Source organism: Photorhabdus sp. RM322S, from assembly GCF_042879395.1.
In the GTDB taxonomy this organism is placed as follows: domain Bacteria; phylum Pseudomonadota; class Gammaproteobacteria; order Enterobacterales; family Enterobacteriaceae; genus Photorhabdus; species Photorhabdus khanii.
The window spans coordinates 1-56,565 of sequence record NZ_JBHFKW010000031.1 but is presented as its reverse complement, the minus strand read 5'-3'; the positions used below and the strand labels follow the sequence as shown (position 1 = coordinate 56,565).

The window sequence follows — 56,565 nt, the reverse complement described above, 5'->3', positions numbered from 1 at the left end:
CTAATTAACTTATTCCAATCAGAGTCTTCTTTATATAAATCTTGTAAGGCACTATTCACTTTTTGATCTGCGGTATTGGCTATAAATTTAGCATTACCTAGGTTGTGTTTAGTTCTAGTGAATCTACCCGTAAACTGCAAAGTAATATTAATTCCTTTGTGAGTATCATGTAATGCCGCTATTTTTAGCTCAGGAAGATCAAAACCTTCTCCTAGCATATTCACACAAACTATTATTTTGTGTTTACCATTCCTAATATCATCTAGCGTCTTTTTCTTATTCTTGGAAGTACTGTGTATAACTACCGGGTTTAAGTCTTTGTATTTTTCATAAAGTTTGAATATTTCGCTTGCTCTTTGGATAGTCTTAACTCTTGCCATGAGTATATGTTCAAACCCATTTATTAGATCAGACTTTAAGAGTGAAACAGCTTTCTCAGCAATTTTCTCATCTACTTTATTTTCATCAAACTCGCGAATCGGATAAAAATCTATTGGTTTAAAATATCCATCTTTTTGAGCCTTTTCAATTGAGTATGAATATATTATTTGACCATCTAGACGTTTACCATCTGAACGATAGGGCGTAGCTGTAAATTGAAATATTGATTTAGCATTAAAATAAGATTTCACTCGAAGCCATTTTTCTGCTTGAACATGATGAGCCTCGTCAACAATAAGATTACTACATATTCCAGATAAATATTTCAATGCTACATCAGTGAAAATTGTTAATGATGCGACTGTTGCAATAATAATAGAAGCTTGCTCAAGATATTTTATTTCTTCTACACTTCTTGCTGCACCTTTAATTATGGCAATACGTGGATTCAGAAAATCATCGTTAACAAGACACAATGGTCTTAATAAACCCAACTCAACGAATTTATTTTTAGTCTGTTCGCGCAAAGCATCTGTAGGTACAATTAGTAACGTTCGTTCGAACTTGCCAGCAATAACTAAGGATATTATTGTTTCAGTTTTTCCTGTACCAGTCGGCATTACTACGGTAGCAGCCTCTTTAGAGCTTTTTCGCAAATAACCCAGTGAAGAAAATAATCCGCCTAATTGAGGCTCTCGTAGACCATCTATATTTATATCCGACTCTTTAAAATTAAATTGATTGCCTTTCCAACTATCGTGTATTTGCTCATGTGTAGCAGGAGTTTGTTCAGTTGAAGTTGGCTTGTAAAATACTTCGCCATTATCATATTTTGCTTCAAGTGAATTCATGATCAATTTCCTTAATATCAATTACATAAATAACCTGAGGTTTGCTTAAGAAGGGAACTCAGTGCCTGAGGCACGATCAAAGTTTTTGTCAAATAAAACGAAATCGTGGAGATCCTCAGGCATGCCTAATTTAGAAGAACTTTACTGCTGCGTCGATGACCTTTGCCAAAAATTTATCCCTCTCTGGCATCAACAGTTAATTGAAAATGGCTTGCTCAAACGTCGCCGCGACGCTTCCCTTTCTCTCAGTGAAGTGATGACGATACTCATTTTATTCCACATGAGCCATTATCGTGATTTTAAAACGTTTTATATTCAGCATGTTAAACACTATCTTCAGGCCGATTTTCCCCGGTTGGTCAGCTATACCCGGATGTTAACTTTGAAGCAAAGGGCGCTTATTCCTCTCTGTGCTTTTCTTTCGTCACGTAAGGCCCAAACCCAGGGGATCGCCTTTGTGTTTGTATGGCGATAAAGGGTATTTGTCACAGGCCTTGTGCGATGAACTGGAAGCAGAAGGAATAACGTTAATCACTCATGTCCGTAGTAACATGAAGGCAAAAGCGTTATCTCTCTGGGATAAGCTGATGTTAAGAAGGCGATTTTTGATAGAAACGGTCGTGGATCAGCTCAAAAATATTTCTCAGATAGCGCATTCAAGACACCGCAGTCAGCTCGGTTTTTTATTGGAAATTGTCGCGGGCTTAATTGCTTATACATTCCAACCTAAAAAACCGAGCTTGAATTTACGGGATTGTGATATCGCTATTTTTAAATGAAGCTGAGGTTATTTACCAAATTTAGGATGCCTCTCTAGCCAAACGCTGCATATTTAGTGAGCGGGTACTCAGCCCAGCCTTGGTGAAGCGATACCGCATATATGATGAAATGTCTTCCTCATGTGACGATAAGATGAGCTGGCGGTGCTTCAGCTCACAACGAAGTAAGTCGGTCAAAGATGCCACATTGACTTCGTCTAGAGACTGGGAAGGGTCATCAATAAGGATCAGAGGAACTCGGGCATAGACTTTATTCAGTGATAGGAAGAAGGCCAGGCTAAGCGCCGATACCTGCCCAGAACTCATAGAGAGCACGGCATCATGATCGGATTTTTCGGCAGTTAGGAATCTTAATTGATTACCCTCACGACTTTCGATAAATAAGCCTAGCCCGCGTTGATAGTTTTGAATAAGCCGCCTGCTGTAGATATGAAATATCAACTCTATTTCCGAAATGGTATGGTCAGCGTAGGTTCGCTCTACCTTTTCCAGAGTCCCACGCAGTCTGGTTACCTTCTCGCTTGCTCTCGTTGCAGCATCATTCTCTCGTTGAATTTTTTGCAAAGATTCAAGGGACTTTTGCAGCTTATTATTTCGCGCTTCATTGCCTTTTATGCCGATGTAAAGAACTTTATTTGCCAGCTCTTGTTGCTCAAGGATGTAGAAGTCCTGAATATCTTTGACGACAGAAGTGAGAGTTTGTCTCCAGTCTTCGGGGAGCACCTCTGACTCTATGGTCTTCTTAGTACGCATAGAACTAGTGAGCTCTTGCAGTCGCGCATCTACCTCCTCAGCATTCGCTGTGAATTGATAATTAATCGGTGTGCCGGACGCTTGAAGTCGTTCGGCCATTTGTTCAATACTTGGCAGACGAACTTTTTCAAGGATTAAAGCCGTGTGTAAGGCCTCATTATAATCATTCGACAGAGCCATTTCCCGAGAGTTTATATGGGTAAGTATCGGTGCAAGTTCATCGGTCATGCGGGTTGTCAGACTGACAAAGGTCTTTCATCGTCACTTAATGTATTAGCAATTTTTTTTGTCCGAGCCTCAACCGCATCTAGGGGCTGTTTACCTTTCGGATACATAATTTATTCAGCCCACATAGGCAACCAGATAATGATAAAACCCAGAGCTAGCATACTGGCGTAATTACGCTCCAACTTATCGTATCTTGTTGCTATTGCAAGAAAATGTTTCATTCTGGCAAACGCATTTTCCACCAAGTGGCGGTAACGATATAAACATTTATCAACACGCTTATCGGCTTTTCGACGGTTTTTCTTGTAAGGAATGACCGGTGTTGCGCCTTGTTGTTTCACGGCAAGCCTGAAGGCTTCGCTATCGTAACCTTTATCCGCAATCACAAAATCCGATGGCGGTGACTGTGACACCAGACTTTCTGCATGAACGATGTCGTGTGTTTGACCCCCAGAAAGCTCAAAATGCACAGGTAAACCATAACTGTCCACAGCCAAATTGATCTTGGTTGAACGTCCACTCCGACTTTTTCCTCTCGATTCATTTTCTTTAGAGGCCGCGCCTGCACTGTGTTGATGAGCCCGCATAATACTCCCATCAATGAACAGCCACTCTGTATCAGAATATTCAGATAACAATTTGAATATTAAATTAAAAATATCTTTCTTTGCCCATTCATTAAAACGTCGAAAGACGGTATTCCATTTCCCAAATTCAGGCGGTAAGTCACGCCAGGGACAACCGGTTCTCATGCGGTAAAGGATCCCCTCAAAGGTCAGGTGATGTTCTTCTTTGTGATAAATCAGTCCACTTTGTTGCATGAATACAGCTAGCGTATTCCATAGGGGTTTTGATAACAGGGTTCTCGGCATGATGGTGAGGCATGGTTGGTTTTTGGCGAAAGCAATTATACCCAATCATCATGTTGTTCAATAAGTCCTCTCAAAACGTCAACAGCCCCTAGTAGATCAAGGGGATCACCGCTGATAAAACCAGTCAGTATGTTGTTAATATGACCAATCATCCTCTATTTTTCTGCATTGGAACAGACATGACTTTGAGATCGTGTGCGACGCTGAATTCTGCTTCGGTTTTTTCCTGTAGAGTTTCTAGTGTGATACCTGGCGTATGTTCTTTCAGGATTAACTGCCCCTGTTCAAAGTAGAAGACGGCCAGTTCAGTGACGATCATCTTGACTTTGTTGACGGCGGTTAGCGGTAGGGTACATTGCTTGAGGATCTTTGCGGATCCGTCTTTGGTACAGTGTTTCATTGCAATAATTACTTTGCGGGCACCTGTGACGAGATCCATAGCACCTCCCATCCCGAGCACCATTTTTCCCGGTATCATCCAACTGGCTAAGTTGGCATGTTGGTCAACTTGCAGAGCACCTAGCACACAAGCATCTATGTGACCACCACGTATTAAGGCAAAAGAGAATGCACTGTCAAACATGGCGGCACCGGGCAGGATGCCACAGGGTTTTCCACCGGCATTGACCAGATTCGTATGGGGTTCTGTAACGGGGCCAAGGCCCAGAAAGCCATTTTCTGATTGTAGGGTAATATGAATGTTATCGGGCAGATAGTTTGCGACTAGCGTGGGAATACCGATGCCAAGGTTAACAACATCGCCGTCTTGTAGCTCAAGCGCAATACGATGGGCAATAAGTTGTTTGGCGTTCATTATGAATTTCCTCTCGGATAAACGATGTAGTCGATCAGTGCGCCAGGTGTCATAACGCAGTCCGGTGCAATCTCACCCACTTCAACCAATGCATCCGGCTCGGCAATCGTGATATCCGCAGCCAGAGCGATCACTGGGTTAAAATTACGCGCGCTTAACTGATAAGTCAGGTTGCCCTGATGGTCGGAAAGATGAGCCTGAATCAACGCTAGATCAGCACGCAGTGGGAGTTCCAGCAGGTAGTCTGTTTCGTTGAGGGTTATTTTTTGTTTTCCAGCCTCTACAAAAGTACCCACACCGGTAGGGGTCAGGAATCCGCCCAAACCAGCTCCGCCGCAACGGATGCGTTCAATCAACGTGCCTAGAGGAACCAGTTCCACCTCTATTTCTCCTGCAATCATTTGACGTCCAGTTTCTGGATTAGTACCAATATGTGAGGTGATAACTTTTTTCACTCTATGATTAACAATAAGAGGACCGATACCGAAGTCGACACGGCTAGTATCGTTAGCAATCAGAGTCAGATCTTTTACACCGGAATTTAGTAATGCGGTGATTAAACCAGGAGGCGTACCTACGCCCATAAAACCGCCTACCATGATGGTCATTCCATCATAAAAATGTGTAGCGGTTTGCTGTATGCCAATGAGCTTATTTTTCATTAGCCAGCCTCCAGGAAATCCTGTTTTTCAGGGAAGGGAGGTGGCGATTCTCCAGCTAAAACAATTAATTTTTTCATTTTTATATTTTCCTATAGGGTATCCCTTTCTTCGATCTTCACCAAATAGACAATGATAAGTATAGCTAAAGAGATCATCAGTACAGCTTGCATGATCATCTTTATGTATATATGTACAGAGTATGTGGTGAGAGCTTGTTAATGTATTGTGCAAAATCGGTGAAGACTGAGGGCATAGAAACCAGAATATTCGGGATATAACAGGTACTATGTGACAGAAATACCGTTATTCGGAGTATAAATTGTTGCAGAGTTGGGGCAAAGGGTAAAATGGCTTAATGTGAAGAACTTCTAATGATTTTGGTTCGCTTTAGTCTTATGGGTGTATGGAGCAGGACTGATTTATTAATGCCGAGAGGTACGGCATCGTATTTAACGTCGTACCTTATAATCTATTTACTAAGATAATTGCAGATTAAGATTCCTGAGTGAGATAGTTATAGTTCCGACTTGATTACCGTTGCGGGCATCTTTTCCATAACTAAAATCAAAATATTTCATCTGATCTCCCGCGTTTAGTACCTCTCCATCGCGTGCGATGAGATTTTGACGAAGTATTGTATTAAGGCCATACACATTAGCGTCTTGTGGGGCGACATCAATCACAACCTTTCCTGTATTCTCACCTTTTTGGGTCATGAAATTGAATAGACCTTGAGGATATTCTTTATTGTTAAGATTAAGTGGGTAATTGCTATCATCTGCGGACATGATTTTTAATTCAGGTGCTCCAGCTCCGAGGTTGAAAGGTATTCCCGCTTGGTTAGGGAGATCTGCATCTAGTTACGTTTTTACTTATCCGATCAACCTCCCATTTCCATCAAAATAACAGTTAGGACAGATTTCAGAAGGATGCACATCCTATTACCTTGTCGATGATCCATTCACCTTTCGGCCACGGTCTGGTTAATGTATTCGCTAAAGTTGAGCTTAAATCTGATTGGCGAGAGAGTGCAGCCAGAGTTGTTAATTTTATCGGAACGATATTTTTTACGAGTAGAATATTATATATATAAAGTTATGGTAGAAAAATCGCTGAATGGAATTCAACCCCAAAACTCACTTGGGATTCTGGTTCTAAAGGTAGGAAAGTAAAACGTATGACTGCAAAATTTGAACGGTTGCACCAGCTTGCCCAGCACGCCGATTTTTCGGCTCTTATTCCCCCTTTGGTAGCACTTCCTGCCGATGAAGCACTCGCCATCACAGCGGTTTCTCCACATGCTGATGCTGCTCTGCTACGTACCATTTACAGCAAGCATATTACAGAGCAGCACGATTGGGTTAAACAAGTAGTGGAAGTCTGTGGCCCGCCTCCCTGGATTGTGCGTAGTGCAGGTCTGGAGGATGGTACAATTTTCGTTAATGCGGGGGGTTATGCCAGTGTAATTTGCTATCACACAGCAGATTTTGCCGACACTGTTGCTGAGGTTACCTTCAGTGGATTTGAACCTCATGCTATCGCACAACAACAGCTAATAAACCCTGATTATCAACCGCAGCCAATCATCTGTTTTGTTCAGCGGTTGATTGAAGGCATTCCATCTATAGTGGAACCCTTACAGGCACCCTATCTGACCGCTGATGTATGTCATAGTTTGTACAAAATTATCATGCGGTTACATCAATATTTTTCTGAGGTTGCATTAGATACTGAGTGGGTATTGGAAACAGATCATGGCCTGGTATCGGCCACCGGACTGACCTTGGCCGCCTCTGATGGCGTCCGGGGAGAACTGGCGTTTGGCTTTGGCTTTGCGTCGGCGCAATCGCCCGGTTTAAGGGTAAACTCGGTTGCCTATCATTGGCCGAGATTAGCTGCGCCTTTGTGGTATGGCACGCAATTGCGCCAAGTACATGCAGATAAACTTTGGTTAGTACAGGTGCGTCCTGCACCGGGTTACACGCTTGAACGTCGTGTTCAACGGTTAACAGCCGAGGTACGAACCGAGTTGGCGCGTTGTATGCGCGCAGTACCGGTGACAGCACTATTGCATCCTACCGTTCCTTCTTTAGGCAGCTTCCTTTCTGCATCGACATTGGATGATGCCTGGTCTCGTTACCTGCGTCTCCCCCCATCGGTGCAAACGGCGCTTACCGCTGTCTTCGTTGAATCTGGGGTGGCCAGTGAACATGCAGGCATCATGTTTCGCCAACAAAATTTGCCGGTTTTTCTTACCCAACTAATGGATCTACCCGTTGTTCCCTGGGTAGTTATTGATGGTATGGGTGAATTGGCTTACTTTAGTGCACAAAAGCCGCTTATCGTACTGAAAACGGAAACAGCCGAATCGGTTAATTTGCTTGCCTCAGTACAACGTGTGTTTGACGATAGTGAATCCCTGCCAATAGCGGAACTTACATCTCAATGTATTTCTGATCTTCTGCAAAACGCGTTGACCGGCTTACCTATGTTAACGGAAAAAGCCTATACCACTCTGAAACAACGCACGGTTTTCCCACCAGACACTTGGCTACAAAAAGGTAATGCTGTCCGGAGCCCTGGTTTAACTGGTTGGCTCCTCGCACAGGCAGGTGAGAGAGCCATTGAGTTTCTACCCTCTCATTGGCCGACAACTGATGCAACCGCGGATTATCTCTGTGTTTTCACCGCCAAAAACAATCCGCAATCTGCGTTACCGCGCTTATGCAAGGCTATCCCAACACTTGCAAATAGGATCATCCAACTCAATGATCTGCGCCTGCTTATGCAATTAATCAAAACTGAAGCATGGATTGAAAAATTGCCATCCATCCGGCTGGCTCCATGGGCCGATGCTGCGATAACCACACCGGATGGTGATGTACGCCTGTTGCTGGAATGTATACTCCATGTACTCGCAGATACAGAAATTCTGCCTATTTATGAGGATGCCGATCGGATAAGAATTGTACATTGTTTGATCGGTGCAGTAGAGTCCACGCTTTCTCCAGCCTCTCTATTAGAGGTAATACACCACAGTAAACTAGCACCGACTGCGCTCGCTAGCCTGGTATGTGCACCCAAAGCATTTGCCGCCTATCTGGCTTTTTTGACTCCTCTGAAACGCTTTAAGGTTGCCGCTGCACTGGCTGGAACCAGCGAAGTAGCCGATTTACTGCAAGCTACCGCCAGCCTGATGAAGGCCTTCGATAAAGCAAACTTACCGACATTAAAGGGACTTTGTCGTATTGATCTGGTGGATACTTATGATCAGGTGCTTAAAGCTGTATTAACCGATGTGGTAGATCAGCGTGATCCCATCACCCATCAGTGTTACCTGGATTTGCTGAGTGGTTGGATTGCATTTGCTCAACTGTCGACTCTTTCTGCCACAGAGGAGGCTGCATTACTCTCTTTCTTACGATGGATAGAACGTGCTCGTCATCAATCCGTGCCAGACAATTTTTTGCTTGAGTTAAAAGAAAACATTGTGGAATGTTTGGGTGACGACTTCTTACGCTGGCAAGTTCTAATACCCATTGCCGCCGGTAATATGGCTCCTGATCAACTCCCTATAGAAAATGCACATCAACTGCACAATCTCTTACATCAGTGGATGCTGGCTCGCTTCCGAACTGGATCTGGTTCGGAACTGCCTGCCTCACTACGAAAACTGATAAATATCGCAGATGGCTTTGGCGATGCACGCTCTTGTCTGCTGAGGTTAACGCGGAACATTTTAGAGATTTCACTTCCCTTTGTGGTACACAAGGCCAGCTTCCTCTTCAATGAGAAAGAATTGATAGTTGAGTTTGCCGAACTACCGAACGCTCCGGAAGAGGACATTGGCCGTTTATATGTATTCGAAGCGTTGGCATTGCGTATCGTCGAATGGGAACCTGTATGGCAGGTATCACTGAATCGAGTCTGTCAGTTAGGCACTTGGACACTTTTCTTGCGCATGCAGCGTACTGATGGCGCAGATTGGCAAGCCAAGGATTTACATCAACTGGTGCTCTGGTTACGAGTGTTGTTCGATGCAGCTTACGACTTCTCGTATGTTCCTAACGATGAAGTGTCACATGTATATGAAATGGCTGGTCATCCTCTTTGGCGTGAGCTGTTTCACGCTTATGCCACTTACCGGGCTGCGGTTGATTTTTCTACTCAACGTATCACCGTCTATTCATTGCCATTTGCCACAACGCTGGCAGCACTTTGCCTGAACCAGTCTGTACGCGATGAGGTAACAAGAGCCTGCATTGCCGGTTTTGAAAGTGCCTGGAAAGCCTTTCATTGTATTGTTGAAAAATTGGAGAGAACAGCGGCGGACCAAAACCAGTGGGGGATCCTTCACACCATAGCAGGGCAATTGGGATTGCTGCTTTCAGCGATGTGGCCGGAACAGACACTGATGCGGATGACACAAGCGCCGTTACCACCTGTTGCCGCTGAACGAATGGGTGTCAGTCTGTTACATCGTCGTGACCTGATTGCCACGTTGCAACAGTTGATTACAATGCCGGAAAATGCTGCTTTGCGTGATTTGGTGTTGCACCATGTTCCTGAAATCGCTGTGAGTGCAAGCTCTGCCTCTACAATTGCAGATGAAGTCACAGGTTGGCAAAGAAAGTTTAAGCGCTGCAAGGAATACCTGCTTGCTTATCATGCCAACTTACTCTCTGACAGCCAATGCCAACAATGCGTCAAACAGCTCGGACTGGTGCCCTATGGCATAACTGAGGAAATTGAAACCTCTATTCAACGTGCTCTGTCTCACACAGCAGCAGAGGAAAAAGGCCGTTTTAAACTGGCTGAATTTGACCCTATTGCTATTATTCGTGCCATTAGTATGGAGGCTGGCGCAAGCGTGCTTCAATGCAAATCAGATAGCTTGTCATACAGAAAGATTTTGGGAGAAACCAATTCAATATCAGTGAATTACATTCGGCAATTGATTATCAAAGTCGCCTGCGACACGACGGGTGATAATGCAGAAGAATTAATTGAGAGCGGACAGCTGGAGATCGCTCCACGCGATGCGATTGAATTTGTGGTACGCCTGGAAGCACTGTTTGACTGTACTTTGGGATGGTTGCGATACGAGCCTTTGTCAATAGAGATCAATGAATTTTCAGCAATCGTGAACAATGCTCTCAACGCGCGCGCATCTACTGCATCAACATATTCGTACACGTCACTTTAGAAAAAAGTCCTGGAAGCATTGTATGAAAAGACGGTGAAGCATTTTCCAGAGATGATATTTTTTGATTATTTACCGTTAATTTTTATTGACGGGTTGGGTGTTTTAAAATAAATTTATCAAGCGGTTAACACAGTTATATTCGGCTTGGGAGCCAAGTGATATCTGTTAGCCAAGAGTCTGACTGAACTGTCGCTACAATATTTTCTGAGCAGAGTTCTTATTTTTTTTAACTTGTGTTATCTATTGTCAATATATTGTTGTTGATATAACGCGAATGTGCTCTTTTGGAGATATATGAAAATACTATCTATTATTGGACATCCTAATTTAAGCGATTCTCGTTTAATTGCAGAATTTGTAAGATAATTTCAAGAATTTGGCGTCACGGTTCGTTTATTAGAAAAACAGCATATCAATTATATTTTAAAAGTGGAAGAAGAGCAAAATGAATTAATTTGTTATGATAGGGTTGTACTTGTTTTCCTAATGTTTTGGTATTCAATGCCAGCATTAATAAAAAAATGGATTGATAATATTTTTCCGCTTGGTTTTGCATATGCTCGGGATGGGGATAAGCTTGCAAATAAAGAAATTCAAGTGGTAACTACTGTAGGAACTCCTAAAGAAGGCTATCGTACTGGTAGCTTTAACAATTATACAATAGATGAACTGCTCAAACCCATACAACAAACAGTAAACTATATTAAAGCAAAATACTTACCATCTATTGTAATATATGAATCAGTATTTCTGTCGGAAAACGCCATTCAGAAAATAGTTGCTGATGTATGTTGTGAAATTTCAAGTAAACAGGATAGCTCTGATTTATTATATGAAAAATTACTTTTAAGAACAGAAAATGAAAAAATAAATTTAATTAATCTTGTTGTCATAACTCATAATTTTTTTGGTAAACTGATTAAATAATTGCCCCCGAAAAAAGACATACAGCCTTTTCATCTAAACGGCCTGTAGAAACAGTAAGATAGGCTATAAAACCAATATTGTTCAAGAAGAAAACAAAGTGCATAGGTGTATCGGTATTATGGAAAGCTATTTACTAACATAGGACAGACCAATTTTTAAATTGGATTTTTTATAAATTAATTATGTTCTTAGCATAGGGGAATCTGATCGTAAATTCAAATAAGTTGCTGAAAAATCATAAATAAAGCAACATATGATTGTTTGGCTAGTTCGACAGTTTTTAATTCTTGGCTCAAGGCTACGCTTTGATGTGGCCTTTTTCGTATCTCGATACCATAAGCCAAGTCTTTACGGGATTTGCAAGATAAGGCCACGTTTCTGTGGGTATTCAATCGAATTTCTGAGGTGAGCCCAGATGCAAGATAGTAGAATACATTGGCGTTATAGTGAATTCAGTCAATGTTATTGAGCGTAATGGAATGGGTGCAGCTAATGCTGCTATACGCTGTTAGATGGTTGTAAAAGCATGTGGGCAGTGTATGTTTCAATTTCAGTAGTTTGTTAAGTTGGTCATCTAATCTCCGGCATTCCAAATATGGTTTTAGGATAAGAACTTTTTATAATTAGTCAGTTATAGCGTTGGTGGTGCTATGCAGTATGGATGAATCAGCAATTTGGGAACCAGGGAAACATCCAAATAGAAAAAATAAATGAAATTAAAATTTGCTAATGACCAATCAATGTGATTTAATAGCGTCACTGGTTTGGAAGTACAGACCTACTTTATGAAAAGCAAGTTAAAGCAGTTCACCATTTAGCGCTATCCACGATACCACTTCATTGCGAATTCCTTCTAATTAGTACCCATAAGTAAAACTGAAAAACAGACCTAATATGCCTTATGGCAACTTAAATAAAATTAAAGGAAAATTCTATGTCTAATGCAATGACTGGTTCAGTAAAATGGTTTAATAACGATAAAGGTTTTGGCTTTATTTCTCCGAAAGATGGCAGCAAAGACGTTTTTGTTCATTATTCTGCAATTCAGAGCAATAATTTCAAAACGCTGGAAGAAGGACAAGAAGTTTCATTCTCTATTGAGAATGGTGCTAAAGGTCCATCAGCGGTAAATGTTGTCGTATTATCTTGATTTGATTTGATTTGACTTAACTGCTTAAATCCATTAGCGGCTTTACGATAGCGATGAAGGTGAGAGCCTGAGCAGTTAAAGTTGTTAATAGTAAAAACCCGCTTAATTGCGGGTTTTTCGCATGTGTACCCGCCAAAATGTTACATGCTATTCCTAGCCTATTATAGAAAAAATCCAGCATAAGAAATGTCTACTGAATTATCCTACGGATAAGGGAATATAAGCCTGGATGTCAGATAGAGTGAATCAAAATGTTTTGTCAAAATCTCACTCCATTAGAATGACGAAATAGTCAACTCTGCCACTGATTATTAATAGCGGACATGAGTGCGTCGAGTTGGCTATCTAAGCTGGCATCAATGATCCCAACTTCTGTTTCCAGAATGCAGCCGCCCTGATCGAGGCGATCATCTGCCGTAACTTCTAAGTAGCCGATCTCAGGAAAGTCTTTATGTACCCGGGATATCTGTTCGCGTACTGTTGCGGCCTGTTCAGGATTAACCCGCAGGATGACCTGTTTTTGGTTGCTGACTAATGAGAGGGCCTCACGAACCACCTGTAAGGTAAGGGAAACCTGGTCATAATTCTTCAGGATTTTACGTACAGCTTGCAATACCACATTGCTCATTTGTTGCTCGACTTGTCGGTAATATTGTTGACATTGGAGCTGAGTTTGGTGAATCAAGTTGGCTTGTTCTGCGCGGGCGGCATCAATACCGGCCTGCCAGCCTAACTCTTTTTGTTGCTCATAAACGGTTTGGGCTTCACGTTCAATTTCCTGAGCTTGGATCTGGGCGGCATCAAGCAGAGATTGGGCATTGAGGCAGGTTTGATAGTCTGCTTTACGCAATATCAGAAGTTCAGGAGAAAATTGAAGATGTTCTTTTGTTATTTTAATAAAAGGTAACATTCTGTATTCACTTGTTTAGCCAATTTGAGACACAATGCCTGTGCCAGTGGTCGTTCTGCCTGGCTGACAGGCCAGGCAGGGAGATTGTTATGAGGGGGAAGCCGCAAGCTCAGGCGTTTGGCGAAATCGGCGGGAAAGGGCTCCATAGCCATTAGCCAGAACTGTAAGGCACTGGTACGAAAATAATTCTCATTGATTGTGGTTGGCAATGAACGTTGCCAACCCGCCGGCCAGTTGCCAATGATGATGTCGAGATACTTTAAGCAGAAATGATGCCCCTCTTTCCCAAGTGAATCATGTAAATGGCGAAGTTCTGTCGCCAACAAGCAATGGCGAATAGCTTGCCCGTGAAGCAAGGCTCCTAGCCAGGTCAGAAGCTGTTCTAAGTATGATTGCTCCAGCAAGGCAATGTTTCCCAATCCGGCTGGCAACTCATAATCCACATTCAGGTCAAATTGAGTCAACAATAGGCCATTGATTCTGGGGGAGCTACGCCACTCAGGCAGGGAAGATAAGACTGTAAGCCAATCTGGTGCTAGATGGTTCGCATGAATATAACTGGCAGGGCAAAACCGAAATTGGTAGGGCGTTAATGCTGTTGCCATTATTGCATCCTGCTTCGGTGCCACAGGAACTGAGCCAGATTGCTGATGAATAACAAGGCTAACAATAAAACCAGAATTCCGATCAGGCGGCCTTGTGATTCTTCAGTAACCTGGATAGAGAATAACGTGGAATAGCGTGGTGCTAATGGTACCTGACGCACGCCTGCCGCAGGGACCAATACGACGCTGATGCGGTCATAACTCAACCCTTCAATGCTGTTATTGACCAATTGCTTTATCTGGGGGATATAAGTATCGAGTTGAACGTCAGCTGCGTGTTTGATAAACACAGAAGAAGAGGCCGGCGATAACTTTTTACCCAGTCTGTCTTGTTCCTCCGGCAAGACCACATGTACCCGTGCTACGAGTACGCCATCGATCTCAGAAAGTGTTCGGGCAATCTCCTGCGCTTTGGCGAAGTTGAGCCGCGCTCGCTCTTCCACCGGTGAGGAGATAAGGCCGTCTTTGGGGAAGACATCCTGTAAAGAGGAGAAGTTCTCCCGTGGATATCCTTTCCGTTTTAGTACCTCAACAGCTTGTGCGACATCGGATTCTTCGACTAATAGTTTGATATTGTCATCTTTGTCTGGTTGCTTATCCGAGGAAATACCTGCTTCCCTGAGCAAGGCCAGCATTTCGTTGCCTTCTTTTTGGCTAACTCCAGTATAGAGTTCGATTTTGCATCCTGTCAGCATGAAGACGGCTAACAGGATGCAGATGATAGGGTGTTTCTTCACGGCTCCTCACTGGGCTTTCATTAGGGTTTCAACGTTTTGATTCAATCGTCCTACTGTTTTGGCAATCAGCTCTTCTTGCAGGGTGATCCGCATTAGAGACCACTGCATTTGCATCAGGCTATTGGGATCACTGCCGGGGACGGCCAGCTGTGCTTCCAGCTCTTGTTTAGCCTGAGTAAATTGTTGTCTTAGTTGGCCCAATTCGCTGATCAGGTTGTTTCCAAGTCCCTGATCTTGATTGGACATAGCCAGTTCAAAATGTGCAACATTTTCGGCACTGGCCTGAGGTGTGTTGAGTTCATCCAGGCTGGTTATCAGTGTCTCGCTTAGTTGTGGCAGGTCCATTATTCCTCCAAATCGAGTTTGTGTGAGTTTCGTATCAGGTTATCCACCATACCGTTACGGGGGATCAGCGTTTTCAACTCACTTCGGATTAGGTCACTCAGGTACTCATTACCGTCTAGAGATTTAATCTCGCCGAGTACCTTGAGAAGGACAGTTTCCTGTTGTCGACCTGTGGGCGCGAATTCACGAACAATCGCTCTGAGTTCTGGCAAATCCAGTTGTGGCTTGACGGGCAAGGTCAGGCCACCAAACTGCGACCACAGATGTTCCTGTATTGGGGCAATAAGCTTGCCCTCTAGCTGAGCGCGTTGGGAGGGCTGGCTATCAGTTGGTAAGGTCTGATGCCATTGCCAGACGATTTTTCGTTGTGTCGCCGGATTGAAGTCACTTAAGACTTCTTCCAGAGACGCTCCTTGCATCCAGCGTTGTTGCCGCTCTTTCAGCGTTTGCTGATCAGGCATGAGTTCCAGCGCCTGATCAAAGTCCTGCTTGTGCTTGGCAGTGACCGAAGGCTGTGCTGTTGGTTGTGACAACACGTTATAGGATGGTCTTTCGATCCTATCCATGAGCCAGTTGTTCCCTCATGCCGTCAACAAAGGAGAGCAATTGTGGATCGTCGCTGCTTGCCATTCGCGTCAGCCTTTGTTCCAGGGCTGATGCCAGCCCCAGACGCCATTCACATAAAGCCAGCCAGGGTTCCAGACTGGGCCAGGGAAGATCCCGGCCGAAATCCAGAGCCTGTTGATATTTGCCTTGGTTCGTCAGAGAAGAGAGCCGAATCAGATTTGCGGCTTCTTGCCCCTCTTCGTTTAACATTATCCAGTCGGCAATAGCATTGGCTTCGTCATGGCAGTGGTGGCCGCTCCCAACCAGAGCAATATCTGCCAGTAGCCCTTTGAGTGAACGTGTCATGATTAGATCTTCTGTAATATGCCTTGCATCAGGTCCTTCATGGACCGGGTGACAGTAGAGTTAATGTTGTAGATGACTGACCACTTGTTGATTTTGTGTTGTAAATCAGCTAGCAAAGCGGGGTTATCAGGGCCTTTGCTGAGTTCGGTAATGGCTGCACTGACATCTTCATTTGCCTTATTGGCTTGCACCTTTAGCTGATCAGCAACCTTATCAAGAGTATTGACTGTCTTTGCAGAACTAAAAATCTGAGCCATGATGGCCTCCTTCTGTTGTGTTAAGTATTGTGATTGCAGCTTGGATGGCGTTAGCCTCCTGCTGCCATTGTTGGTATTCTTGTACCGAACCTCCACGTCTCAGGCGTTGTTTGATATCGTTCAACGCCTGAGAGAGGCGGTGTTGAATTTCGTTGACATAAGTGGGATCAGCACCGAACAGTCGTGCCTCCAGGGATGTCATCATAAAGTTGGGCTCCTGTTAAGTTTGACGATAAATTGCTGCTCACCTTTGATAATAACAATGGCATCTCGACGGATAGCTTCGATCCTCAAACCATTTTCTGTTGTTGCTCCGACGGGGTAGCGCAGGTTATTTTTTAGTACCACATACGGTACACGTCCCAGAGAAACCGCCCGGACATCGAAATTGAGTTCATCATTGCGGGAGAGACGCTTGTTATTGAGTAATACCAAGGTGGGGCGGTTGCCAAATTCTTGCTTAAATACTTGCTGCAAGCGGTAGAAATTATGAGCTTGCAGCTCATCCAGTTGACCGGTGAACTCAATACGATCGCTTTTATCCTGGTAAGTCAGCGTGTTGGGTAAATCATGTTTAGCCAATAGCATATCCAGACGCTTGAGATGACCACCGGTTAGCATCGTCTGGTTTTCTATACCAAGTAGGCCCGGAACGTCGCGTTTGAGCAGCGATTCAATGTCATGCCACTGTTGGTCAGGGTCAGTTAATTCTCCAGTAAGGCGGATCCAGCCGGGTTGTTTGCCATTGCTGCTTTTTATCTGGGTATAGCCTAATTTTTGTAAAATGAAATCCACCCCCTGACGCAATTCCTCCATGGTGCGTAACTCCAGTCGATAACTGTGAGAGTGAGTATCAAGATACTGTTGCAGTGCCAACCGTTGGTGGTTGAAATTCACATAACCTTTGAGCAGCAACGGCTCATTATTGGGCATCATTTGTACATTAACCTGACGATAGGCTGAATCTTCATTAAGGAAACGGCGTAGTTCCTGTTCGGCCATACCATGGGATGGGTTGTGCCTTTGCCACCCTTCATGTCCAAGTAGCGCCAGAAAGCCGAGTGCCAGTACCAAACAGAGTATCAGCATCCCGCCGGCAGCCCGGCTACGATTTTGCCGGGCAGGGCGCTGGTGTGGTGTTACCGCCGGTTCAGCGAGTTGATTTGGGAATGTATGCTGTTGGTCACAGAAAGCCCACAGTAACGGCCCTACCTCTTGACGAGCCAGTGCTTGCAGGGAAGCCCCCGGTAATAGTGGTTCGCCATTCTGACTTGGTGCGACTTCTCCGGCCCATTCCAACAGGCGGATTGAGTCTGATTCGACTTCTAAGACGAGGTGCACAGGGGCAACATCTTCATCTACTAGAACGATGTCTGCTTGTAAGGGGTCCGAGCCGATGGCTAAACGTCCTTCAGCTAAATTGACCTCAATACTTTTATTCAGTCCGCGGTAGAAGCGAATTTTCCAACTCATCTGCTCGCCTTATTTTGCGCACGAACACACCAAGTTTCCTTAAGTGAACATTGTTGTTCAATGACTCGCCATCCATAAGTCTTGCCCATTCGGCATGAGGCCAAAAATGAGCTTTTACCTGCTTGCCGTAGCGTTTCTTGTACCTGGCGGGCCGGGGATAAAGGTTGGCATTGTGCACCGCTCAGTACCTTACTCAGAGAAACGCTCTGATTAGAGATATCTTGTGTTGCCAGTAACCGATGGCGCAGATCTTGCCCGTTACCCAGAGCCAGATGATGAGCTATCCCATTATCAATGATCCGTGGTTCAATAATGAACAACCGTACTGAACGCCGAACCTGCTCAGTGGTGCTACGAAATAAGACACCTAGGTAGGGGATATCGCCTAAAAATGGTACTTTACGTAGGTTTTCATACATTTCGTCGCGGTAAATGCCGCCGATCAGCAGGCTTTGCCCATGCCCAACTCTGGCAACGGTATCGACAATGGTTCGGCTGATGGTAGGAATGTCATCTGGGTTTGTACTATTGGGTTTCTGGTTACCATCTTCAATATGCAGACTTAAACTGATTTCAGGAGAATCCCCGATTTGGATGACTCTGGGCGTCATGCGTAGCATGGTGCCATAAGTGAGGCTTTTAAGTTCGGCGACCCGCTCACCATTAATTTTTACGTAATAGGTTTCATTGTGGTCAATAACCGCTTGGGTATTTTCCTGAGTCAGAAGCGTTGGACGGGAAACCACCTGAGCGCTGCCTTTGCTCTCTAATAGGGTTATTTTGGCTAGTAGATAATCCAGGCCTCGGCGATCAACTAAGCTACCCAATGCCGCTGAACCGATGCTCTCCCCTTTTTCCTTTTTCTCCTTGGTAGTGGTGATATCGATAAGATGGCGAGGTCCGGTATTGATGCCTACCTGCCAGTCGACACCCAGTTCAGAAAGGTTGTCGGCGTTGATGTCGACGATGGAAAGTGCGACTTCAATACGGGCAGAGGGTTTGTCCAGTGCATTGATCAAATGTGCGTACATGGACATCCTTTCCGGGGTGTCCCGTACAATGATTGCGTTTAGGGAAGGTTCCGCCTGTACAACGGCCCGGCTTGAATGGTTTCCTCCCATAGATGATGACGTTTCACCAGTAACAGCCGTCACATTGGCATCACTAAGCAAACGGGAGAGAATAGTGGCGATGCCAGGTGCCTCAATATTGCTATCACGATACTGGATCTGACGGTCTGTGACTGAGGCGTATTTGAGTGGGAAAATTTCCACGGTTAACGCCCCCGTTTTTTCGCTACGCAGTAGTGATTGCTGTTCCAGTGCGGATGCAGTCTGATCGACCAGTTCAAGATAACGGGGAGGGCCTGATACATAAACCAGTTGGTTACCTGGATCAGGACGCCAGCCAAAACGGGGTTCCCAAATACCGGAACGTTTCAGGGCTTGCTGTAGCTCTGTTGCGTTGGTTTGTTCAAGCTTAAGGAGACGCGATTGTATTTCGCTGTTTTTGAATACATAAAGCACACTCCCATCGTAATACCAGACCAGGTTATAGAGAGAGGATAAATGTTGCAGGAATTCCTGGGGGTCATCCTGTTCAAAATGACCGTTAACCTGATCGGTCACCTTATCGCTGACAACCACTGATGCGTCATAGTTAGCACCGAAATTAACCAGCACATCCCGCAAGCTTTCTCCTTTTGCCAGATAGTCATAAGGTATGGGCAGCCAATCTAGATCCTGGCTAAAAGCCGAGGGGAGCATCACACCGCTGATACTCAACGCCAACAGTAAAGAACGGCACAGCCGTTGGAACTGTTTCATGGCTGCCATATTACTTGTTTCCATTGAGGGGAAGATTGCGTTTCCGATAATAAGTCCATAATTTGTTCCAGTAAATCGACATGCATAGTTAGCATCTGTTCCAGGATTTGCACATCCAGGCTGTCAGGATCAAGGCGAGCCTCCAGAATAAGATTCTCTGATTCATCCAAGGTCAGTGCGTGGGGCGCATGGCGCCCCCAGCGAGTGACCTGTTGCAGCAGTGTCTTTAGTAGTTCAGTGCTTGATGGATCTTTTGGGTTATGGCGCCAGTTTAGAGGGCTGGATAACACAAGTTCAGTTCCTTGTTGGCGAAGAAACAGGCTGTAGTTATCAATGTGCAAATGGTAATGCCCTTGTTTGTCGGAAACAAAAGGCTTCTGGCCCAAGCGACTGGCCAAATGATTGAGTAGAGTTTGCATATTTCCTCTAATGATTAGGTCGTCGTCGATTGCCAATAAAAACTGTCCTGTGGCAGGCACAGAACTCGAGTGTAAAGCCATTGTTGCAAGTGGATAGCTGACGCACTGTCATACTCTAAGGTAGTCAACCATGACCAGCAGGGTGACAGTGCTTCAGGAACCGGTGTGAAAGCGGTCAGATCACCGCTGGTCTGAAGTGCATCCAGCCCGGTAAACCAGTTGGGCCATGCTTCATTGGCCTGGATTTCCGCTGTCAACAGCTGTTTTTCTAATAGTTGCTTGCGTTGGTTGAGCGCTGTTTGCAAGGATATAACCTCTTGGTGATGTTGTTCCCGGCATTGAGGTGATACGTTTTCAACCTGTTGCCAAAAATGCACCTTAGCACGCAGTTGCCGCTCTTGAATCTGCAACTGATCAAGTTCGATGAACCAGAGTTCTATCTCTGGCTCTAATAGGCGGAGCCACCAATCAAATAGTGGCTGTAGTACCCAATACTGTAAAAGATGCCTGTCGGCCAGGTTAATGTGGTCACCCAATACCGTGTCCCAGTTACATTCTGATTTTGCCGCCGCTCTGATTAGCTGTTGTAGGTCACTACGTTTTAAAGTTTGCCCACAGTTCAGCCGTCTGCGAAACCAAACAGATTTCATTAAGCTTTCCAGAAGATGTCTGGGCAAAAGGCGTTGTAACAGAACAAACTGTTGGTTATTGATAATGTCTCTATTCTGGTACTGAATAGCCGGTGATTTTCCGAGTAACTGCTCTCGGCGCGGAATCCCAGACTGCATGACAGAGATCTTGCGGCCGAGAAACATGCTGGTTCGAGTCTGATTATGGTCTTGCTGGCTCATGCTATGCTCATCTTGCTGCTAGTCACTCTTGTCGATTAGATTAGGAATGGCCTTATTTTATCTGTCAGGCCAATGGTTAACTTGTAAAAAACGTCAGATTATTTTAGCCAATCGTTACTCTTTGCCATACCTGGCCCGACTGGGTGTGCAATCAAAGCGTCTCCGATAGCTTTGAGTAAAGTAGGATTGGCTGGAGAATCCGGCTTCCATTGAGATATCAACAATACTCATCTCGCTATTGAGTAGTAGCTGATGTGCATAAAGAATACGGCGCTCACTGATCCAGGCTCGTGGTGATATGCCGTATACGGAGCGGAATAGCTCCTTGAAAGTGGTTAATCCCATGCCGAATTCTTTAGCGAATTCGCTGAGTTTCCATTCTTTGAGGTAGTGATTTTCCATAAAGCTTTGTAAACGTTCTACCTGGCGATTGCTCAGCTGTCGTAATACTGACATGAGCAAAATCCCTTGCTCCCCAAAAGACAACAACAATAGCAACTCTTCTGTTCTTAATTGACCCAAGGCTGCGGGGTAATCATGAGCCAATAGATCGACCAGCCCGCTAACACTTTGGGATAGTAGCGGAGATGAGGTAAATGCAATCAACTCAGGTGTTGGCACATTATGTCGCTCGACTTCACTGAGCAGAGTACCAAAACGTTGTAGAAAACCATGCAGAAAAGTTGTACTCAAGGGTAACCAGAGTAGCTTGCAGGTATCACTACGAGTTTTTGCTGCGTAACTGCCACGACGAACAAAAAGTAGTTCATTATGAGAGAGATCATAGGTATTGGTACTGTCCTGCCATGTCATCTCACCTTCGAGCAGGATATATATCCCTTCCTGATGATGTTCTATAACGTTGAAGGCAGGCATGCTACGCTGGAATAGAGTGATATCTATTCCCTTCCCTGATGTTGTGATGCCGTTCATTTTATTGTCCTGGATCTATTGGTGTTGTCTTAAAAAAAATATAAATCACGTTATTCTTATTGATATTAAATATATGTTTTCTTTGGTTTTACTACCTGCAATAGACAGGAAGAATAGTTTTGTATGTTTAACTGTATAGTGAGTTGTAAGGTCTTTTAATTAAAACGGTTTTTCTTCTGGTGGCATATTAATGTTCTCGATCTGAATAATAGTATTATTCTCACATTTTATAAACGACAGATGAAAAGCGATCAGTTTTTTTCACATAGTAAAGATTGCCTGTAGATTCCTCACTCTGAGTCATAAATTGGGCTTTTTATCTTGTTTCAATTATTAATTTTCTCCTTTTTATTCAGGTAATGTATAGATGATTCAAAATACGTCAATTATTGTCATGGTTAGCTGAGTATTCATTGATTAAAAGGCGCAGAAGTCAGTGTGCAGCAAGATCTAATAGCTCAAATAACCCTTGCATAATAGTAGATCACTTGATAAGAAATTCAAATCTGGTTTGAACGATTTTATCAATTGATAAAAATAAAGAATCAACCTAACCGAATTGGATTGTTTATTATAATATCGTTTAAGGGACACTTAGCTATCAGTAGCCATCTTTATTTATCTTAAATTTGTTGCAATTATGTGGTTTGATCGCAATGAATTAAGAAAAGAACTTGAGTCGAGTTTTTATCAAGTTGCTTCGTAAAGGTGGTTTAATACGCTATAAACTGAATAAATCTTAAATACTGAGCCGCCGGGAATGATCGAAATATAGCGAACATTGACTTATAGCGCGGTCAGCATAGCGCATCTTACACCTCAAGTAACGCTATTTGACGGCAGGTTACGGCTCAGGAGAGCGATCTTGCCACTGTTCTAACCAGCGTAAAACTTCTGCGGTGGCTTGGATCAGATCAGCAGGAATATAGTGGTCGATGAGGCCATCCTGATAAAGTGCTCGAGCGAGAGGAATTCGCTGTAACACCGGAATACCTTCCTCTTCGGCAATACGCCGGACTTGCAGGGCCTGCGCATCAGTGAACTTGAGCGTAATAAGAGGTAAAGGTGTCTCTCCTTTCTTATAGCGGATACCGACGGCAATATGAGTTGGGTTGGCAACGATCACCGATGAATTTTTGACGCTAGCGCGCATATTGCTTGATTGTAATTCCTGGTGAAATTGGCGTCGCTTGCTTTTGATCTCCGGGCTGCCTTCACTCTCTTTATATTCACGTTTGATCTCATCTTTGCTCATTCTGAGCTGCTTGATATGTTGGTAGTGTTCGAAGGCATAATCGGCAATAGAAATCACGATAAACCCGATACCACATATGGTCATTAGCTGGGTTAACATCATACCGAGTACAGGGATAATACATCTTGTCCCACACTCCGGCAGGTACAGCAGCGCCTGTAGATTACCTTCCAGGGTAATCCAGACTAGGATACAGAGCAGCGTCACTTTGAGTATTGATTTGACGAATTCCATCAGGCTCTTGATAGAGAAGATTCTTTTGGCCCCTTCAACAGGATTGATTTTTTTGATGTCAGGCTTGATGGAATGCCCACTCAACAGGAAGCCGTATTGGGCAAGGTGTGATGCTAACGATAGCAAAGCGGAAACGCTCAGAATTGGCAGGCAGAGATAGACCAACTCCTGCATTAGGTTTTCAACGACATGATTTAAGGCTTGGGGAAAGGGTTTCTCCAGCAAACTAGACGGGATTAGCATCAGTTTACTCAGATGTTCCAAATAGTATTCGGACATGACCATCATCATGCCGATCAGCCCCAAGATTAAGGAGGTTGATACCACTTCGTTGCTTTTGGTTACTTGGCCCTTCTTGCGGGCATCTCTGAGTTTCTTGGGCGTAGGCTGTTCCGTTTTTTCTCCGCTCATTGTGCCTCCAGGACAGGTATTAACATGCGCACAGGAGAAAGCGTTAACAACACTTTGTCATAAGCATGATGCATCAGTAATTGGATATAGATAACCAGTAACAGGCTGGCAATTGCGCTCTTGATAGGCATCGCCAATACGAAAACATTGAGAGATGGAGCGAAACGGCTAATTAGTGCCAGCCCGAACTCTGCAAGAAACATGGCAATTAATAAAGGGGCAGCCATCAGGGCGCAAAGTTGTAACAGATAGCTGAATTGGCCGTAGAAAAAACTGATCCATTGGCTGGTAATGTGGGGGAAAAACTGAGCCACTGGCCAACTGTTGTAACTTTGAAATAAGGCACCAAGTAGACTAAGAAAAGCGCCGCCGGAGAAAAAAAGCGTGATCAGAGTTTGAGTCAATAGCAAACCAGTGGGTGAAGTTTGGCTTCCCAGAGATGGGTTAAGTACCGAAGCCATTGTTGCTCCCCGTTGGTTATCTATAATAAAGCCGGTAGCTTCCATGGCCCAAAATGGGATAGAAGCGATAAAGCCGATTAGCAGACCAAGCAAAACTTCCTTACCGAGTAACAGCGTCAACTCCAGGCTACCAAATGCTGGCAGGGGGGTACCTGCTACTGTTGGGTAAGCATAGAGGGCCAGTGAACAAGCCACACTGTTACGAATCAGTCCACCGCCCAGCATCTGTTTGCTGAGTACAGGAAATATCACAAAACAGCTCATGATGCGGGGCAACAGCAGGGTATAAGAAAGGATTTGTTGCTGGAGCTCTTGTATCATTTGATAAATGGTACCTTGAGAAAGGCCATGTTGGCGAAGCTGTAGAGCTCGTTACCAAGCCAGGTCGCTGTGGCGAACAGGGTAATAATAACCGCAATTAATTTGATGACAAAACCCAGCGTTTGTTCTTGTATTTGGGTGAGTGCTTGGATCAATGAGACTAATGTTCCCACCGCGGCAGCCATCAGTACCGGTGGCAGGGAAAGAATTAACACCAGCCAGAGCGATTGGCTGGTGAAATGCAGAATATCGGCATTACTCATATTCAGGCTCCATAACTGATGACAAGGCCGTGTGTCAGGCGTGTCCAGCCATCAAGCAGGACAAATAGTAGTAACTTGAAAGGAAGAGAGATGGTCATGGGAGAAACCATCATCATTCCCATCGCGAGCAGAATATTAGAAATAATGAGATCGATTGCAATGAACGGTAGATAAAGAAGAAATCCAATTTCAAATGCGCGGGTTAATTCACTGACTGTAAAGGCTGGCAGCAGGATCAGTAGGCTATCTGATTCCAACCGGTCAGCATACTGGCTTGGCCAAATCTGTCGGGTGCTATCAATAAAGAAAGTGCGCTCACTGGGCTTAATATGTTGTTTGAGAAAGTTCCGGTAAGGGGCTATTCCTTCTTCCATAAATTTTTCTACCGATTCAGCATTGCTGAATGAAACTTCATTCTGGCGCAGATAATCTTGAGTCGCGAAACCCACTGGGGCCATGACATAGATGGTGAGGATAATTGCCAATCCATACATAGCCATGTTGGGTGGGATTTGTTGTACTCCCAGGGCGTTACGCAGCAAAGAAAATACCACTGCCAGTTTGAGAAAAGAGGTGGCCATGACTGCAATAAAGGGGAGCAGAGCCAATAAGGCCAGCCCGATGATAAGATCCAACTCGTTTGGTAGTTGGATCATGATTGTTTCTCCGTAAAGAGATGTTCAACCCTTACACCCAAACGTCCCTGAATGTCCACTAACCGCCCTGAACCGAGGCATTTCTGATTGACGAGGATACGTACCTCACCGTCTGGCGGAACACCAAGATCGAGTAATGAACCGGGTTGCAGACTGGTAAGCGTATGTAAATCCAAGGTCTGACGACCAACTTCGAAACTGACATGAACCTCCAGGCTGTTTAAGTCCGTTACCGGCAGAGTACTGTCAGGAGAGAGAGAGTGCATAGTGATTAACTCCAGTTTATGTTCATGGTATTTAAAGTAGGCCCAAGGTTGCCCTTCCAGATGTGCTAACAGAGGGGCATCTGGTTGTTGCTGTGGGGGCAGTAGCAGCACATCCCCTGGTTCTAGGGTATGAAACTCGTCTAAAGTCAGGCTTATTGCCCCCCATTGCAGAGAAAGTTGTAATGGAATGAGCAGGTACTCGCCAGGTTGACGTTTTGGCAATATGGCAAGAAAGGGAAATGATTCTGGTAACCAGAGTGGCAATGTGGCACCTGGCCGCTCAAGGCGTAGTAATAAGCAGGCTGATAAAGAGAATTCTGATGTGGTTCGTAGCGCGGACCATGATAGATCTGGTAGTGCTTTGCTTTGGTATTCTATCAGTGCCAGCAGTAGATCCTGAGGGAGTGAGGTCAGATCCGCTTGTTGTAAATCGGGGGCGAGCCACAGAGTCAGTTCGGCTGAATGGCAGAAAAAAGAGAAAGTATGCCCCTTCCAGTGGGCGATTAGCACTTTATCCAGTGTTTGGGGAGGAGAAACAACATCCAGAGTGAGATGACCATTAGCCCAGTTAAATTGTTGCTGATGACGACTCAGGGTCTGACGCAGAGTCAATTCTTCCAATGAGACTCTGGGTAGGGTCAGGCTATTCATGCATTGTTTTTCCATTCTTCATATATGCTGCGACTCTGGCGTGATCCGTGCTCGCTATCCGTTTGAGACGGGAGGGAGAGTTCGACCGTTTGTGTTGGATAAAGGAGCTGTAGACGTTCAAGTAGCTCAAAGCGTGCCTGCTTCAGCTGTTGTTGGGCTGCCGGGCTTGCCAAAATCGCTATTTGAAGTTTGCCATTCTCATTGGTTAGTTGAATCTCAAGAGCACCCAGGTTAGGGAGTGTCAGATGTAATGTTGGCGGACGTTGCTGCCGTGTTAGTTCGATACTGATCTCCACACCCAATTTATCGATCAGCGCCTCCAAAAGTGGGGAAATAGTTGAGGTTGCTTGCATTGTAGCGAGTATGCGTTCACCTGGGAGGAGCTGTGTTTGTGGAAAGAAGGGCGTTTTCCCGTCTGATTCACCAGGATAGGAGGGCTGAATGTCAGACTCTTTTGGCTTTGATGCCAATAAATGGTATGTCTCGATTTCAGTAAGAATCTTTTTTTCCGTGATGCTGATTTCATTAGCATGGGGAACAGGAAAAGCCAGACCTGCCTGTTGGCGGGGAAGTATGTCTTGCTCTTGGGTATCTTGCTCAGATCTGGATATGCCGGGCGTTGTTTGCGCCACTGCATAATATACCCGTTCATCGTTTGCATCTTTCTGTGCAGGAATAGCTGTTGTGTCAGGGTCGGCTGCAACAGAGGACATAATATCAACCGGCTTTAGGTCAGCAGATAGCGTGTTCAGAGCGGGTTGGCTCGTCAGGATACCGGGTGTTGACAGAGACTCTTTTATCTCGATAGCGATCTCATTGAGACGATCAACAGAGGCCAATAAGCTTTTCTTCTGATTTTGCGGTTGTGCGGGTACATATTGGCCTGGTAATGGATGAGGAATGACCTGTTGTGTGTCTGTTTGGTGTACTGGGAGGTCAGATATCGCCAGAGAGTTTGCCCTTATATCAGGTACCTGGGGCTCTTTTATCTCAGTGGTGGTCTCAATAGGGTTGTGGGCAAATTCTGCTAAGGCTTCTTTTTGCTCCAGGTTAGCTTGGTTCTCTTCTCTCTTATGTGAAAAGGAAGAGGTGCTACGGTATGGCAGTGGTAAGGTGTGTTTGTGCGGGTCATCAGTTGCCTGGTGCGTGGAGGCGAATGGAGGAAGCTCCTCATTTGCGTCATGCGTGAAATGTAGATCCGCTGTTTTGCTGTTTGTGGCCGAGTCGGTTAATGGTTGTTCCACCCGCCGTGCTGTTGACTGACGCGTATTGGTGGCGTGAGAGGCGATAGCCAGTTCGAAACGGCGCTGCAAATCTGTGTCCGCTGTTGTGGGGGACGTTGGGAGTGTGGGGACACCTTTGCCGATAGCTGTCAGTGGGTTCATGCTCTTCTGTTTTACACTCTTTCTTGGCGATGGAACTCTTCTTGTTCCAGCTCTTCTTGGTATTCACCTTGGGCACGGATCGCCTCTTGTTCCTGGCGACCCAATTCGTTAAATTTTTCCTGCTGCTGGCGTGCGTTGTGCAATACACGTTGACACTCTTGTAATTGACGGCGTTCCCGTCCCACTTTTTCGGCCATTTCAGCGACTTCCTTTTCCAACTGCGCTTCATGTTCACGCAACAGGGCAATTTGTTGTTGCCAGCGCTCAAGGCCTTTGCGGTCAATAGGTTGGCCCTGACACTGTTCAAAAAGGCGTTGCTCTTCTGCTATTCGCCATTGACAGTAATCTTGCAAGGTTTGCAAGGCCTGTTGATGGTGTTGATGAGCCGTTTGAAGTTTCATTTGTTGCAGGGACAAATGTTGTTCAGCGCGCTCGACACGTAATGCTTTTATGCGTTGTAAACGGCCAATCATTGTTTCGTTATCTGCTGTAAGAGCGCTAAAGTTTGTGGTAAATCACTGGGCTCGTGAGTACCTTGGCGCAACCAGCTACGTATTGCTTCAATGCGTGCAATGGCATTATCGGCAACAGGATCTTGCCCCTTTTTGTACTCTCCAATCTGTAACAACAGCTCAACTTCCTCATACTTAGCCAGCCAATGACGCAACAGGCCAGCTTGAGCCTGGTGTTCCGCAGTGATAATTTGGTTCATCACCCTGCTGGCGGAACGTAACACATCAATGGCGGGATAGTGGTTAGCCGCAGCCAGCTTGCGTGACAAAATAATGTGACCATCAAGGATAGAACGGGTTTCATCTGCCACAGGTTCTGTCATATCATCCCCTTCCACCAATACAGTGTAGAGGGCGGTAATTGAACCCTTGTCAGATTGACCAGCACGTTCCATTAACCGTGGTAAAGCCGCGAAGACTGACGGCGGGTAACCGCGTCGTGTTGGCGGCTCGCCGGCAGCCAGACCTATTTCTCGTTGCGCACGGGCGAAACGGGTCACGGAATCCATCAGCAAGAGTACACGTTTACCTTGATCACGGAAGTATTCAGCGATTGAGGTCGCCACAAACCCTGCCTTAGCCCTCTCCATTGCTGGACGATCTGAGGTAGCGACTACCAACACTGAACGTTTAAGGCCTTCTTCACCCAGATCCGATTCAATAAATTCCCGCACTTCGCGACCACGTTCACCGATGAGTGCCAGCACGGTAACATCAACTTCGGCGCTACGAATCAACGTAGATAACAGCGTACTCTTGCCGCCGCCCGCAGCGGCAAAAATACCCATACGCTGGCCTTCACCACAGGTCAGCAAACCGTCAATAGCCCGAACGCCGAGTGAGAGCGGGTGTTCAATCCGTTTGCGACTCATGGGTGCCGGAGCATCCCGATAAACCGGATACAAAGCTTGTGGTTCCGGCAACTGTCCGCCGGAAAATGGATTACCCAGTCCGTCAAGGACTTGCCCTAACAGATAATCACCCACACCAACCTGATGCATGGCTCCGGTTGGACTCACCTCAGTATTTGAAGAGATGCCAAACATCTCGCCAAGTGGCGTTAACAGGGCTTGATGTTGTTGGAACCCAATCACCTCTGCCAGGAGGGACAGTGTATTGTCAGGATTGCGTAAATGACAAAGTTCACCTATCCGCACACCGGGAATGACAGCCTTAAGTAATGTACCCGTGACTTGAGTAACCCTGCCGCGAATCTGAATTAGTCGACATTCATTAATAGCATGGCGCATTTGGCCGGGAATATGGTCAAGGGAAAGCTTCATGATCGTTTATATAACCTCTGCTGCGAGTACTATAAAGAAGGGAGAGGGGAAGGGATTGCAACCTGAGTCGGGAGTTTTTAGAAAATGGTTGGAGTTTGCGTAGCTGTTCCCAGCTTTGATCAGTGAAGCTTCCTGATTCACGGGTTGCTGCTTATGCTTGATGCATCTTACATCAGCTTCAATGGTCAGATAACGATGAATCCTGTCTTTGGCGATAGTTTACGGCGGATTTTGCTAAAAATTCACGGCTGATTTTGGCATAGGCGTCGGGACGGTATCTTTATAATTTGTCCATTATTAACTCTGATATGACAGGACTAGGCTATGGATATTATCCAGAATCATCTTCATTCGATGACTTTGTCAGAACCTGATGCCGGGATTACAGCACAGCAGGAGCAGGCCAGGGTCGGTCAGTTTCAGGGAGAGAAAGTAGTACTGGTTACTGCATCCCAGTCTTTTGCTGACGCGGCCGAAGAGCTGACTTTTGCATTTTCGGAACGCAAGGATATGCCGCTCTCCAGACGTAAAGTTAGCGATGGACATGCCAGAGTGCGGGAAATTGAGGCGTTGGTGGGTGAATACTTACAGAAAGTGCCGGATCTGGAGCGCCAACAAAAGGTTAAGGCGTTGATCTCTCATTTAAATAGTAGCCAGCTGACTAATATCGCTCAGTTACAGGCTTATCTGGAAAGTTTTTCTGGAGAGGTGAGTGAACAATTCTATGCGCTGAGTCAGGCCCGTGATGCGTTGGCAGGCAGGCCAGAGGCACGTGCCATATTGACATTGGTTGAACAAGAGTTGTCACGTTTAGCGCAAGAGCAAGGTATCGCTATCGAGTTAGGAGCCCGCATTACGCCTGATGCCACGGTAGCCGCCAGAGATGGGGTTGGTAATTTGCAAGCATTGCGTAACATCTATCGTGACGCTGTTATGGATTATCAAGGGCTGTCAGCGGCCTGGCGAGATATCCAAGCCAACTTCAAGAGCAGTTCTCTGATGGAAGTGACAGGATTCATCATGAAAGCCCTGAGCGCTGATCTGGACAGCCAACCGCGCCAACTCGATCCTATTAAGCTGGAACGTGTGATGAGTGACATGCATAAGCTCCGTCTGCTTAACAGTTTGTCGGTTCAGGTTGAGCAGTTATGGAAAAGCGTGGTAAAGGGGGAAAATCATGGCATACGGGCCTTCTGATCTTATGGGTGATGTCGTTTCTTTGATTGAGAAACGTTGGGCCAATGTGCGGGATGTTGAAATGCTCGGTCATGCTTTGAGCTTGCAGAATAGTCAAACTCAAATTCATTTCTACCGGGAGTTGAAGCGATTGATTCGATTGATTCCGGTGGAAGTGTTCAGTGATGAAGAACAGCGCCAAAACCTACTTAACTCTTGTCAACTGGCGCTTGATACAGCAATTGAGAGAGAAGAAGACGAATTGTGGTCAGGAGAGGGAGCATCATGAACTGGATAGAGCCACAATTGCTCCAGTTTTGTCAGGATTTGGGTATGGAGATGTCTGATGCTTCCAGTCCCTTAATCCAAATTGATTTTGAGTATTCTGGTACATTACAGATTGAGCGCTATGGTGGCTCATTAACGCTTTGGCTGGCCCGTGAAATTCCCTGGCATCAGGGGAGAGACGCGATGGTTAAGGCGATGTTACTTACTTTCAGCGGTCAGGGGCCTGAACTGCCCTTGCGTTGTGGCTGGTTGGGGGAAGATCGCCTATTATTGTTTGTGACATTAGATGAACGGCATATAACACTGCCTTTGCTGCATCAGGCATTTCGCTCTTTGCTAAGAGTACAGCGTGAGGCGCTCGCTTCGTGAGCAAAATCGCCTCCGCCCATATAGGAATTGAGCAACTAACGGCGATCAGCCGGGAAGAGATCGGGGTTGGCTTGCCTGATCGCTATGCGTTATTGCCCGATGGTCAATCCGTTGAGACTCACTCTGCACGTCTTTATCCAGCCAACAAGGCTGATCAGGCTTTGTTGGCTTTTGCCTGCCCACAAGATGGGTTTCACTCTCTGTTACGTCCCCATGACTTCCGTCAGGCTGTCAGTAGCTTGCGTGCAACTTTGCAACAAAGTGATGACATCAGGGTACAGCATGCTGTCTCCCTGCTGGAAAAGATGAATCAAGATGAACAGTTGTTGCAGATGGCCCTGCACTTGTTGCACAAGGTATAACCATGACTCTTAGTTATAAACAGCAAAGCGCTTTGCTGCTGCTCGGCTGGCTTCAACTCCAGTATGGTCATCCTGACCGAGCCCGTATTTTATTGGATGCATTACTGGTTTTGCATCCTGAACATCAGGAAGGACGCCGTGCTTTGGTGGTTTCATTACTTAAATTGCAAGAGGGGAGTGTAGCGAAAGAACATTGTGCTCTCTTACAGGATCAGGGAGAACAAAGTGAGGCTCTTTGGCTTTGTGTCAGTCGCGCCTGCCAACAGGAAGGGAACCTGGAAGAAGCACGCAGTGCTTATCAGCGTTATCTTTCTCAAGGGACCGTACTATGAATCGCGGGCTTGAGTTATTAAGTCGGATCGGCGAGCGCAAAGATATTATGCTGGCAATACTATTGCTGGCGGTTGTCTTCATGATGATTCTGCCACTTCCTCCTTTCCTGCTGGACATTCTGATCGCTATTAACATAACCATCTCTGTCGTACTAATGATGATGGCGGTTTATATAAACTCCCCCTTGCAGTTTTCCGCTTTCCCTGCGGTATTACTGGTAACGACTCTGTTTCGTCTGGCACTTTCAATCAGTACCACCCGGATGATCCTCTTGCAGGCTGACGCCGGGAAGATTGTTTATACCTTTGGTAATTTCGTGGTTGGTGGAAACCTGATCGTGGGGATAGTGATCTTTTTGATCATTACCATCGTACAATTTATCGTCATCACCAAAGGTTCAGAGCGTGTGGCTGAGGTTAGCGCGCGTTTTTCCCTTGATGCTATGCCTGGTAAGCAGATGAGCATCGATGGAGATATGCGTGCTGGCGTTATCGACGTCAATGAAGCCAGGGAAAGACGCAGCACTATCGAGAAAGAGAGCCAGATGTTTGGTTCGATGGATGGTGCGATGAAATTTGTTAAGGGTGATGCTATTGCCAGTCTCCTTATCATCTTTGTCAACATTCTGGGTGGAATAACCATAGGTGTCACTCAGAAGGGGATGTCTGCTTCTGATGCATTGCAGCTCTACGCCATTTTGACCGTGGGTGATGGCATGGTTTCTCAGGTTCCGGCTCTGCTGATTGCCATCACCGCCGGTATCATTGTTACCCGGGTTTCGTCGGAAGACTCTTCAGATCTGGGCAATGAGATTGGTGAACAGGTCATCGCTCAACCAAAGGCACTGTTGATTGGTGGTGTTTTATTGGTGTTATTTGGTCTGATTCCCGGATTTCCGACATTAATCTTTTTTATGCTTGCGCTGGTGGTGACTGGAGGGGGTTATTTTCTGTTCCAGCGTCAGCGGCAAGACAATGTTAGTCAGCAAGCGGATCTTCCCAGCTTGTTAGCCCAAGGGGCAGGTGCCCCGGCGGCCAAACCGAAGGCCAAGATCGGCAGTAAGGCTAAGGGCGGGAAACTTAGCGAAAAAGAAGAATTCGCTATGACGGTTCCTTTACTTATTGATGTAGACGCCGGGTTACAGGCTGAATTGGAAGCCATTTCGCTTAATGATGAATTAATTCGGGTACGACGTGCACTCTATTTAGACTTAGGCGTACCCTTTCCAGGTATCCACTTACGCTTTAATGAGGGTATGAAGGCGGGAGAGTACCTGATCCAGCTACAAGAAGTGCCCGTTGCCCGTGGTCGTCTACGTTCAGCGCATTTGCTGGTACAGGAGCCGGTCAGTCAATTAGAACTGTTGGCTATCCCTTATGAAGAAGGAGAGCCATTATTACCTAATCAACCCACTTTGTGGGTAGCCGAAACTCATCAGGAACGTTTGGCTAAGTCGGGGATGGCGGTTTTATCCATGTCTCAGGTGATCACCTGGCATTTGTCACATGTGTTGCGGGAGTATGCTGAAGATTTTATTGGTGTGCAGGAGACCCGCTATCTTTTGGAGCAGATGGAGGGCAGCTACGGCGAGTTGGTCAAGGAGGCTATGCGCATAATCCCATTGCAACGGATGACGGAGATACTACAACGGCTGGTAGGAGAAGATATCTCGATCCGTAATACACGTGCGATTCTTGAAGCCATGGTGGTATGGGGGCAAAAGGAGAAAGACGTAGTGCAGTTGACGGAATATATTCGCAGTAGCCTCAAGCGCTATATTTGTTACAAGTATGCTAACGGCAATAACATCCTGCCTGCTTATCTTTTGGATCAGCAAGTCGAGGAGCAGATTCGGGGAGGTATTCGTCAGACGAGCGCGGGCAGTTATCTGGCGCTAGACCCGGCGGTAACGCAAAGTTTCCTTGAACAGATGAAAAAAACGGTGGGCGATTTAACGCAAATGCAAAATAAGCCGGTGTTGATCGTATCAATGGATATTCGCCGTTATGTACGTAAGTTAATTGAAGGTGATCACCACGGCTTGCCAGTGCTCTCGTATCAAGAGTTGACTCAACAGATCAATATCCAACCGCTTGGTAGGGTGTGTCTATGAACCGTGATCCGCTTATCTCTTGGTTTGAGGAGCAAGGTTATTCGGTACAGCCTCACTGTATGGGGAGTAGCCCAATTCCTCTTGGCTGGCGTGTATGGTGTGAAGGCTGCGAAATTGCCTGGCGCTATGATGCACCACGAGTTTGGATCGTGATGTTACGCCGTACCTGGCAGCGCCGAGGGCTTGCTAATCCATTTGCGCCCCTTTATTTGTTGGCAACAGCAACGATGGCTGTGCTTGGGCCGGGTAGCCGACTTTATGGTCAAGTTAATACTTTGGTTGACTCTCCCCTTAATGATGAACGTTTAGCTCGGTTCTATCACCGCTGGACAGGCGCGAGTGAGGTCGCGCCTGGCTGGTTCGAGTTAGAAGCCAGTCGCGTTATCTCGTTACATCAGATGAGAAAACAACAAAAAAAAGTCCAACTCTGACAGGAAGAATCAATATCTCTCTTTATTATAGGAGTCACTGATGCAAGAGGAACCCAATGCCAAAGTACTGCAAGCAGCTGAGGAAGCCATTAAGGACAGTGATCACAGACTGCAATTGTTACAGGAGATGTGGCAGTCTCTGGGCATCAACCCAAATGTGGGGGCAGAACTGTTTGGCCATACTGACGTTACTTTGGTTCAGAGTGCTGAGCAAGAGTTGCTGACAGAAGTTAATCGCTTACGAAGCAACCATCCTCACTCTTTAGAAGAGGGAAAGCGTTTCCGTCGCCCACCTCGTATGCGTGGCATTATTGTATAAGGATTTGAAGGTGGAAATTAAACCATATCAAAATGACCCACAGCTTTTCTGGAGCAGTCTGAAAGATGTTTCTCTGGATCAACTACGGGGTTCTAAATCTTCGAAGCTTGATGAACTGGTTAATCTTATTATTGATAAGGGAATCAAGATTGAATCTGGTTCTGATGTTATCACTAACGATAAAGAACTTCTGAAAAAGCTGATTGCCTATTTTCTGCCAGCGGACGCTATTGTCAAAGATGGTCATTTAGATAGCCAAATAAAGAATGGAATCAAGGATCTTAAATCCTTCTTGGATAGCACGACATTAAAAACTTGGACATTAAGAGATTTTCTGGCTGCTGTTCATTTTAATTTAACGCCGGATCGTCTTGATGATGATGTAATCGATATATTTGTTTCTGTTATGTCAGGCCATGATAAAAAACGACTTGAGTTACGTGATGAACTGGCGGCATTGACCGCAGAACTAAAGATTTACAGTGTTATTCAGTCGGAGATTAACAAGAAATTAGCGGCTGATAAGAATCAAGAGCTTTTTATTAATGATGGAAAATCCTTCAACCTGCTGGACCATGAGAAGTACGGTTTTAGTGATAAGGCTACTTTTGAGAATAGTGCTGAATGTAAGTTGTTGAGTAAGATGTTCCCTAAATCAAAAGAAATTTCTATTAGGGATTTCTTAGAAAGCCCTAATAAGCAAAGTGGAGCTATGACAGGTCTGGAGACATCATATAAATATGATAAGGATAATAACAAACTGGCTAACTTTTCTACTTCGGTCAACGATCGCGTAAATCCACTAAACAATACTGTCCAGGAAAAAACCACGCGTTTAAATGACGTGAGTTCTCGCTACAACGCTGCTATTGAAGCGTTAAACCGTTTTATCCAGAAATACGACAGCATTATGCGTAATATTCTCGGCGCAATTTAAGGAATAATTATGGAGCACCAAGAAACACCTACCACTTCTGACCAGTACGCACAAGAATTGGAGTCCTTTCTTCACGACGGCGGTACCCTTGCCATGTTGAAGGATGTCTCCAGTGATACGCTGGAACAGCTTTATTCATTAGCGTTCAATCAGTACCAGTCAGGTAAATGGCAGGATGCGCATAAGATATTCCAGGCCTTATGCATGTTGGATCATTATGACTCCCGGTTTTTTCTTGGGCTGGGGGCATGCCGTCAGGCAATGGGACAATTGGAGCAGGCGATTCAAAGTTATAGCTACGGAGCGATGCTTGATATTAATGAGCCTCGCTTTCCATTTCATGCTGCTGAATGTCTCCTGCAATTAGGAGAGCTTGATGGGGCCGAGAGTGGCTTCTACTCGGCTCAACAGCTTGCGGCAGCTTTGCCGGAACAGGCTGCTTTGGCTGCCAGTTCTAGCGCAATGTTAGAAGCCATCACAATAAAAAGGACTCAGGAAGATGACTCTGATAGCAAATGAACACCAAGTTCCTCTATTGCGAGGCGGTTTTCAGGTTGATGATATCCCTGTGGCTACACCTCCTAAAGAGGATTATCGCGTTACGCCTAGCCAGGCTGGTAACGTATCGTCTGATGTAGCTAAGTTACGAGGGGTATCATTGCCGGAACCATTAGCAGTGAGTAATACTCGTCTTGATGTTCAGCAACAAGGGAAAATAGCTAGTCTGGTCGCATCGGTTACGCAAGGAGCTTTGTTGGCAACAGGGCTGACAACAAAGCTGACAGCAGAGTTGAAAGAAACTTCGCGGTTGGCCTCTTTGGCGATGTCCTCACTTGCGGAATTAGAAATTGAACTGGGCAAACTGACCAGTGAGATCGAGCGTACTCAAACGAAGCTCAATATCCAGAATATCCAGCGGGCGCGTCAGGAAAGCTTGCAGAAAATGGATGAGAACCAGCAGAAGATCAAAGAAGCAGAAAATTCTGCTAAAGAGGCGCAAAAATCTGGGTTGTTTTCCAAAATCTTCGGTTGGATCAGTGCGATTGCCTCAATTGTGGTCGGGGCGATAATGGTTGCTACTGGGGTTGGTGCGGTAGCAGGCGCTATGCTGATTGCCGGAGGGGTAATGGGTGTGGTGTCTCAGGGGCTGCAACAAGCGGCTCAGGACGGTTTAATCAGCAAGGAAACCATGAAGTGGCTGGGGCCAGTAATAACTGCGATTGAGGTTACGATGGCGGTGGCAGCAGCGGTAGTCAGTTTCGGTGGTTCAGCCGCTGGCTTGATAGCCAAAATGGGCGCTAAGATGGGCGTTAAAGTGGCTGAGGTGACGGCTAAGATGGCAGTAAAGGCGGCAGAGCTTTCGGCAAAAGTCGCCGGTACAGCGGCTAATGCAGCTAATACTGTGTCTCGTAGTGTGAAAGTAGGTATTCAGGTGAGTGATGTGGTTGTTGATTTAGCTAATGGTGGTGCTCAAGCTGCCAATTTTGCGTTCCAGAGTAAAGCGGCTAATCGACAAGCAGATGTACAACTTTCACGTAGCGAATTGACGGCATTCCAGGCTGTTATGGATAAGCTTAAAGAGGAACTGTCCCAGATGGTGGAATCTTTCCAACATGTAATGGAGATGGTTTTTCAGATGCTCAATGCTAGGGGTGACATGATGAACAATCTTGCCAGCCGACCTCATGGAATTTAGGGAATAAAAAGATGAATACTATTGATAGCTTTAACGGTTCTCAGGCGATCACTTTCAGCAACACAACTGATGTTGTGGTTGATAAAAATTCTGTCGCAACAACACATGAAGCCGCGATCCAGCAGTCGGAAAAAACTGGGCGTATGGATAAGGTTGATTTGATTGCACCACGACAGGGCCTTGATCTCAGTCGGTTAGGTAATGTTAAGCAAGAATTGACTAGCACATTGGATATGATGTCGTTGCTTTTTGAGATCGCTAGGAAGATGCGTGAATTGGGTATTTTGCAGCGTGATACCGAAAACAAGGCAACGATTGATGCTCAGAAGTCACAAGTAGATGAGATGCGTCATAGTGCCAAGTTGACGATTGCTATGGCTGTTGTTTCAGGTGTAATGGCGTTTGGTTCAGCATTGATGGGTGGCTTCTCTGCTTTTAAAAATAGTCAGTCGATTAAGCAGCAGAAGACGCTGGACAATAATATTGCTGGCCGTAACGAATTAATCGACATCAAGATGCAACAGTTGGGTAAGAGTAGCGATACGGATCGGGCAGCGATTGGTAAAGTATGGGATACAGCGCAAGATGCTGACAAGAATGCTCTGAAATCTCTTACACTGGTTTTTGATAATCGTAACAGCAAGCAGCAGATCTCCAGTTCGGTGATGAACGGTTTAAGAGATATGTCTAATAACGCAGTGCAGGTAGAACAAGGACTTTCTCAGGCCAAAGCCAAGGAACATGAAGTCGATGCGTCTGTTGCCCAGCATGAAAAACAAAAGAGTGAAGAGCAGATATCATTGAATAACAACTTTATGAAAGATGTCTTGCAGTTGTTGCAACAACTCTCTCAGAGCCATAATCAGGCATGGCGTGCGGCGGCTGGTGTGGTGTAATCCTGGTAGCCGATAAACGGATATTGTAAGTATGAGCGTCCAGAAAAGGGCGCTCAATTTGTTAATAACGCTTTGGTTTCTTTATCAGAACTTTGGTTTACCAAGGTTAGTATAAAACTAAACTGACTAAGAGAACCTATCTCACGACAGTATTCACTTGAAATAGTCATCTTCGCAGGACATTTTATAGAGCAGAATGCGTTATAGAAAAAGCACTTCACCTATGATTTTGTACTCAGTTTACAATCACCAGAGTGACTTTTTTATTAAAAGAACTGTCTTTGAGTGACAGAGGCATAAAAGATGATGGTAGTAAACTAACTCCCTTTTCTGCGGGAGTAACCCGTTTGCTTAACCGCGCGGTAACTTCAAGTTTACCTGATTTCCTTCTCTGCGGGAGTAATCCATGGATGTGATAGTTATCATCAACCAAGTTTTGGCTGAATTTGCTGCCAAATTTGGTTTGCCACACTTAGCTTTAAATCATGAAGGTGTGGCTGCTCTCTGTTTTGATGAGCATCTTAACCTCTCTTTGATCTTAATTCCTGAACGTGACCAACTCGTTTTACAGGTAGATGTTGCTGATATCACTGCTGTCGGGGAAGGAATTTTCCGTCAGTTAGCCAGTTTTAATCGTCATTGGTATCAGTTTGATCTTCACTTTGGTTTTGATGAATCAACTCAGATGGTACAGCTTTATCGGCAAATGTCAGCTAGTCGGCTGAGTCTAGCTGCTTTTGAGGAGAGCCTTTCGAGTATGTTGGATCATGTCGAGTTTTGGCAGGAGTTATTGCAGGCTCAACTTCCGACCGACTCTGAACTGAGTAAATCTCTGGGAATGAGAGTATGAAAATTGATAATTCATTACCTATTCATTTAACAAACGTATCTCATGAGAATGACAATCTTTGTTGTGGTCGCCGGGTTATACCTGGGCATGTACCGCAAAATGTTCATGAGCCGCTTTCTGTGGTATTGAGTAGAGGTCTTGTAATAGAGCTTGAACATGAGATGGCATTACAGCGCTTGTTGGATGGGCAGCATACCCCGTTATCACAACGTAGAATCAGCTTGTTATGATCAAAATAGGGCTGGCATTGCTGTGTTTGCTGATTACCGGATGTGTCAGTGAGGTAATCAAGAATGACGCATCACCGTTGATTGAGGGGGATGTAACCATGCCAGTTTCTCTGCCCAGAACAGCAAATATTGAGCTGTCATTGTTTACTGTTGTTGAAGGAAAGGTATTGATAGTGGGTGAGATGAATTATCGCCTGGATATGTTACCTCTCATTTTTTCTATGCGTTTAAATCCACAGTTTTCCCATGATGAGTTGTTTTTAAGAACCCGCCTGCGCTGGGATGGGAAACGAGCGGTACAAGCAAAGAGTCAACAACGAATCGTGACAGGAAAAAGAATTGTAGTGCAATTGTCTCTTTTTCCTTGTTATCCAGAGTGTCTATGAGCCTGAGTAGTCAATATCTTGGGCTGTTTAATTTACATTATCTTATATTGAATGATTTCATGGGATATTTTCTTGTTTATATTATCTAATATATAATTTAATTAATTTTCAGTATTAAATATCTATGCAGTAATACGCTGTGTGAATTGCTATCTTTATATTTTTACATTTCATGTTCAAGATTGAATAGTCTCGCTGATAATATGTTATTAAATCCATTTAGTCATGTATGGGATAAGAATAATATGTAACATAAGCCATTTTAAATATCCTTATTTGAAGTTAATATCAATCTTAATTATTTAAAATTCAATAAACTAATATTTTTATCAAAATATCGATAAATAAAAAATCTACCAAAATTGGTATTGCGATATCTGGAATGTTGATTAATAAATGGTATTATTTGTTAGGTGCTCTTTACAAATTAATACAATGACTTTCTTTATATTCTTATCCTAATATTTATATTACAAACGAAAGGCGTGATTGTTTTTACTTCTTTTATATCAGAGTATTTATTCATATTAAGGCGATTTTTGAAAATAAGGTATTCTTACCCAAAATTGACATGCTAAAATACCAGGATAATGACATTAATAGTGGGTAGAGATGTGGATCATAAAATTTATCTGATAAAGATATGACTGTTTAATCATTGCAACTTTATTCTGTCTTATTTACGAGTTTATTTATATTGGTTCAATAAAATTGAGTTGTTATGGCTATCGTTACATGAAGCAGTAACATGTAAATTTTCTATTTTTTTCTTTTCATACTTCACTATTAACTATTTTAGTGAAATTTTTTAATTTGATCTACAAATCGCTCTTAAAATATTGTATGGTTTATGAATAGCAACGAGCAAAAGGCACATTTTTATCATGAAAATAATGTTTTTATTAAAAACGATTAATACATTAGAGGGATTATAGATGTTTCAGTTTGACATTACTATTATTATACCTGTTTTTAATGATGAAGATAATATAGTCTATTTGCTAGATTCAATATCTTCGCAAGAAAATATTAATTTTGAGGTCATTATTATTAATGATGGATCAACTGATAATAGCTTAGCGGTAATCAAGGAATATGAAAAAAGAGATAATAGAATACGAATCTTCAATCAAGAAAATAGTGGTGTCTCAATAGCTAGAAATTGTGGCATAAAATATTCTAGAGGTGAGTGGATCTTATTTGTTGATAGTGATGATTGGTTAAAACCACAAATATTAAGGAAATGGCTTGATCAAGCCCTTGAACAAAGATTAGATGTGTTAATTGGTAATGGCGTGAGTTTTACAGAAGATCCATTCTCACAAGAGAATAAAAGAATAACACGTAGACAGCCTTATGGTAGTGTGTTAACGGGTGAAGAATGGATAGAGTATTGTGTTAAATGTAGAGAATGGCCACATTTTGTTTGGTTACAACTGGTTAAAAAAGAATTGATTATAAATAACCAATTGAATTTTATAGAAAATACCCTCCATGAGGATATTTTATGGACAATTAATTTGTCACTTATAGCGAATCGAATCGGCTTCTGTGAGGAGCTATTGTATTGTTATCGACATAATCCAAAATCAATAACTCGATCAAAAGAAATTAAAAAATTATATCATCGAGCTGACAGTTATATTACTGTAGTTGATTCAATTATTAAAATATCAAAAGGAATTAAATGTAAAAATTCGTTAAAAAGATCACTTAATCGTCATGCAATAAGGGAGGTAGGAAGTTTTTTTATTTTGTATAGAAAAAAGATACAAGATCCTGCTTTAAAAAAATTGTTAGCGAAACGTTTTGTTCGCCAAATTGCTTTGAGCGATTTATTATTTGGTGCGCATAATTACCATGAAGTATGGTTTGTTATACGTTGTAATTTAATCTTATTATTAAATAAATTCATTAATTGGTGACTACGATGTTCTGAATGTAAATTTCTCTGATGTAATTACTTGGTTGCTTCATAATTTATTGGAATAGATAACTCAACGTTTAACGCTGACGGTGAAGATTGTAAGATTAATGGGTTAACTGATTACTGGTGTAGCATTGTTCATTTTTTGTTACCATGTGATGTGTAAATTGCGTACGATACTGAAAAAGAAACCCAGCGTAGTATTTATAATCTCTTTACTAAGGATAGGATTATGAGTCAATTTCACTGCAATAATATAACAATAGATTACAATGACAATGGAGTCGGTCCAATAACATTGCTACTGCTTCCTGGATGGTGTGAGCCTAAAACGGTTTTTATTCCATTTGAAGCGTTGGCTGAGGAAACTTTCAGAGTGATTAGTTTGGATTGGCGTAATCATGGGTTATCCTCCCAATCTGCATTGCCATTAACGCCAGAGATGTTGTTAAATGATGTTGTTTCTTTCATTAATTCATTAGATATAGAACAGCTTATACTGGTCTCAGTTGCTCATGCCAGTTGGATTGCTGCCGATATAGCAGAGATAATGCCAGAGAGAGTATCTACACTCGTATTTCTTGATTGGATTATGACTAACCCTGATCCTGCATTTTTTCAGTCAATTAGCGATATACAAGATCCTGAAGATTGGATTTCAGCAAGAGATTCTTTATTTAATTTCTGGCTGGGGGGAGGAAATAATAAAATTGTTATGGATCATTTAGTTAAAGAAATGTCACAAATAGATTTCCCTGTGTGGGAGGCGGCCGGAAAGGCGATAGTTGGAGCATATAGTAGATACGGCTCTCCCTTAGGACGATTGAAAATTTTTTCCGGAGGGCATCAATGTATTCATATTTATTCTTTGGACAGAAGTGATAATTATTTACTTGAGCAGCAAAAATTTTCCTTCGAGCACTCATTCTTCCAGGTTAAGCGATTGGAAAATGCCAAGACCCATTTAGGGATACTTGAACAACCTGAAGCGGTTTATCGTGTATTAAAAGACTTTATATTAAAGGCACAGTAATAAGCCTTGCCTTTTAATTTAAGGATACGATGTCGGAAAATTAAAAAATAAATTTTAAATTTTGTTTTTATAAAAAATCAATAATGGTTATCAGGGGGGATATTATCTTGTTGGAATGGTTAATACGCTAATAAGTTATATATCTGTTAATTTTTATCACTTCCTGACACATAATGATACACATCCGGTGTTTGTTGATGAGCACGGAATTATACTAAATGTAAGTAATCACATTACAAAATTTAAGGCTGCGCTATGTGTGGCCTTTTCTTATTCTACTGATTTCGCAGTATTCCTATTAACTCAAATTTAAGGCTACACGGCAGCCTGTGGATTCCCATTATATCAATGGGAGGAAAGGATGAAATACATGGATAAACAGCCTGACATTTGGATGCAGCTATGGTTATGGCTGCTGTCAGTCAAAGAGCAAGGTATAGGTGCGGCACTGGCTGCTGCAATGGCTTATCTCAGGGGTAGATATAACGGAGGTAAGTTCTGGACGACAATTATGGATGCCATCATGTGCGCCATGATTGCTTGGTTTATTCGTGATGTGCTGGATTTCTTTGGTATGAGTACGGATTTGGCTTACATCGGCAGTGTCATTATTGGTTATCTGGGAACTGACTATTTCGGTCAGATCTTAAGAAAAGTGGTTAATAACAAAACAGGCAATAAGTAAAAGGAGTAAATGATGAGCAGAGGCATTCGAAATAATAACCCCGGCAATATCCGTTGGAGTGATGATTGGCAAGGTTTGGTTCCTGAATCACAGCGTACCGATAACGCTTTTTGTCAGTTTGTCGGTCCTGAATATGGTATTCGGGCAATGATTAAAATTTTACATAATTACAATAGAAAATATGGTCTCAAAACAGTGAAGGGGATCATTTCACGCTGGGCACCCCCCAATGAGAATAATACCGAGGGTTATGTTAATCGTGTGTGTAAAGACACCGATGTTACCTGCGACCAAGTTGTTGATGTGTTTAATCAGGTATTTATGACCAAACTCATTAAGGCCATTATTACCGTAGAGAATGGTAGTCAGCCCTATAACAACGCGGTCATTGATAAAGCCTTTTCACTTTTATAGGGCGATATGATGAAGTTTAACTCACACGGTTACACCTTCGTTGCACTGGTTCTTGTCTCGTTGGTGGCGCATCACTATTACGGTAAGTACACCCAACAGCTTGATACGACAGTCCAGCTACAGAGCGAGTTGCTGGAGCAACAGAATGAAATCGCCAGTCAGCAGGAGAGGATAAAACTCCTGTCTGAACTGGATAATCAATATACAAAGGAACTTGCTAATGCCAAATCTGAAATTGATGCTCTTCGTGGTGATGTTGCCGCTGGCCGCCTCCGGTTGCGTATCGCGGCAACCTGTAATCAAAGCGAAGCCGGTTCCTCCGGCAGCATGGGCGATGCAGGAGCCCCACGATTTAACCCGGCAGCTGAACAAGATTATTTCGATCTCCGAAGAATGATTGTTGAGAACGAAAAGCAAACTAAATATTTGCAGGAGTATATCAAAACTCAGTGTCAATAGCTGAGTTTTGATCATGTTATTTCACAATGTCAAACAAGGTAGGTGTGGGTTGGTTATCAGGCAAGTATGCTTAAAGTTAAACAGGGGATACTGTGTTTTGTAACACAACCCGATAACCATCAATATCTTCAAATGTTTTACCATTAACATCCCAGTATGGATTGTAAGAAGGAACAGTGATAAAACCAGCGGTTTCTATTAACGATATTTGATGTGACCACTCTGAATGGTCTGATATATAGAAGGCCAGTAAATTATCTTGTGTGGGTGCTTTGCCTGCTGTTGTACCATGATGATGTGTAAATTCGAGATGCCAGGGATGATCTGGATGTCCTAATATGATGCCATCAAAGTTTTCATGATTTTCGAATTGACCTAAAATAATAAACCCTAAACCTTGGCAGTACATGTCGGCAACCTGATTTAAGTTATCGGTTGGTCTGGCTATTCTTAGGATGGCTGATTTGTGCATGATAGTCCCAGTTGATAAAATTTTTATGGAATATATTCAACCTTCAGGTTTTCTGTCTCTAATATAAAACAATCAATAATAGTAGTGGATAATCGTGAAAAGTACAGGCTCAAATCACAAATCCGCTTATGTGAACACCCGCTTGATGCAAGTTAGTGTGTATTTTTTCCGCCAATGTAATCTCAATCATGTATTCAATTTCGATAAATTCTGATGAATGTTCTTGTCATCTTGCATCAGAGGGATGTGGTTCTTACTTTCTGTTTGCAATAATACCTTATAAAATACATTCCATAATTAAATAGTTAATTAATATATTATTTGTTTGATTTATATTTATTTAATAGTTTGAATTCCTCAAAAGTGTTAAGTTGATTTCTATTGTTTTTACAAAGTGATATGACCAGCAACATAGAGGCTTGTGATACTTAAGCAAAATTTTTATATTATATTATATTTTATTATATTATAATCTGGTTTTCTTAGGGAGATTATAATTAATACTAATTGATGTATTTTTTTGTTTATTATTTTTTAAGGATAAATTTCTGATGAATATTAAGGAATTAATTATAGTTCTGGCATCATCCTGTTCTATGTTATTAGGTGGTTGTACGGTTGCTCCTGGGAGTAGTCTTCCTGTTTATAATAAAGAAATAATCAATGGTAATGATAGTAACTATGATATTAATAATTTGGTAAATGTTTATCCGGTAACACCACAGTTAATTGAAAATTTACGAGTAAACTCTGCTATTGCACGTCCTAATCCTGAGTTAGATAAAGAATTACAGCAATATGAATACCGTATTGGTGTGGGTGATGTCATTATGGTTACTGTCTGGGATCATCCTGAATTGACAATACCAGCAGGGCAATATCGTAGTGCCAGTGATACGGGTAACTGGGTTCATTCTGACGGAACGATTTTTTATCCATATATTGGCAAACTTCATGTGAAAGGGAAAACGGTCACTCAAGTGCGTACTCTGATTACAGAGAAGTTATCAAAATATATCGAATCTCCTCAGATTGATGTAAATATTGCTGCGTTTCGTTCACAAAAAGCCTATATAACAGGCGAAGTTGCCAAGTCTGATCAACAACCTATCACCAATGTTCCTTTAACTATTATTGATGCGATTAACCATGCCGGTGGTTTGACCGAAAATGCTGACTGGAAAAGGGTCATTTTGACTCATAAGGGAAAGGAGACAATTATTTCTCTGCAAGATTTAATGCAAAATGGTGATCTGAAGCAAAATCGTCTGCTCTATTCCGGCGATATCTTATATATTCCTCGTAATGATGATTTGAAAGTATTTGTGATGGGAGAAGTCAGAAAACAGAGCACTTTGCGTATGGATCGTAGTGGTATGACCTTGACAGAAGCATTGGGTAACGCTGAAGGTATGGATCAATTATCAAGCGATGCGAGTGGAATTTTTGTTATCCGTTCATTGCGCAATATGCCTGATAATAATGGAAAAATAGCTAATATCTATCAGCTCAATGCTAAGGATGCAACAGCATTAATCTTGGGAACTGAGTTTAATTTACAACCTTATGATATTGTTTATGTTACCAGTGCGCCAATTGTTCGTTGGAATCGGGTTATCAGTCAGTTGGCACCAACGATATCAAGTATTAACAACCTGACTGAAACAACCCGATGGATTCGTACGTGGCCTAATTAATGTTTAATTCTATTCTGATTGTATGTGTGGGTAATCTTTGTCGATCTCCAACAGGGGAGCGTTTATTGCGGCAGCTATTTCCTCAGAAAGAGATTTATTCTGCGGGAATATCGGCTTTGACAGGAAAACCTGCACATGAGCTCTCAAGTAAGGTTGCGTCCAGACATGGATTGTCTTTGGAAGGGCATACCGCACGCCAGCTAACCAGTGAATTATGCCAGCAGTCAAGCCTGATTCTGGTTATGGAAAGAAAACATATTGAGGCTGTAAACCGGATAAACCTAGGGGCAAGAGGGAAAACAATGCTTTTTGGTCATTGGTTAAGTGAAATGGAGATTCCTGATCCTTATAAATCCGATATTGAGGTTTATGAATATGTATATCAATTGTTATTTAAGAGTGCTAATGGTTGGTTAGGTAAATTATAACTTATAAGTATTTTTTGATTCTGGGTTTTTTATTTTTCATTACTTCTTAATAAAGTAATTATAGGCTTTTTATGACTACATCAGATAAATCAAGTCACACACATACGGATAGTGATGAAATTGATTTAGGCCGTCTTCTTAGTGCCTTATTCGACTATCGCTGGGCTATTGGCGGAATCACTCTCTTATTCATGGTTATTGGTCTTGGTTATTCCTTGATTGCGACACCTGTATACAAAGCGAATGCTTTATTGCAGGTTGAAAAGAAAAGCAGCGCACTATCTTTAGTCGGGGACATGACGGATATGCTGTCTGGAAGACAGTCAGATACATCAGCAGAACTGGAACTATTAGTTTCACGAATGATAATAGGCAAGACGGTAAAGGACTTGAATTTGGATATTCAGGTTACAGCCGACTATTTTCCTGTGATAGGCAAGGGAATTGCCCGTCTTCGAGGTATGCCTAAGCCTGACATTGTTATTAAAAATTTTACGGTATCATCAGAGCGTATTGGTAAAGTTATAAAAATATATGTTGATGATTCAGAAAATTATCAGTTGGAGTTTGACGATCAGGTTTTTCACGGGCAAGTGAACAAGGTACTTGATGCTGATGGCATAAATTTGCTTATCTCAAATATCTTAGCCCCTCCAGGGCAAAGTCTTACATTGGTTAAACGGCCCCGGTTGGATGCCATTCGTTCGCTGCAACAAGCTTTACGGGTAACGGAGAAAGGAAATAATACCGGCATTATCTCGCTTGAAATAGAAGGTGATGACCGTAAAAGAATAAAATCGATACTTGATAGTGTCAGTAAAAATTATTTGCAACAGAATGTGACAAGAAAAACTGAAGAGGCTGAGAGTAGTCTTAGTTTTTTAAAGAATCATTTGCCTAAAGTTAAAATGGCGCTCAATAATTCTGAAGAGCTGCTTAATCAGTATCGTCAGGCTAATGAATCTGTCGATTTATCACTTGAAGCAAAATCAGCTCTGGAGACATTGGTCCAGATTGAGAAACAGCTTAATGAGTTGACTTTCAAAGAAGCTGAGTTACAGCAATTGTATACTAAACAACACCCTGCTTATGTTGCTTTGCTTGATAAACGGAAGACGTTGGCTGAGACTAAAAAGGAGCTGAATCAGTCAATCAAACGGTTACCGAAAACACAGCAGGAAATTTTACGTTTAACCCGGGATGTTCAGGTTGGGCAAGAAATTTATGTGCAGTTACTCAATAAACAGCAGGAACTAAACATTTTGAAAGCTGGGACGGTTGGTAATGTTCGTATTATTGATGAAGCTGTTGTAGAAAGTTCAGCGGTAAAACCGAAAAAGCCACTGATCATTGCCGCTATGACGATGTTAGGGCTTATATTGTCAATCGGAGTCGTTTTATTAAGAGTAATGTTCCGTAAAGGAATTGAAAGCCCTGAGCAATTGGAAGAAATTGGGGTTTCCGTTTATGCAACTATCCCACTATCTGAGACTCAGGCTAAACTTGAACAGCAACAGAAAAAGAGAACTCATCGTCAGAAATTGCGGTTATTAGCTATTCATGATCCTACTGATTTGGCTATTGAAGCATTGCGGAGTCTTAGAACAACCCTGCATTTTTCAATGATGGAATCCGCGAACAAAGTTATTCTTCTTTCTGGTTCAGCGCCTGAATTGGGGAAATCTTTTATTTCGGTGAACCTTGCGGCGGTATTGGCATTAGGTAATAAACGCGTTCTTTTAATAGATGCAGATATGAGAAGAGGCCATTTGCATAAGGTGTTGGAAAGTTCTCAATCTCTGGGGCTTTCTGAATACTTGGCTGGTCAGAATCAGTTAAAAGAGGTTATTACCAGAACCTACCTTACTGAGCTTGATTTTGTCAGTCGAGGCAATATTCCGCCTAATCCGTCAGAGCTGCTTATGCATAATAGATTCAAGGAATTATTATCCTGGGCAGAAGAGCATTATGATTATGTCTTGGTAGATACTCCACCTATTTTAGCCGTAACCGATGCTGCGATTATTGGGAGATATGCAGGAACTTCATTGTTAATTGCCCGTTATTATAAAACGAGAGTTAAAGAAGTTGATGTCGCTATTCGCCGATTTGAGCAAAATGGCACTCATATTAAAGGTGTGTTGCTAAATGCGGTAGAGAAAAACTCCAGTCTCTATTATGGTGGACATTATCAATACAGTTATAAGGATTGACCTTTTTCTCCGGCTTTAGGCCGGAGAAATTTTATCAATCAAATCTTACTATATTCTGGTTTTTCTTATTCAAAATTAACCGCAGGCTTGCATGATTTCGTTATATTGTTGCTGGTCATGGTACATTTGCAGATAGACTTGATATTTAGCCTGATGGAATAAAAATGTCTCTTTTTCCGGTTTGATAATATTGCCGTCACGTACCATCGATTTTGCTGCCTGAGTGAAGTCTGCAAAAAAACCGCAGGCAACAGCGCCAAGCAAAGCAGAACCAAGATTGACTGCGTCCTCTTCCTGAGGCAGATGAATTTCACGTCCGGTGACGTTGGCGTATTCACGTAGCCATAATGGGTTTTTAGTTGCGCCACCACATATAGCTAATCTGTTTATCTGGTGTCCGGCTTCTACTAATGCATCAATAATGTGACGAGTGCCATAAGCGATAGATTGCAGGGTTGCCAGGTAATAGCGGGCCAGAGCATCACGACCATTTTCCAGCGTGAGCCCACTTACCATTCCCTTGGCGTTAGGATTTGCTCTTGGTGAACGGTTGCCGTGATGGTCAGCTAAAATATGTAAATGAACAGTTGGGTATTTTTCTTGTTTTTCTAACCGCGCAATGGCTTCATTCAGTAACTGGTAGTATTGATGACCCGATGCCTTAGCTTCTGTTTCCAACTCCTGCCAGCTGTTATGCTGACGAATTGACCACTCAACTAATGCACCAGCGGCGCTTTGCCCACCTTCGTTGAGCCAGTAACCGGGTAGCATGGCACCGAAATAAGGACCCCAGACACCCGGAACCATGACAGGATAAGAGCTGACAATCATGTGACAGTTTGAGGTACCGCCGATAATGACCAGGCAGCCTTCTGGATATGCGCCGGCTAGGGCCAAACCACCCGCATGTGCATCAATAATACCACCGGCGACAACAACCCCTGTGTGTAGTCCAAAATCTTTAGCTACTTCAGCGGTCAGGTAACCGGCTTTCTCGCCAAGCTCAAGAATGGTAGATGGAACCTTATCGGTTAAATCATCTAAACCCATCTCATGAAGTAGTTTTTCGCTGAACTGTTTTTGATGAGCCAGATAGTTCCATTTGCAGGTAAGAGTACAGGTACTGACCACATCAGCGGCAGTGGCTTTCCACACTAAAAAATCGGCTAAATCAAAGAAACGCCATACATCCTGATAACGCTGAGGGAAATGGTTCTTTAGCCACAATATTTTCGGTAGCTCCATTTCAGGGCTGACTTCACCACCCGCATAGCATAGTGCTGGATCATTGGTCTGATTTATCGTGATGGTTTCTTTGATGGCACGATGATCCATCCACATGATGATATCGTGTTCAGGATTGCCATTTTCAGCTACAGAGAGTGGTCGCCCTTTAGCCGCTACAGCGACGAGTGAGCAGGTAGCATCGAAGCCGATTGATTTGACCTCAATGGGATTAATATTCGCTAATGTGACAACTTCTTTTACTGTTGCACATACTTGTGCCCAGATATTCGTGGAAGATTGTTCAACAAAATCAACTTTTGGATGAAATTGCTGAATAGGGCGAACAGAGAATGCATGTCGTTTGCCGTGTTGATCAAAAACTGCAGCACGGACACTGGCTGAACCAGCATCAACACCAATGAAATATTGTTGTTCCATCATGCGATCTCCTCTATTTGTTAACTTAAGTCGACAAAATGAGTTGAACAGAGCAATAACACAATGAGGTTATTCAATTATTGTGAAGCGACTCGATAAAGATTCGCTAGTTTTATGATGATAAAAAAATATTACACATATTTTTCTATTGCTTTTCTGATAGGTGTAATAGATCTATTTCAAGTAATCTCTTATTTAAGAAAGAAAACACAGTAGGTAGAGAAAGCGGTTTTTCATAAAAATCATTGATAATTTCTACTGAACTGTTATTTATTTGACTTATTTCTTTTAAAAAAAACTAATAAACTCATTAATTAACATAAAAAATGAAGTATAAAATTAATATTTATTTCAATTGGTTAAAAGAGTTAAATCAAGTAGTAAGTGATTCGAATTCAAGAGAGATTAGTTCAGATGTAAGAATTTCGTGATGGATTTGGTATAACAAATTTTTGGCGTTTTATCTTAAAATTCTATCAAGTGATATCACTCACAAGTATTAGATCTTTTTCCCTTTTTACGAAATTTTTTCTCGCATATTTTCTGTAAATATTCTTTATTTAATTGATGCTCACATGTTGTTATTTTGTTATGAAATATCAGAGGGAATCTATGGAATTAATCACAGAATGGTTAAGTGCTATTAACGGGGTCGTATTGGGAATACCGATGATGGTCGGTCTTTTGGGGGTTGGGATCTTCATGCAGATCCGTCTCTCTTTTCTGCCTATACGTAAACTGGGAACGGGTTTTAAATTACTGTTTGAGCGTAATCATCAGCGGGGAGAAGGGCAGATATCGCCGTTTAACGCACTGATGACTGCGCTTTCCGCCACCATTGGTACAGGTAATATTGCCGGTGTGGCTACTGCGGTTGTATTGGGTGGACCGGGCGCCCTGTTTTGGATGTGGATAACCGCATTAGTCGGTATGGCGACCAAATATTCAGAGGCTGTACTGGCGGTCCGTTTCCGTGAGGTTGATAAAAATGGTCACTATGTTGGTGGCCCTATGTATTACATAAAGAATGGTCTGGGTAAAAAGTGGGCCTGGTTGGGAACGCTGTTCGCGGTATTTGGCAGTATTGCTTGTTTCGGGATCGGTAATACCGTACAAGCGAATTCTGTTGCTGATGTAATGCAAAGTAACTTCGGTGTTTCTACCATGGTTACCGCCATAGTACTGGCGATTTTGGTTGGTGCAGTACTTATCGGTGGTATTAAACGTATTGCTGATGTGGCAGGTAAATTAGTGCCATTTATGACGGTTGCCTACTTAGCTGCCGGGATCATTGTTCTGGGCGTGAATTTCAGTGAAATTCCTGCTGCGTTTGTTCTGATTGTTAAATCTGCATTTACACCTGTTGCAGCGCAAGGTGGCTTTGCGGGTGCGGCCGTATGGGCGGCAATTCGTTTTGGTGTGGCCCGGGGGATTTTCTCTAACGAAGCGGGGCTGGGAAGTGCGCCGATTGCTCATGCAACAGCAAAAACCCAAAACCCGGTTCGTCAGGGGTTGATTGCTATGCTCGGGACTTTCATTGACACCATTATTGTTTGTTCTATCACTGGCTTTACTATCGTCATTACGGGTGGCTGGTTAACCGGTCAGACTGGTGCGACACTGACAGCGGCCTCGTTCTCTGCGGCGGTTCCTGGCGGAAATTATATTGTCGCAGGCGCTTTGATAATCTTTGCCTTTACTACGATTCTTGGCTGGAGTTTTTACGGTGAAAAATGTATTCAGTATCTATTTGGGCAAAAAGCCATTACACCTTTCCGTGTGGTATGGATTATTGCTTTAATGGTCGGTGCGACTCAATCGTTGGATTTCGTTTGGTTACTGGCCGATACATTAAATGCAATGATGGCAATCCCGAACCTGATTGCAATAGCACTGTTAAGCCCGGTTGTTTACCGGCTGACAAAAGAACATATTAAAGATGTGAATGCAGATAGCGTTGATATTAAAGTAAAACTTTGAATAAAAGCCTTCCAGATTGGAAGACTCAGATGACTGACAAAGTGCTGGTTTTTTATCCGGCATTTTGTTTCAATTAAGCTCCGTTCACTAAACGGATCTGGCCGTCATGTTAAGAACGCCCCTCAGACCTTTCCGCCTGAAATCTGCAATCCCTTAAAAGGGTAAAGGGTTGCCGCATACTAATTATTGTCTTGCTAGTCGGAAATGGGAGGGTTTAAAAGGTGTATTGCTACGCCAAGGATTAATATCCAGGCCTCCTCTGCGAGTGTAACGAGCATAAACCGCAAGATATTCTGGTTTACAGAAATAGTTCAGATCATTAAAAACACGTTCCACACATTGCTCATGGAACTCATTGTGCTGTCTGAATGATACTAAATATCTAAGAAGTGCTTCTCTATTGATACGACGTCCCCTGATAGTGAATCTGAACCGATCCCCAATCAGGTTGATTTGTGATGAGGCAGTTCGATTTTAGCAAATGGCTGACAAGCGTTTCTTCTGTATACTCATTATCTACTGCATTGTTTAGGTAAGCATTACTGAATTTAAAATCAGCGATATTTATATCCGGTTCATCAATGCATACCCCTTCAAAGTTTCCAGCCTGTTGAACACTGATGTCAGTGACAGGATAGAGTTCTAGTGTTACGCTTCCAGAAGCGCAATTTTCGAGATCGTTAACTATGGTATTATGCACATCGTCCCAGCTTTCAAAATTTGTCTGATTCAGGCTGTTCAAATAGAGCTTGAAGCTTTTTGATTCTATAAGATTTTTACTCAGGTGCATCCTTAATTGATAAGGATGATCTCCCGAGAGATCTGGGGACACCATGAAGTAAGTCTGGTGAGTACTTTTCTGGATAAGTTGTATCTTTACCAAGTGATAATTCTGAAATAGTGAAATGGGAATTGCTCATTTTAGCTCCTTTTATTTCTGGTAAATAAATTTGTTAAATAGATATCTGAACATGTATATAGGTACGATGCCAATAATGGCATAAATGAGTTTAATAAGAAGCTGACCTCCAATCATACTCCATATCATATGCTGCTCCAGGTGGTGGAAGGCCAAGTTTATAAATATAAAACTATCAACAAAGGATGATATGATCGTGCTGGTTATTACCCTGAATGGGAGGAATCTTGCCTTTGTCAATAATTTTAGCCGGTAAAGAAGATAAGCATTTGTGTGTTCAGAAACTATGTATGATACAGATGAGGCAAACAAAACACCGATCATATCGAACACAATACTGTTAAAACTGGAAGAAAATTCCCAATTATCCAGTGCCGGTATTTTCGTACTTAGGTAAAGCAGAAAACAAAATGTAAGGTTATTCAGAAAAGCAGAATTAATAGCTTTTCTTGCAAAACGTAATCCATAAAATTCGTTAAGTATATCTGAAATTATATATGTTAATGGATAAATGAATATGGCGGCAGGAACTGTTAATCCAAATACATGGGCTGGTTTTATACCAATAATATTAGATGATAGATATAACACCGATAAAAAGATGCAAAGGTAAATATATGAAAACCAGTTCCTTTCGTTTCTCTCCTCAAATTCATAATATGATTTTGTTGTTCCGCTCGAGTATAGCTTTCTGTATATCTCCTTATTTTCCCTGTGAGAAAGATTTTCAATTATGTCGCTTTCTACAATTTTATCCAAGGGAGACGTGAATGTTTTCCCTGTTGTAGTAACTAATATTATTGCCTTTATACACTTTCCCCGTTTAAATCCCATTAACTTAAATTTTCTCATCAGTCCTTTCCTCAATAATATAACCAATCAACAAGTCTTCAGGGATTATTTCACCTTTAATCTCAATATTTTTATCCCTAATTGTTACGAGCAATTCATCATCACTACCCTTAAAAAAACGGCGAATAAATAACATCTCGCCACTAAGATAATATGGTTTTTTATCTGATTCTAGCTTGATGCAAATGATGTTCCTTTCATGTGTGTAACAGTATGTATTATCGCACTCAACGATTAATTGGCTAATTTTTCTTGAAAACTTTTTATAAAGTTGGCTTTCTTTTATGATGGGTACGCTTATAGGGTTGATGTTTCCGTCAGGATTATTTTCTGATTCTTCGATGGAAGCAATGTCGTATTCTTCCAATAGTTTTACAGAAACGCCAAAGAAATTAGCAACTTTTTCTACAGTGCCTTTCTGTATGTTTTTTATCTTGCCATCAAGAATCTTATACACAGTGGATCTTGTTACACCTGACTTTTCTGAGAAAGATAATTTGGACTCTTCTCTGCTTTTTATTAAGTAGTTAATATTTTTGACTATATTATCTTTTGTTTTTTTTACAGGTAAGGACATTTTTCATTCTCTAATGAGTTTTGGCAATCCGGCAATTCTATTCTATTAAGAAATTATTTTAAAATCAAAAGAATTCATTAAAAAGGACAGTTTGTGTGTTTTTTTGTGTCTTAATCTGGTACGATTTTCATCGATAATTATTTTTCTTTATTTCAATTTTTCAATGTAACGTCAGACAACTCCCGACTGGTACGAGTTGGGCGGAGGAGTTGCCTGGTCTACAAGTTAAATCTGGGTAACTATATGAAATCGTGGTATATTCTCTATCATCATGAACGCCGTTCCCCTTCAATAATGAATACGCTCTCTCGAGAGGGAGTGAAATGTTATATGCCCGTCAGAGAATGCTTTGTTCCTCGCCCAGATCGCAAGTCATTGCGTAGGGCAAAACCCAAAGCTTTGTTCCCTTGCTATATGTTTGTTTTTTTTAATCCTGAAGATATCCATACAACAAAGATATCGGCGATTGATGGTGCCATTGGCTTTGTCCGATTCGGGAGTTATCCTTGTAAAGTACCTGAAAGCATTATTGCTGAACTTAAACTTTGCCGCCCAGAGATGTTAAGCGCAAATAATAAATGCCTCGAGTTCAGGAACCCTCCCGATATTTTGTCAGAGAACATCCACCTTCTTAGTTCGGTTCTAGCAGGAAAATTAAAAAGGGAAATCAGAAAGGTAATAGAAATACCTGATGGACATCTACGCTTAATGGCTCTGTTTGATCTTATTGGTATTAGTGAACAACACACTAGGCTTTATGACCTGAGACTTATGTAAGGAGATGCTTATGCGTGATATGTCAAAAATAGCAAGAAATAGACTAGTCAGTTTAGTTTATCTTCCACCGAAGATAAGGGAACAACTTGAAATGATCGTTATGTTCCTGAAAGGTTTGTTACTATTGGTAGTAGGGATTATAAATTTATCACTAACATAACTGTACAATAGGATTTTTTTATGAAAGATATTAATCAGGTAACTATTTCATCGCAAATAGTCAATACCATGGGAATAAATAATGATCCATGGGGAGTCAAAGACAAAAATTCATGTTTCATTTATGGTAACTTAGCATTAAAATCTCTCAAGAATTTCTCAGACTCATTTGATTTTGAGGGGCTTTATGATGATGAACTCCCCTCATCCATTTTATTCCAACCACCGATAGGTATTTTTACTGAACGTGAGTGGGATATTATTTTCCTTTTTTTACAGAAATATAAAAGAAAGCAGATCGGAATAATACTGTCGAGTCAATAATTTTAATTG

At 42.9% G+C, this 56,565-nt stretch carries 59 protein-coding genes and 4 pseudogenes (1 of these 63 only partly in view); 30 read left to right on the top strand and 33 right to left on the bottom strand.

The window, feature by feature from the left end; translation table 11 throughout:
• A protein-coding gene (locus tag ACGF63_RS17270; protein WP_387632288.1) for a DEAD/DEAH box helicase crosses the window boundary here: on the bottom strand, window positions 1–1,232 show its 5' end (the start). Its footprint begins 1,756 nt before the window's first position; the window shows 1,232 of its 2,988 coding nt (coding positions 1–1,232); it begins with the start codon at window positions 1,230–1,232; its stop codon lies off the left edge, out of view.
• Between the two features lie 121 nt (window positions 1,233–1,353).
• Here ACGF63_RS17270 and ACGF63_RS17265 point away from each other — a divergent pair.
• Window positions 1,354–2,011, top strand: a pseudogene (locus tag ACGF63_RS17265) (transposase).
• Window positions 2,012–2,032: 21 nt separating this feature from the next.
• Here the strand turns inward: ACGF63_RS17265 and ACGF63_RS17260 are convergent.
• From ACGF63_RS17260 to ACGF63_RS17235, 6 genes and pseudogenes are all read right to left on the bottom strand, one after another.
• The gene (locus ACGF63_RS17260; protein ID WP_387632285.1) at window positions 2,033–2,992 is read right to left on the bottom strand and encodes a purine NTPase; all 960 of its coding nucleotides are present in this window, start codon (window positions 2,990–2,992) and stop codon (window positions 2,033–2,035) included.
• A gap of 110 nt (window positions 2,993–3,102) precedes the next feature.
• Entirely contained in the window at window positions 3,103–3,864 is a 762-nt protein-coding gene (locus tag ACGF63_RS17255; RefSeq protein ID WP_387632282.1) for an IS5 family transposase, read from the bottom strand.
• Window positions 3,865–4,012: 148 nt separating this feature from the next.
• Complete coding sequence (locus tag ACGF63_RS17250; protein ID WP_387632280.1) at window positions 4,013–4,678, bottom strand: CoA transferase subunit B; 666 nt, start codon at window positions 4,676–4,678, stop codon at window positions 4,013–4,015.
• Window positions 4,678–5,340 (bottom strand): acetate CoA-transferase subunit alpha, encoded by a 663-nt coding sequence (gene atoD, locus ACGF63_RS17245; RefSeq protein WP_387632278.1) that lies wholly within the window; start codon window positions 5,338–5,340, stop codon window positions 4,678–4,680. Before atoD ends, ACGF63_RS17250 begins: the two co-directional genes overlap by 1 nt.
• 476 nt (window positions 5,341–5,816) lie before the next feature.
• Window positions 5,817–6,128 carry a hypothetical protein gene (locus tag ACGF63_RS17240; RefSeq protein ID WP_387632275.1) on the bottom strand — a complete coding sequence of 104 codons (312 nt, stop codon included), beginning with the start codon at window positions 6,126–6,128 and terminating at the stop codon, window positions 5,817–5,819.
• Between the two features lie 84 nt (window positions 6,129–6,212).
• Window positions 6,213–6,429: pseudogene (locus ACGF63_RS17235) on the bottom strand (helix-turn-helix domain-containing protein).
• Window positions 6,430–6,517: 88 nt separating this feature from the next.
• Here ACGF63_RS17235 and ACGF63_RS17230 point away from each other — a divergent pair.
• From ACGF63_RS17230 to ACGF63_RS17220, 3 genes are all read left to right on the top strand, one after another.
• Window positions 6,518–10,546 (top strand): DUF6137 domain-containing protein, encoded by a 4,029-nt coding sequence (locus ACGF63_RS17230; RefSeq protein WP_387632272.1) that lies wholly within the window; start codon window positions 6,518–6,520, stop codon window positions 10,544–10,546.
• A gap of 429 nt (window positions 10,547–10,975) precedes the next feature.
• Window positions 10,976–11,473 carry an NAD(P)H-dependent oxidoreductase gene (locus tag ACGF63_RS17225; RefSeq protein WP_387632270.1) on the top strand — a complete coding sequence of 166 codons (498 nt, stop codon included), beginning with the start codon at window positions 10,976–10,978 and terminating at the stop codon, window positions 11,471–11,473.
• Between the two features lie 934 nt (window positions 11,474–12,407).
• A complete protein-coding gene (locus tag ACGF63_RS17220) occupies window positions 12,408–12,623 on the top strand; it encodes a cold shock domain-containing protein (protein WP_065389254.1) in 216 nt (71 codons plus the stop codon).
• A gap of 292 nt (window positions 12,624–12,915) precedes the next feature.
• On the opposite strand, the gene ACGF63_RS17215 is transcribed toward ACGF63_RS17220, so the two are convergent.
• From ACGF63_RS17215 to sctN, 21 genes are all read right to left on the bottom strand, one after another.
• Window positions 12,916–13,533, bottom strand: coding sequence for an HrpE/YscL family type III secretion apparatus protein (locus ACGF63_RS17215; RefSeq protein WP_036842577.1), 618 nt, complete (start codon window positions 13,531–13,533; stop codon window positions 12,916–12,918).
• Window positions 13,512–14,138: a Yop proteins translocation protein K gene (locus tag ACGF63_RS17210; protein WP_132352530.1), complete on the bottom strand. Its 627-nt coding sequence runs from the start codon at window positions 14,136–14,138 to the stop codon at window positions 13,512–13,514. Before ACGF63_RS17210 ends, ACGF63_RS17215 begins: the two co-directional genes overlap by 22 nt.
• Entirely contained in the window at window positions 14,138–14,875 is a 738-nt protein-coding gene (sctJ, locus tag ACGF63_RS17205) for a type III secretion system inner membrane ring lipoprotein SctJ (protein ID WP_071880956.1), read from the bottom strand. The genes ACGF63_RS17210 and sctJ overlap by 1 nt, the downstream gene beginning before the upstream one ends.
• Window positions 14,876–14,881: 6 nt before the next feature.
• Window positions 14,882–15,220 carry a type III secretion system inner rod subunit SctI gene (gene sctI, locus ACGF63_RS17200; protein WP_387632264.1) on the bottom strand — a complete coding sequence of 113 codons (339 nt, stop codon included), beginning with the start codon at window positions 15,218–15,220 and terminating at the stop codon, window positions 14,882–14,884.
• Window positions 15,220–15,786, bottom strand: a complete 567-nt coding sequence (locus ACGF63_RS17195) for a YopR family T3SS polymerization control protein (protein WP_387632261.1) — start codon at window positions 15,784–15,786, stop codon at window positions 15,220–15,222. The genes sctI and ACGF63_RS17195 overlap by 1 nt, the downstream gene beginning before the upstream one ends.
• Window positions 15,779–16,132, bottom strand: a complete 354-nt coding sequence (locus ACGF63_RS17190) for a YscG family type III secretion system chaperone (protein ID WP_387632259.1) — start codon at window positions 16,130–16,132, stop codon at window positions 15,779–15,781. The genes ACGF63_RS17195 and ACGF63_RS17190 overlap by 8 nt, the downstream gene beginning before the upstream one ends.
• A 2-nt stretch (window positions 16,133–16,134) precedes the next feature.
• The gene (gene sctF, locus ACGF63_RS17185; RefSeq protein ID WP_387632256.1) at window positions 16,135–16,389 is read right to left on the bottom strand and encodes a type III secretion system needle filament subunit SctF; all 255 of its coding nucleotides are present in this window, start codon (window positions 16,387–16,389) and stop codon (window positions 16,135–16,137) included.
• On the bottom strand, window positions 16,373–16,594 hold the full coding sequence (locus ACGF63_RS17180) for an EscE/YscE/SsaE family type III secretion system needle protein co-chaperone (protein ID WP_387632254.1): 222 nt from the start codon (window positions 16,592–16,594) through the stop codon (window positions 16,373–16,375). Before ACGF63_RS17180 ends, sctF begins: the two co-directional genes overlap by 17 nt.
• Window positions 16,591–17,862: a type III secretion system inner membrane ring subunit SctD gene (gene sctD / locus ACGF63_RS17175; RefSeq protein WP_387632252.1), complete on the bottom strand. Its 1,272-nt coding sequence runs from the start codon at window positions 17,860–17,862 to the stop codon at window positions 16,591–16,593. The genes ACGF63_RS17180 and sctD overlap by 4 nt, the downstream gene beginning before the upstream one ends.
• Window positions 17,859–19,697, bottom strand: coding sequence for a type III secretion system outer membrane ring subunit SctC (gene sctC, locus ACGF63_RS17170; protein WP_387632249.1), 1,839 nt, complete (start codon window positions 19,695–19,697; stop codon window positions 17,859–17,861). Before sctC ends, sctD begins: the two co-directional genes overlap by 4 nt.
• Window positions 19,685–20,107, bottom strand: coding sequence for a YscB family type III secretion system chaperone (locus tag ACGF63_RS17165; protein ID WP_387632246.1), 423 nt, complete (start codon window positions 20,105–20,107; stop codon window positions 19,685–19,687). The genes sctC and ACGF63_RS17165 overlap by 13 nt, the downstream gene beginning before the upstream one ends.
• A gap of 14 nt (window positions 20,108–20,121) precedes the next feature.
• Window positions 20,122–20,958, bottom strand: coding sequence for a T3SS regulon anti-activator ExsD domain-containing protein (locus ACGF63_RS17160; RefSeq protein ID WP_387632243.1), 837 nt, complete (start codon window positions 20,956–20,958; stop codon window positions 20,122–20,124).
• A 114-nt stretch (window positions 20,959–21,072) separates the two neighbouring features.
• Complete coding sequence (locus ACGF63_RS17155; protein ID WP_036842601.1) at window positions 21,073–21,891, bottom strand: AraC family transcriptional regulator; 819 nt, start codon at window positions 21,889–21,891, stop codon at window positions 21,073–21,075.
• Between the two features lie 844 nt (window positions 21,892–22,735).
• On the bottom strand, window positions 22,736–23,791 hold the full coding sequence (gene sctU / locus ACGF63_RS17150; protein ID WP_387632239.1) for a type III secretion system export apparatus subunit SctU: 1,056 nt from the start codon (window positions 23,789–23,791) through the stop codon (window positions 22,736–22,738).
• Entirely contained in the window at window positions 23,788–24,573 is a 786-nt protein-coding gene (sctT, locus tag ACGF63_RS17145; RefSeq protein ID WP_036842604.1) for a type III secretion system export apparatus subunit SctT, read from the bottom strand. Before sctT ends, sctU begins: the two co-directional genes overlap by 4 nt.
• The gene (sctS, locus tag ACGF63_RS17140) at window positions 24,570–24,836 is read right to left on the bottom strand and encodes a type III secretion system export apparatus subunit SctS (protein ID WP_036842608.1); all 267 of its coding nucleotides are present in this window, start codon (window positions 24,834–24,836) and stop codon (window positions 24,570–24,572) included. The genes sctT and sctS overlap by 4 nt, the downstream gene beginning before the upstream one ends.
• Before the next feature lie 2 nt (window positions 24,837–24,838).
• The gene (gene sctR / locus ACGF63_RS17135) at window positions 24,839–25,492 is read right to left on the bottom strand and encodes a type III secretion system export apparatus subunit SctR (protein ID WP_036842611.1); all 654 of its coding nucleotides are present in this window, start codon (window positions 25,490–25,492) and stop codon (window positions 24,839–24,841) included.
• Window positions 25,489–26,409: a type III secretion system cytoplasmic ring protein SctQ gene (gene sctQ / locus ACGF63_RS17130; protein WP_387632235.1), complete on the bottom strand. Its 921-nt coding sequence runs from the start codon at window positions 26,407–26,409 to the stop codon at window positions 25,489–25,491. Before sctQ ends, sctR begins: the two co-directional genes overlap by 4 nt.
• Window positions 26,406–27,794 (bottom strand): type III secretion system needle length determinant, encoded by a 1,389-nt coding sequence (locus ACGF63_RS17125; RefSeq protein WP_387632232.1) that lies wholly within the window; start codon window positions 27,792–27,794, stop codon window positions 26,406–26,408. The genes sctQ and ACGF63_RS17125 overlap by 4 nt, the downstream gene beginning before the upstream one ends.
• 11 nt (window positions 27,795–27,805) lie before the next feature.
• Window positions 27,806–28,267, bottom strand: coding sequence for a type III secretion protein (locus ACGF63_RS17120; RefSeq protein ID WP_152962475.1), 462 nt, complete (start codon window positions 28,265–28,267; stop codon window positions 27,806–27,808).
• Entirely contained in the window at window positions 28,264–29,589 is a 1,326-nt protein-coding gene (gene sctN, locus ACGF63_RS17115) for a type III secretion system ATPase SctN (protein ID WP_036842619.1), read from the bottom strand. Before sctN ends, ACGF63_RS17120 begins: the two co-directional genes overlap by 4 nt.
• A 324-nt stretch (window positions 29,590–29,913) precedes the next feature.
• Here sctN and sctW point away from each other — a divergent pair, with 324 nt between their 5' ends.
• From sctW to ACGF63_RS17015, 20 genes are all read left to right on the top strand, one after another.
• A complete protein-coding gene (gene sctW / locus ACGF63_RS17110; protein WP_036842621.1) occupies window positions 29,914–30,786 on the top strand; it encodes a type III secretion system gatekeeper subunit SctW in 873 nt (290 codons plus the stop codon).
• Complete coding sequence (locus ACGF63_RS17105; protein ID WP_036842622.1) at window positions 30,767–31,054, top strand: TyeA family type III secretion system gatekeeper subunit; 288 nt, start codon at window positions 30,767–30,769, stop codon at window positions 31,052–31,054. The genes sctW and ACGF63_RS17105 overlap by 20 nt, the downstream gene beginning before the upstream one ends.
• On the top strand, window positions 31,051–31,422 hold the full coding sequence (gene sycN / locus ACGF63_RS17100; protein WP_036842623.1) for a type III secretion chaperone SycN: 372 nt from the start codon (window positions 31,051–31,053) through the stop codon (window positions 31,420–31,422). Before ACGF63_RS17105 ends, sycN begins: the two co-directional genes overlap by 4 nt.
• Window positions 31,419–31,784, top strand: coding sequence for a YscX family type III secretion system protein SctX (sctX, locus tag ACGF63_RS17095; protein WP_036842625.1), 366 nt, complete (start codon window positions 31,419–31,421; stop codon window positions 31,782–31,784). The genes sycN and sctX overlap by 4 nt, the downstream gene beginning before the upstream one ends.
• 2 nt (window positions 31,785–31,786) lie before the next feature.
• The gene (sctY, locus tag ACGF63_RS17090; RefSeq protein WP_036842626.1) at window positions 31,787–32,116 is read left to right on the top strand and encodes a type III secretion system chaperone SctY; all 330 of its coding nucleotides are present in this window, start codon (window positions 31,787–31,789) and stop codon (window positions 32,114–32,116) included.
• On the top strand, window positions 32,113–34,230 hold the full coding sequence (sctV, locus tag ACGF63_RS17085) for a type III secretion system export apparatus subunit SctV (RefSeq protein WP_036842628.1): 2,118 nt from the start codon (window positions 32,113–32,115) through the stop codon (window positions 34,228–34,230). The genes sctY and sctV overlap by 4 nt, the downstream gene beginning before the upstream one ends.
• On the top strand, window positions 34,227–34,661 hold the full coding sequence (locus tag ACGF63_RS17080) for an LcrR family type III secretion system chaperone (protein WP_152962473.1): 435 nt from the start codon (window positions 34,227–34,229) through the stop codon (window positions 34,659–34,661). Before sctV ends, ACGF63_RS17080 begins: the two co-directional genes overlap by 4 nt.
• 40 nt (window positions 34,662–34,701) lie before the next feature.
• On the top strand, window positions 34,702–34,980 hold the full coding sequence (locus ACGF63_RS17075) for an LcrG family type III secretion system chaperone (RefSeq protein ID WP_036842641.1): 279 nt from the start codon (window positions 34,702–34,704) through the stop codon (window positions 34,978–34,980).
• 10 nt (window positions 34,981–34,990) lie between these two features.
• On the top strand, window positions 34,991–35,917 hold the full coding sequence (locus ACGF63_RS17070; RefSeq protein ID WP_162524120.1) for a virulence-associated V antigen: 927 nt from the start codon (window positions 34,991–34,993) through the stop codon (window positions 35,915–35,917).
• 9 nt (window positions 35,918–35,926) lie between these two features.
• Complete coding sequence (locus ACGF63_RS17065; protein WP_132352488.1) at window positions 35,927–36,436, top strand: SycD/LcrH family type III secretion system chaperone; 510 nt, start codon at window positions 35,927–35,929, stop codon at window positions 36,434–36,436.
• A complete protein-coding gene (sctE, locus tag ACGF63_RS17060) occupies window positions 36,417–37,613 on the top strand; it encodes a type III secretion system translocon subunit SctE (RefSeq protein WP_387632221.1) in 1,197 nt (398 codons plus the stop codon). Before ACGF63_RS17065 ends, sctE begins: the two co-directional genes overlap by 20 nt.
• An 11-nt stretch (window positions 37,614–37,624) precedes the next feature.
• Entirely contained in the window at window positions 37,625–38,509 is an 885-nt protein-coding gene (locus ACGF63_RS17055; RefSeq protein ID WP_152962471.1) for a YopD family type III secretion system translocon subunit, read from the top strand.
• A 406-nt stretch (window positions 38,510–38,915) separates the two neighbouring features.
• Window positions 38,916–39,359: a type III secretion system chaperone gene (locus ACGF63_RS17050; RefSeq protein ID WP_036842653.1), complete on the top strand. Its 444-nt coding sequence runs from the start codon at window positions 38,916–38,918 to the stop codon at window positions 39,357–39,359.
• Window positions 39,356–39,589, top strand: a complete 234-nt coding sequence (locus ACGF63_RS17045; protein ID WP_036842655.1) for a T3SS regulon translocated regulator ExsE family protein — start codon at window positions 39,356–39,358, stop codon at window positions 39,587–39,589. Before ACGF63_RS17050 ends, ACGF63_RS17045 begins: the two co-directional genes overlap by 4 nt.
• Window positions 39,586–39,975, top strand: coding sequence for a YscW family type III secretion system pilotin (locus ACGF63_RS17040; protein WP_387632217.1), 390 nt, complete (start codon window positions 39,586–39,588; stop codon window positions 39,973–39,975). The genes ACGF63_RS17045 and ACGF63_RS17040 overlap by 4 nt, the downstream gene beginning before the upstream one ends.
• A 935-nt stretch (window positions 39,976–40,910) precedes the next feature.
• Window positions 40,911–41,900 carry a glycosyltransferase gene (locus tag ACGF63_RS17035; RefSeq protein WP_387632214.1) on the top strand — a complete coding sequence of 330 codons (990 nt, stop codon included), beginning with the start codon at window positions 40,911–40,913 and terminating at the stop codon, window positions 41,898–41,900.
• Window positions 41,901–42,134: 234 nt separating this feature from the next.
• Window positions 42,135–42,935 (top strand): alpha/beta fold hydrolase, encoded by an 801-nt coding sequence (locus tag ACGF63_RS17030; protein ID WP_036842662.1) that lies wholly within the window; start codon window positions 42,135–42,137, stop codon window positions 42,933–42,935.
• Between the two features lie 361 nt (window positions 42,936–43,296).
• Window positions 43,297–43,620, top strand: coding sequence for a phage holin, lambda family (locus ACGF63_RS17025; protein ID WP_021323761.1), 324 nt, complete (start codon window positions 43,297–43,299; stop codon window positions 43,618–43,620).
• A gap of 12 nt (window positions 43,621–43,632) precedes the next feature.
• Window positions 43,633–44,034, top strand: coding sequence for a structural protein (locus ACGF63_RS17020; protein ID WP_036842665.1), 402 nt, complete (start codon window positions 43,633–43,635; stop codon window positions 44,032–44,034).
• A gap of 6 nt (window positions 44,035–44,040) precedes the next feature.
• The gene (locus ACGF63_RS17015; protein ID WP_239002356.1) at window positions 44,041–44,493 is read left to right on the top strand and encodes a lysis protein; all 453 of its coding nucleotides are present in this window, start codon (window positions 44,041–44,043) and stop codon (window positions 44,491–44,493) included.
• A gap of 76 nt (window positions 44,494–44,569) precedes the next feature.
• Here ACGF63_RS17015 and ACGF63_RS17010 read toward each other — a convergent pair whose 3' ends face one another.
• The gene (locus ACGF63_RS17010) at window positions 44,570–44,965 is read right to left on the bottom strand and encodes a VOC family protein (RefSeq protein WP_036842668.1); all 396 of its coding nucleotides are present in this window, start codon (window positions 44,963–44,965) and stop codon (window positions 44,570–44,572) included.
• Between the two features lie 551 nt (window positions 44,966–45,516).
• Between ACGF63_RS17010 and ACGF63_RS17005 the strand changes: the two genes are divergently transcribed.
• From ACGF63_RS17005 to ACGF63_RS16995, 3 genes are all read left to right on the top strand, one after another.
• Window positions 45,517–46,662 carry a polysaccharide export protein gene (locus tag ACGF63_RS17005; protein WP_152962468.1) on the top strand — a complete coding sequence of 382 codons (1,146 nt, stop codon included), beginning with the start codon at window positions 45,517–45,519 and terminating at the stop codon, window positions 46,660–46,662.
• A complete protein-coding gene (locus ACGF63_RS17000) occupies window positions 46,662–47,090 on the top strand; it encodes a protein-tyrosine-phosphatase (RefSeq protein WP_036842672.1) in 429 nt (142 codons plus the stop codon). The genes ACGF63_RS17005 and ACGF63_RS17000 overlap by 1 nt, the downstream gene beginning before the upstream one ends.
• Before the next feature lie 71 nt (window positions 47,091–47,161).
• Window positions 47,162–49,303 (top strand): polysaccharide biosynthesis tyrosine autokinase, encoded by a 2,142-nt coding sequence (locus ACGF63_RS16995; protein WP_036842673.1) that lies wholly within the window; start codon window positions 47,162–47,164, stop codon window positions 49,301–49,303.
• A 75-nt stretch (window positions 49,304–49,378) separates the two neighbouring features.
• Here the strand turns inward: ACGF63_RS16995 and ACGF63_RS16990 are convergent, their stop codons facing one another.
• Complete coding sequence (locus tag ACGF63_RS16990) at window positions 49,379–50,968, bottom strand: FGGY-family carbohydrate kinase (RefSeq protein ID WP_036843460.1); 1,590 nt, start codon at window positions 50,966–50,968, stop codon at window positions 49,379–49,381.
• Window positions 50,969–51,580: 612 nt separating this feature from the next.
• On the opposite strand from ACGF63_RS16990, the gene ACGF63_RS16985 reads away from it, so the two are divergent.
• Window positions 51,581–52,948 carry a sodium:alanine symporter family protein gene (locus tag ACGF63_RS16985; protein WP_036842675.1) on the top strand — a complete coding sequence of 456 codons (1,368 nt, stop codon included), beginning with the start codon at window positions 51,581–51,583 and terminating at the stop codon, window positions 52,946–52,948.
• A 183-nt stretch (window positions 52,949–53,131) separates the two neighbouring features.
• Here the strand turns inward: ACGF63_RS16985 and queF are convergent.
• From queF to ACGF63_RS16970, 3 genes and pseudogenes are all read right to left on the bottom strand, one after another.
• Window positions 53,132–53,868, bottom strand: a pseudogene (gene queF / locus ACGF63_RS16980) (NADPH-dependent 7-cyano-7-deazaguanine reductase QueF).
• 11 nt (window positions 53,869–53,879) lie between these two features.
• Window positions 53,880–54,719 (bottom strand): queuosine precursor transporter, encoded by an 840-nt coding sequence (locus ACGF63_RS16975; RefSeq protein ID WP_152962467.1) that lies wholly within the window; start codon window positions 54,717–54,719, stop codon window positions 53,880–53,882.
• Window positions 54,706–55,296, bottom strand: a complete 591-nt coding sequence (locus ACGF63_RS16970; protein ID WP_051477073.1) for a helix-turn-helix transcriptional regulator — start codon at window positions 55,294–55,296, stop codon at window positions 54,706–54,708. The genes ACGF63_RS16975 and ACGF63_RS16970 overlap by 14 nt, the downstream gene beginning before the upstream one ends.
• Before the next feature lie 243 nt (window positions 55,297–55,539).
• Here ACGF63_RS16970 and ACGF63_RS16965 point away from each other — a divergent pair, with 243 nt between their 5' ends.
• Together ACGF63_RS16965 and ACGF63_RS16960 are read left to right on the top strand one after the other, a co-directional pair.
• Window positions 55,540–56,073, top strand: a complete 534-nt coding sequence (locus tag ACGF63_RS16965) for a transcription termination/antitermination NusG family protein (protein WP_387632205.1) — start codon at window positions 55,540–55,542, stop codon at window positions 56,071–56,073.
• 180 nt (window positions 56,074–56,253) lie between these two features.
• Window positions 56,254–56,547, top strand: a pseudogene (locus ACGF63_RS16960) (hypothetical protein); the annotation flags it as partial.
• Window positions 56,548–56,565: the final 18 nt, after the last annotated feature.

Excerpts from the sequence above, each read along its gene's own strand:
- ACGF63_RS17260 (WP_387632285.1), bottom strand. The coding sequence starts at position 2,992 with ATGACCGATGAACTTGCACCGATACTTACCCATATAAACTCTCGGGAA.
- ACGF63_RS17255 (WP_387632282.1), bottom strand. The coding sequence starts at position 3,864 with ATGCCGAGAACCCTGTTATCAAAACCCCTATGGAATACGCTAGCTGTA.
- ACGF63_RS17250 (WP_387632280.1), bottom strand. The coding sequence starts at position 4,678 with ATGAACGCCAAACAACTTATTGCCCATCGTATTGCGCTTGAGCTACAA.
- atoD (WP_387632278.1), bottom strand. The coding sequence starts at position 5,340 with ATGAAAAATAAGCTCATTGGCATACAGCAAACCGCTACACATTTTTAT.
- ACGF63_RS17240 (WP_387632275.1), bottom strand. The coding sequence starts at position 6,128 with ATGTCCGCAGATGATAGCAATTACCCACTTAATCTTAACAATAAAGAA.
- ACGF63_RS17230 (WP_387632272.1), top strand. The coding sequence starts at position 6,518 with ATGACTGCAAAATTTGAACGGTTGCACCAGCTTGCCCAGCACGCCGAT.
- ACGF63_RS17220 (WP_065389254.1), top strand. The coding sequence starts at position 12,408 with ATGTCTAATGCAATGACTGGTTCAGTAAAATGGTTTAATAACGATAAA.
- ACGF63_RS17215 (WP_036842577.1), bottom strand. The coding sequence starts at position 13,533 with ATGTTACCTTTTATTAAAATAACAAAAGAACATCTTCAATTTTCTCCT.
- ACGF63_RS17210 (WP_132352530.1), bottom strand. The coding sequence starts at position 14,138 with ATGGCAACAGCATTAACGCCCTACCAATTTCGGTTTTGCCCTGCCAGT.
- sctI (WP_387632264.1), bottom strand. The coding sequence starts at position 15,220 with ATGGACCTGCCACAACTAAGCGAGACACTGATAACCAGCCTGGATGAA.
- ACGF63_RS17195 (WP_387632261.1), bottom strand. The coding sequence starts at position 15,786 with ATGGATAGGATCGAAAGACCATCCTATAACGTGTTGTCACAACCAACA.
- ACGF63_RS17190 (WP_387632259.1), bottom strand. The coding sequence starts at position 16,132 with ATGACACGTTCACTCAAAGGGCTACTGGCAGATATTGCTCTGGTTGGG.
- sctF (WP_387632256.1), bottom strand. The coding sequence starts at position 16,389 with ATGGCTCAGATTTTTAGTTCTGCAAAGACAGTCAATACTCTTGATAAG.
- ACGF63_RS17180 (WP_387632254.1), bottom strand. The coding sequence starts at position 16,594 with ATGATGACATCCCTGGAGGCACGACTGTTCGGTGCTGATCCCACTTAT.
- sctD (WP_387632252.1), bottom strand. The coding sequence starts at position 17,862 with ATGAGTTGGAAAATTCGCTTCTACCGCGGACTGAATAAAAGTATTGAG.
- sctC (WP_387632249.1), bottom strand. The coding sequence starts at position 19,697 with ATGGCAGCCATGAAACAGTTCCAACGGCTGTGCCGTTCTTTACTGTTG.
- ACGF63_RS17165 (WP_387632246.1), bottom strand. The coding sequence starts at position 20,107 with ATGCAAACTCTACTCAATCATTTGGCCAGTCGCTTGGGCCAGAAGCCT.
- ACGF63_RS17160 (WP_387632243.1), bottom strand. The coding sequence starts at position 20,958 with ATGAGCCAGCAAGACCATAATCAGACTCGAACCAGCATGTTTCTCGGC.
- ACGF63_RS17155 (WP_036842601.1), bottom strand. The coding sequence starts at position 21,891 with ATGAACGGCATCACAACATCAGGGAAGGGAATAGATATCACTCTATTC.
- sctU (WP_387632239.1), bottom strand. The coding sequence starts at position 23,791 with ATGAGCGGAGAAAAAACGGAACAGCCTACGCCCAAGAAACTCAGAGAT.
- sctT (WP_036842604.1), bottom strand. The coding sequence starts at position 24,573 with ATGATACAAGAGCTCCAGCAACAAATCCTTTCTTATACCCTGCTGTTG.
- sctS (WP_036842608.1), bottom strand. The coding sequence starts at position 24,836 with ATGAGTAATGCCGATATTCTGCATTTCACCAGCCAATCGCTCTGGCTG.
- sctR (WP_036842611.1), bottom strand. The coding sequence starts at position 25,492 with ATGATCCAACTACCAAACGAGTTGGATCTTATCATCGGGCTGGCCTTA.
- sctQ (WP_387632235.1), bottom strand. The coding sequence starts at position 26,409 with ATGAATAGCCTGACCCTACCCAGAGTCTCATTGGAAGAATTGACTCTG.
- ACGF63_RS17125 (WP_387632232.1), bottom strand. The coding sequence starts at position 27,794 with ATGAACCCACTGACAGCTATCGGCAAAGGTGTCCCCACACTCCCAACG.
- ACGF63_RS17120 (WP_152962475.1), bottom strand. The coding sequence starts at position 28,267 with ATGATTGGCCGTTTACAACGCATAAAAGCATTACGTGTCGAGCGCGCT.
- sctN (WP_036842619.1), bottom strand. The coding sequence starts at position 29,589 with ATGAAGCTTTCCCTTGACCATATTCCCGGCCAAATGCGCCATGCTATT.
- sctW (WP_036842621.1), top strand. The coding sequence starts at position 29,914 with ATGGATATTATCCAGAATCATCTTCATTCGATGACTTTGTCAGAACCT.
- ACGF63_RS17105 (WP_036842622.1), top strand. The coding sequence starts at position 30,767 with ATGGCATACGGGCCTTCTGATCTTATGGGTGATGTCGTTTCTTTGATT.
- sycN (WP_036842623.1), top strand. The coding sequence starts at position 31,051 with ATGAACTGGATAGAGCCACAATTGCTCCAGTTTTGTCAGGATTTGGGT.
- sctY (WP_036842626.1), top strand. The coding sequence starts at position 31,787 with ATGACTCTTAGTTATAAACAGCAAAGCGCTTTGCTGCTGCTCGGCTGG.
- sctV (WP_036842628.1), top strand. The coding sequence starts at position 32,113 with ATGAATCGCGGGCTTGAGTTATTAAGTCGGATCGGCGAGCGCAAAGAT.
- ACGF63_RS17080 (WP_152962473.1), top strand. The coding sequence starts at position 34,227 with ATGAACCGTGATCCGCTTATCTCTTGGTTTGAGGAGCAAGGTTATTCG.
- ACGF63_RS17075 (WP_036842641.1), top strand. The coding sequence starts at position 34,702 with ATGCAAGAGGAACCCAATGCCAAAGTACTGCAAGCAGCTGAGGAAGCC.
- ACGF63_RS17065 (WP_132352488.1), top strand. The coding sequence starts at position 35,927 with ATGGAGCACCAAGAAACACCTACCACTTCTGACCAGTACGCACAAGAA.
- sctE (WP_387632221.1), top strand. The coding sequence starts at position 36,417 with ATGACTCTGATAGCAAATGAACACCAAGTTCCTCTATTGCGAGGCGGT.
- ACGF63_RS17055 (WP_152962471.1), top strand. The coding sequence starts at position 37,625 with ATGAATACTATTGATAGCTTTAACGGTTCTCAGGCGATCACTTTCAGC.
- ACGF63_RS17050 (WP_036842653.1), top strand. The coding sequence starts at position 38,916 with ATGGATGTGATAGTTATCATCAACCAAGTTTTGGCTGAATTTGCTGCC.
- ACGF63_RS17045 (WP_036842655.1), top strand. The coding sequence starts at position 39,356 with ATGAAAATTGATAATTCATTACCTATTCATTTAACAAACGTATCTCAT.
- ACGF63_RS17040 (WP_387632217.1), top strand. The coding sequence starts at position 39,586 with ATGATCAAAATAGGGCTGGCATTGCTGTGTTTGCTGATTACCGGATGT.
- ACGF63_RS17035 (WP_387632214.1), top strand. The coding sequence starts at position 40,911 with ATGTTTCAGTTTGACATTACTATTATTATACCTGTTTTTAATGATGAA.
- ACGF63_RS17030 (WP_036842662.1), top strand. The coding sequence starts at position 42,135 with ATGAGTCAATTTCACTGCAATAATATAACAATAGATTACAATGACAAT.
- ACGF63_RS17025 (WP_021323761.1), top strand. The coding sequence starts at position 43,297 with ATGAAATACATGGATAAACAGCCTGACATTTGGATGCAGCTATGGTTA.
- ACGF63_RS17020 (WP_036842665.1), top strand. The coding sequence starts at position 43,633 with ATGAGCAGAGGCATTCGAAATAATAACCCCGGCAATATCCGTTGGAGT.
- ACGF63_RS17015 (WP_239002356.1), top strand. The coding sequence starts at position 44,041 with ATGATGAAGTTTAACTCACACGGTTACACCTTCGTTGCACTGGTTCTT.
- ACGF63_RS17010 (WP_036842668.1), bottom strand. The coding sequence starts at position 44,965 with ATGCACAAATCAGCCATCCTAAGAATAGCCAGACCAACCGATAACTTA.
- ACGF63_RS17005 (WP_152962468.1), top strand. The coding sequence starts at position 45,517 with ATGAATATTAAGGAATTAATTATAGTTCTGGCATCATCCTGTTCTATG.
- ACGF63_RS17000 (WP_036842672.1), top strand. The coding sequence starts at position 46,662 with ATGTTTAATTCTATTCTGATTGTATGTGTGGGTAATCTTTGTCGATCT.
- ACGF63_RS16995 (WP_036842673.1), top strand. The coding sequence starts at position 47,162 with ATGACTACATCAGATAAATCAAGTCACACACATACGGATAGTGATGAA.
- ACGF63_RS16990 (WP_036843460.1), bottom strand. The coding sequence starts at position 50,968 with ATGGAACAACAATATTTCATTGGTGTTGATGCTGGTTCAGCCAGTGTC.
- ACGF63_RS16985 (WP_036842675.1), top strand. The coding sequence starts at position 51,581 with ATGGAATTAATCACAGAATGGTTAAGTGCTATTAACGGGGTCGTATTG.
- ACGF63_RS16975 (WP_152962467.1), bottom strand. The coding sequence starts at position 54,719 with ATGAGAAAATTTAAGTTAATGGGATTTAAACGGGGAAAGTGTATAAAG.
- ACGF63_RS16970 (WP_051477073.1), bottom strand. The coding sequence starts at position 55,296 with ATGTCCTTACCTGTAAAAAAAACAAAAGATAATATAGTCAAAAATATT.
- ACGF63_RS16965 (WP_387632205.1), top strand. The coding sequence starts at position 55,540 with ATGAAATCGTGGTATATTCTCTATCATCATGAACGCCGTTCCCCTTCA.